Source organism: Roseobacter sp. EG26 (genome assembly GCF_049830555.1).
Lineage (GTDB): Bacteria > Pseudomonadota > Alphaproteobacteria > Rhodobacterales > Rhodobacteraceae > Roseobacter.
In genome coordinates this window covers 395,802-436,951 of record NZ_JBNBLH010000003.1, presented here as the reverse complement: position 1 = coordinate 436,951, position 41,150 = coordinate 395,802, and the positions used below count along the sequence as shown (strand labels likewise).

At 55.0% G+C, this 41,150-nt stretch carries 47 protein-coding genes (1 of these 47 only partly in view); 17 read left to right on the top strand and 30 right to left on the bottom strand.

Features of this window, described 5'->3' with window-relative positions; genetic code table 11:
• Positions 1-627: 627 nt before the first annotated feature.
• From ACOTTU_RS10035 to ACOTTU_RS09995, 9 genes are read right to left on the bottom strand one after another with little or no spacing between them, the layout of a single operon-like run.
• Positions 628-1,149, bottom strand: coding sequence for a flagellar basal body-associated FliL family protein (locus ACOTTU_RS10035; RefSeq protein WP_298916531.1), 522 nt, complete (start codon positions 1,147-1,149; stop codon positions 628-630).
• A 12-nt stretch (positions 1,150-1,161) separates the two neighbouring features.
• A complete protein-coding gene (gene flgH, locus ACOTTU_RS10030) occupies positions 1,162-1,872 on the bottom strand; it encodes a flagellar basal body L-ring protein FlgH (RefSeq protein ID WP_425657744.1) in 711 nt (236 codons plus the stop codon).
• A 30-nt stretch (positions 1,873-1,902) separates the two neighbouring features.
• The gene (gene flgA / locus ACOTTU_RS10025) at positions 1,903-2,325 is read right to left on the bottom strand and encodes a flagellar basal body P-ring formation chaperone FlgA (protein ID WP_425657743.1); all 423 of its coding nucleotides are present in this window, start codon (positions 2,323-2,325) and stop codon (positions 1,903-1,905) included.
• Positions 2,322-3,107: a flagellar basal-body rod protein FlgG gene (gene flgG, locus ACOTTU_RS10020; protein ID WP_298916522.1), complete on the bottom strand. Its 786-nt coding sequence runs from the start codon at positions 3,105-3,107 to the stop codon at positions 2,322-2,324. Before flgG ends, flgA begins: the two co-directional genes overlap by 4 nt.
• A 22-nt stretch (positions 3,108-3,129) precedes the next feature.
• Entirely contained in the window at positions 3,130-3,843 is a 714-nt protein-coding gene (locus ACOTTU_RS10015; RefSeq protein WP_298916519.1) for a flagellar hook-basal body complex protein, read from the bottom strand.
• 1 nt (position 3,844) lies between these two features.
• Positions 3,845-4,114, bottom strand: a complete 270-nt coding sequence (locus ACOTTU_RS10010; RefSeq protein WP_298916516.1) for a flagellar biosynthetic protein FliQ — start codon at positions 4,112-4,114, stop codon at positions 3,845-3,847.
• A 1-nt stretch (position 4,115) separates the two neighbouring features.
• On the bottom strand, positions 4,116-4,445 hold the full coding sequence (gene fliE, locus ACOTTU_RS10005) for a flagellar hook-basal body complex protein FliE (RefSeq protein WP_298916514.1): 330 nt from the start codon (positions 4,443-4,445) through the stop codon (positions 4,116-4,118).
• A 49-nt stretch (positions 4,446-4,494) separates the two neighbouring features.
• Positions 4,495-4,887, bottom strand: coding sequence for a flagellar basal body rod protein FlgC (gene flgC, locus ACOTTU_RS10000; protein WP_298916512.1), 393 nt, complete (start codon positions 4,885-4,887; stop codon positions 4,495-4,497).
• Between the two features lie 14 nt (positions 4,888-4,901).
• On the bottom strand, positions 4,902-5,327 hold the full coding sequence (locus tag ACOTTU_RS09995) for a FlgB family protein (protein WP_298916510.1): 426 nt from the start codon (positions 5,325-5,327) through the stop codon (positions 4,902-4,904).
• Between the two features lie 54 nt (positions 5,328-5,381).
• On the opposite strand from ACOTTU_RS09995, the gene ACOTTU_RS09990 reads away from it, so the two are divergent.
• Complete coding sequence (locus ACOTTU_RS09990) at positions 5,382-6,758, top strand: FliI/YscN family ATPase (protein ID WP_425657767.1); 1,377 nt, start codon at positions 5,382-5,384, stop codon at positions 6,756-6,758.
• Positions 6,759-6,766: 8 nt separating this feature from the next.
• Here ACOTTU_RS09990 and ACOTTU_RS09985 read toward each other — a convergent pair whose 3' ends face one another.
• From ACOTTU_RS09985 to ACOTTU_RS09970, 4 genes are all read right to left on the bottom strand, one after another.
• Positions 6,767-7,555, bottom strand: a complete 789-nt coding sequence (locus tag ACOTTU_RS09985) for a DUF1217 domain-containing protein (RefSeq protein WP_298916508.1) — start codon at positions 7,553-7,555, stop codon at positions 6,767-6,769.
• A complete protein-coding gene (gene flbT / locus ACOTTU_RS09980; RefSeq protein WP_219499313.1) occupies positions 7,555-7,959 on the bottom strand; it encodes a flagellar biosynthesis repressor FlbT in 405 nt (134 codons plus the stop codon). The genes ACOTTU_RS09985 and flbT overlap by 1 nt, the downstream gene beginning before the upstream one ends.
• Positions 7,956-8,327, bottom strand: a complete 372-nt coding sequence (gene flaF, locus ACOTTU_RS09975) for a flagellar biosynthesis regulator FlaF (protein WP_298916503.1) — start codon at positions 8,325-8,327, stop codon at positions 7,956-7,958. Before flaF ends, flbT begins: the two co-directional genes overlap by 4 nt.
• Before the next feature lie 72 nt (positions 8,328-8,399).
• A complete protein-coding gene (locus ACOTTU_RS09970) occupies positions 8,400-9,599 on the bottom strand; it encodes a flagellin (RefSeq protein WP_425657765.1) in 1,200 nt (399 codons plus the stop codon).
• Between ACOTTU_RS09970 and ACOTTU_RS09965 the strand changes: the two genes are divergently transcribed.
• Complete coding sequence (locus ACOTTU_RS09965; RefSeq protein WP_425657769.1) at positions 9,499-9,759, top strand: hypothetical protein; 261 nt, start codon at positions 9,499-9,501, stop codon at positions 9,757-9,759. The two genes, ACOTTU_RS09970 and ACOTTU_RS09965, sit on opposite strands and share 101 nt — an antisense overlap.
• 106 nt (positions 9,760-9,865) lie before the next feature.
• Here ACOTTU_RS09965 and ACOTTU_RS09960 read toward each other — a convergent pair whose 3' ends face one another.
• Positions 9,866-10,225, bottom strand: a complete 360-nt coding sequence (locus tag ACOTTU_RS09960) for a flagellar biosynthesis protein FlgN (RefSeq protein ID WP_425657742.1) — start codon at positions 10,223-10,225, stop codon at positions 9,866-9,868.
• A complete protein-coding gene (locus ACOTTU_RS09955; protein WP_425657741.1) occupies positions 10,215-10,517 on the bottom strand; it encodes a rod-binding protein in 303 nt (100 codons plus the stop codon). Before ACOTTU_RS09955 ends, ACOTTU_RS09960 begins: the two co-directional genes overlap by 11 nt.
• A 71-nt stretch (positions 10,518-10,588) precedes the next feature.
• Here ACOTTU_RS09955 and ACOTTU_RS09950 point away from each other — a divergent pair, with 71 nt between their 5' ends.
• Both ACOTTU_RS09950 and ACOTTU_RS09945 read left to right on the top strand, forming a co-directional pair.
• Complete coding sequence (locus tag ACOTTU_RS09950) at positions 10,589-11,977, top strand: flagellar hook-length control protein FliK (protein WP_425657740.1); 1,389 nt, start codon at positions 10,589-10,591, stop codon at positions 11,975-11,977.
• Between the two features lie 10 nt (positions 11,978-11,987).
• Positions 11,988-12,650 (top strand): flagellar hook capping FlgD N-terminal domain-containing protein, encoded by a 663-nt coding sequence (locus ACOTTU_RS09945; protein ID WP_425657739.1) that lies wholly within the window; start codon positions 11,988-11,990, stop codon positions 12,648-12,650.
• Between the two features lie 17 nt (positions 12,651-12,667).
• Here the strand turns inward: ACOTTU_RS09945 and ACOTTU_RS09940 are convergent, their stop codons facing one another.
• The 5 genes from ACOTTU_RS09940 to ACOTTU_RS09920 form a co-directional block, all read right to left on the bottom strand.
• Positions 12,668-13,993 (bottom strand): FAD-dependent oxidoreductase, encoded by a 1,326-nt coding sequence (locus ACOTTU_RS09940; protein ID WP_425657738.1) that lies wholly within the window; start codon positions 13,991-13,993, stop codon positions 12,668-12,670.
• Positions 13,990-14,808: an ABC transporter permease gene (locus ACOTTU_RS09935; protein ID WP_425657737.1), complete on the bottom strand. Its 819-nt coding sequence runs from the start codon at positions 14,806-14,808 to the stop codon at positions 13,990-13,992. The genes ACOTTU_RS09940 and ACOTTU_RS09935 overlap by 4 nt, the downstream gene beginning before the upstream one ends.
• Positions 14,805-15,680, bottom strand: a complete 876-nt coding sequence (locus tag ACOTTU_RS09930; protein ID WP_425657736.1) for an ABC transporter permease subunit — start codon at positions 15,678-15,680, stop codon at positions 14,805-14,807. The genes ACOTTU_RS09935 and ACOTTU_RS09930 overlap by 4 nt, the downstream gene beginning before the upstream one ends.
• A gap of 28 nt (positions 15,681-15,708) precedes the next feature.
• Positions 15,709-16,836 (bottom strand): ABC transporter ATP-binding protein, encoded by a 1,128-nt coding sequence (locus ACOTTU_RS09925; RefSeq protein WP_425657735.1) that lies wholly within the window; start codon positions 16,834-16,836, stop codon positions 15,709-15,711.
• A gap of 81 nt (positions 16,837-16,917) precedes the next feature.
• Positions 16,918-18,000, bottom strand: a complete 1,083-nt coding sequence (locus tag ACOTTU_RS09920; protein WP_298916473.1) for a polyamine ABC transporter substrate-binding protein — start codon at positions 17,998-18,000, stop codon at positions 16,918-16,920.
• Positions 18,001-18,153: 153 nt separating this feature from the next.
• Between ACOTTU_RS09920 and ACOTTU_RS09915 the strand changes: the two genes are divergently transcribed.
• From ACOTTU_RS09915 to ACOTTU_RS09885, 7 genes are all read left to right on the top strand, one after another.
• Positions 18,154-18,858, top strand: a complete 705-nt coding sequence (locus tag ACOTTU_RS09915; protein WP_425657734.1) for a GntR family transcriptional regulator — start codon at positions 18,154-18,156, stop codon at positions 18,856-18,858.
• A gap of 68 nt (positions 18,859-18,926) precedes the next feature.
• On the top strand, positions 18,927-20,324 hold the full coding sequence (locus ACOTTU_RS09910; protein ID WP_425657733.1) for an aspartate aminotransferase family protein: 1,398 nt from the start codon (positions 18,927-18,929) through the stop codon (positions 20,322-20,324).
• Between the two features lie 237 nt (positions 20,325-20,561).
• Positions 20,562-21,662, top strand: coding sequence for an ABC transporter ATP-binding protein (locus ACOTTU_RS09905; RefSeq protein ID WP_425657732.1), 1,101 nt, complete (start codon positions 20,562-20,564; stop codon positions 21,660-21,662).
• Between the two features lie 121 nt (positions 21,663-21,783).
• On the top strand, positions 21,784-22,890 hold the full coding sequence (locus tag ACOTTU_RS09900; RefSeq protein ID WP_425657730.1) for an extracellular solute-binding protein: 1,107 nt from the start codon (positions 21,784-21,786) through the stop codon (positions 22,888-22,890).
• Positions 22,891-22,961: 71 nt separating this feature from the next.
• Positions 22,962-23,249 (top strand): DUF1330 domain-containing protein, encoded by a 288-nt coding sequence (locus tag ACOTTU_RS09895; RefSeq protein ID WP_298916458.1) that lies wholly within the window; start codon positions 22,962-22,964, stop codon positions 23,247-23,249.
• Positions 23,250-24,890, top strand: coding sequence for an ABC transporter permease (locus ACOTTU_RS09890; RefSeq protein WP_298916455.1), 1,641 nt, complete (start codon positions 23,250-23,252; stop codon positions 24,888-24,890). It abuts the gene before it with no gap.
• A gap of 4 nt (positions 24,891-24,894) precedes the next feature.
• On the top strand, positions 24,895-26,073 hold the full coding sequence (locus ACOTTU_RS09885) for an ABC transporter permease (RefSeq protein WP_425657728.1): 1,179 nt from the start codon (positions 24,895-24,897) through the stop codon (positions 26,071-26,073).
• Between the two features lie 72 nt (positions 26,074-26,145).
• Here ACOTTU_RS09885 and ACOTTU_RS09880 read toward each other — a convergent pair whose 3' ends face one another.
• Positions 26,146-27,489, bottom strand: a complete 1,344-nt coding sequence (locus ACOTTU_RS09880) for a lytic murein transglycosylase (RefSeq protein ID WP_425657726.1) — start codon at positions 27,487-27,489, stop codon at positions 26,146-26,148.
• A 69-nt stretch (positions 27,490-27,558) separates the two neighbouring features.
• The gene (locus ACOTTU_RS09875) at positions 27,559-28,278 is read right to left on the bottom strand and encodes a helix-turn-helix transcriptional regulator (protein ID WP_298916449.1); all 720 of its coding nucleotides are present in this window, start codon (positions 28,276-28,278) and stop codon (positions 27,559-27,561) included.
• Positions 28,279-28,357: 79 nt separating this feature from the next.
• On the opposite strand from ACOTTU_RS09875, the gene ACOTTU_RS09870 reads away from it, so the two are divergent.
• A complete protein-coding gene (locus ACOTTU_RS09870) occupies positions 28,358-29,050 on the top strand; it encodes a glutathione S-transferase family protein (RefSeq protein ID WP_425657724.1) in 693 nt (230 codons plus the stop codon).
• On the opposite strand, the gene rnr is transcribed toward ACOTTU_RS09870, so the two are convergent.
• From rnr to dapE, 3 genes are all read right to left on the bottom strand, one after another.
• Positions 29,047-31,302, bottom strand: coding sequence for a ribonuclease R (gene rnr / locus ACOTTU_RS09865; protein ID WP_425657722.1), 2,256 nt, complete (start codon positions 31,300-31,302; stop codon positions 29,047-29,049). The genes ACOTTU_RS09870 and rnr overlap by 4 nt on opposite strands.
• Positions 31,303-31,307: 5 nt before the next feature.
• Complete coding sequence (locus tag ACOTTU_RS09860) at positions 31,308-31,907, bottom strand: TIGR04282 family arsenosugar biosynthesis glycosyltransferase (RefSeq protein WP_425657720.1); 600 nt, start codon at positions 31,905-31,907, stop codon at positions 31,308-31,310.
• A gap of 196 nt (positions 31,908-32,103) precedes the next feature.
• On the bottom strand, positions 32,104-33,249 hold the full coding sequence (gene dapE / locus ACOTTU_RS09855; protein WP_425657718.1) for a succinyl-diaminopimelate desuccinylase: 1,146 nt from the start codon (positions 33,247-33,249) through the stop codon (positions 32,104-32,106).
• A 263-nt stretch (positions 33,250-33,512) separates the two neighbouring features.
• Between dapE and ACOTTU_RS09850 the strand changes: the two genes are divergently transcribed.
• Entirely contained in the window at positions 33,513-35,096 is a 1,584-nt protein-coding gene (locus ACOTTU_RS09850; RefSeq protein ID WP_425657716.1) for a Hint domain-containing protein, read from the top strand.
• Position 35,097: 1 nt separating this feature from the next.
• Positions 35,098-36,192 (top strand): Hint domain-containing protein, encoded by a 1,095-nt coding sequence (locus tag ACOTTU_RS09845; RefSeq protein ID WP_425657714.1) that lies wholly within the window; start codon positions 35,098-35,100, stop codon positions 36,190-36,192.
• On the opposite strand, the gene ACOTTU_RS09840 is transcribed toward ACOTTU_RS09845, so the two are convergent.
• The 3 genes from ACOTTU_RS09840 to dapD all read right to left on the bottom strand — a co-directional run bounded on the left by ACOTTU_RS09840 (position 36,189) and on the right by dapD (position 38,391).
• Positions 36,189-36,542, bottom strand: coding sequence for a hypothetical protein (locus ACOTTU_RS09840; protein WP_298916428.1), 354 nt, complete (start codon positions 36,540-36,542; stop codon positions 36,189-36,191). The two genes, ACOTTU_RS09845 and ACOTTU_RS09840, sit on opposite strands and share 4 nt — an antisense overlap.
• A 10-nt stretch (positions 36,543-36,552) precedes the next feature.
• On the bottom strand, positions 36,553-37,419 hold the full coding sequence (locus ACOTTU_RS09835; protein WP_298916425.1) for a hypothetical protein: 867 nt from the start codon (positions 37,417-37,419) through the stop codon (positions 36,553-36,555).
• Positions 37,420-37,563: 144 nt separating this feature from the next.
• Positions 37,564-38,391, bottom strand: a complete 828-nt coding sequence (gene dapD, locus ACOTTU_RS09830; RefSeq protein WP_425657712.1) for a 2,3,4,5-tetrahydropyridine-2,6-dicarboxylate N-succinyltransferase — start codon at positions 38,389-38,391, stop codon at positions 37,564-37,566.
• A gap of 170 nt (positions 38,392-38,561) precedes the next feature.
• On the opposite strand from dapD, the gene ACOTTU_RS09825 reads away from it, so the two are divergent.
• The 3 genes from ACOTTU_RS09825 to ACOTTU_RS09815 all read left to right on the top strand — a co-directional run bounded on the left by ACOTTU_RS09825 (position 38,562) and on the right by ACOTTU_RS09815 (position 40,161).
• Complete coding sequence (locus ACOTTU_RS09825) at positions 38,562-39,404, top strand: TIGR00730 family Rossman fold protein (protein ID WP_425657710.1); 843 nt, start codon at positions 38,562-38,564, stop codon at positions 39,402-39,404.
• A 90-nt stretch (positions 39,405-39,494) separates the two neighbouring features.
• Entirely contained in the window at positions 39,495-39,818 is a 324-nt protein-coding gene (locus tag ACOTTU_RS09820; protein WP_425657708.1) for a DUF883 family protein, read from the top strand.
• A gap of 1 nt (position 39,819) precedes the next feature.
• On the top strand, positions 39,820-40,161 hold the full coding sequence (locus ACOTTU_RS09815) for a phage holin family protein (protein ID WP_425657706.1): 342 nt from the start codon (positions 39,820-39,822) through the stop codon (positions 40,159-40,161).
• A gap of 5 nt (positions 40,162-40,166) precedes the next feature.
• Here ACOTTU_RS09815 and ACOTTU_RS09810 read toward each other — a convergent pair whose 3' ends face one another.
• Together ACOTTU_RS09810 and rlmN are read right to left on the bottom strand one after the other, a co-directional pair.
• The gene (locus ACOTTU_RS09810) at positions 40,167-40,913 is read right to left on the bottom strand and encodes a DsbA family protein (protein WP_425657704.1); all 747 of its coding nucleotides are present in this window, start codon (positions 40,911-40,913) and stop codon (positions 40,167-40,169) included.
• A protein-coding gene (gene rlmN, locus ACOTTU_RS09805; protein WP_425657702.1) for a 23S rRNA (adenine(2503)-C(2))-methyltransferase RlmN crosses the window boundary here: on the bottom strand, positions 40,913-41,150 show its end. 947 nt of this gene lie beyond the right edge of the window; the window shows 238 of its 1,185 coding nt (coding positions 948-1,185); its start codon lies off the right edge, out of view; it ends in the stop codon at positions 40,913-40,915. Before rlmN ends, ACOTTU_RS09810 begins: the two co-directional genes overlap by 1 nt.

Genomic DNA, 41,150 nt, shown 5'->3' with positions numbered 1-41,150 from the left:
ACTCATTGGCTATGGACATACAACAACGAAAGACCAAACATGGGGATCGGCGGGATAACCCCGATACAAAAACTGAAGGCAGCTTAGATTCTACTGACGCGCCCCTCTAAAAATGGGGAGATTACCAAATAATTATATCGAAAGCGTGGGTCCTCTCCTGGCACCGCTCAACAATATAACATATTGTTTTTAAGATAAATTTGATCCTGGCAGAAATTTATTCCCCGTTTGGTCGCGCCGCTCGCCTGAGTTGGGCTAAACATGGCTGCGCACTTCACGTCACTTTTATCACGTGCGCATGCCAGGCAATTGCTTTGCAAAACATCATTCCAGTCTTGCCTATCCGGAGCTTGCCTCACATACGGGTGTGGCTTTGCAACCCGTTTTGTATTTTTCGTTTTGGCATTTGATAAAACCGGACAAAAGTGCTTGGCGTTTGATACTTTCATTTCGCTAAACTTGGAGCGCCAAATGCAAAGGGTGGTATCACCAGCGCCATGCTTACGGCACATTTCCATCATACCAAACCTTGCCAGGTCCTCGTTTGAAAGGCCGAATAACTCAGGAGGAGAAGGCGACCTGCAAATAGAATACTTCAACACGGTGGCGGCTACCGAATTCTCTCCACTAGTAATCTTGGCGCGCAATTTCGAAAATTAGCACATCATGGCCGATTTCCGGTCCCAACACATTCTGAACGACTTTACGCAGATTGCGTCTTACTACATCGAGATTATCAGTATTTGCAAATTCACCATTGAAGCCCCCGACGGTCGCATGATCAAACAGGACGCGCAAAATTTCATCTCTGAGCTTGGGCTCTTTTTCCAGGACCTCTTCCGCGTATCCCTGTGTCACTTCTAGACTAAGAGTCATGACAACCAATGCAGATACGCGCTCTTTATCGACCAAAGGAATCACAAACTGGTTCGGTAATCGAACATACTCCATGCCATCTGTAGCAAGTTCATCGGAAGCCGCCTGCTCGTGTTCATCAGCGCTTTTTTCTACGGATTTCTCATGTTCCGCCCCTTCTTCTTTCTCGACAGCGACATCCACTGGTTCCGGAGGTGGTCGCAGAAAGATACCCGCGCCCACGCCGGCCCCCGACCCAACCAGAAGCATCACAATTGGCAGTAGTTTTTTCATTGAGGGTTACTCCTAGAATGGCAAGACGCCGTCGAGAACCTGTTGGCCCAACCGCGGCTGTTGAACGTCAGAGATTTGGCCACGACCACCATATGAGACGCGCGCAGTCGCAATCTTATCGTATGTTATTTCGTTCTGTCTGGAGATATCTTCTGGTCTGACATAACCAGTGACCAGCAACTCCCGCATCTCAAAATTCACCCGAAGTTCCTGACTGCCTGCAATGGACAAAACCCCATTTGGTAGTACGTCGACAATTGTGGCTGCAATTCGCAGGGTGAGTTTCTCATTTCTCTTGACCGAACCATCGCCCGACGAACTACTGCTTGAATTGATGGACACAGCCTCTGAGGTCGATGCTCCCTCTGGCAGTCTTTCATCAATCCGTTGAGGCAAGCCAAAGAGACCTGGAATACCAAGGCTTTCTGAGCCCGAACGAGAACGGTCTGTCGCGTTCGAAATTTCCGCCTCTTCATCAATTTCAATCACAACCGTCAGGATGTCGCCTTGCTGAACAGCGCGACGGTCACCCAAAAGCGATTGTCGCGCCCCTGACCACAGTGATGCTCGTTCTGTTGGGCCCTTTGCGTCTGCACGCAACGGTAAGCCAGGCGACATCATTGCATTGTGCTCGGTGGTTTCTGCTGCGGATGTAAACGATGGCGCTTTGCCCAAATGATCCATGCGGCCACAAGCTGCGACGAGCACAAAACCAAACATCATTGCGTAACAGGGAACTTTCATATGAAACCTCTAATTCTGAACTTGTACGGAGCCGTCGGGTTGAATTTGGCCGAAGAGCGTTGCGCGCGATGTCAGGTTCATGATCCTGACTCGGTCTCCAACGCCGCCGCGTTCCAGTGAACGACCCTCGGTAGTGATGATCAGACCCGCAGTCTGAAACCGCAGCGAGACGATTTGATTGCGCGTCACTAAGGCCGGCGGTCCGATACTATCGACATGGATAGGTCTGCCCGCGTAAAGCGTCGTTTTCGCCTCTTGGCCAATCACATCGATAACGCGATCAAAGCCGTTTGCCACATGACCAGGTTTGGTGCCAACGTCCACCTCTGTGATGATGGAATTGGCGCGTATGGTGCGGGTCGGCACAACGATCTCTGCAAAAACAGCAGATGAAGAGATCATCCAGACTATGAACGCGAAATACCGGGTCATCGGATTTGCGTCGTTGCGCCCATCATCTGATCAGCCGCTGAAATAACCTTTGCATTCATCTCGTATCCCCGCTGGGCCTCGATCAGTTCCGTGATTTCACGGACAGCGTCGACAGAGCTGTCCTCAAGATATCCCTGACGAACCGTTCCCAACCCATCCTGCCCGGGCGTCGATACGAGGGGCGGGCCGGATGCCTCGGTTTCACCAAAAAGATTGCTCCCCAGGGCCTCCAGACCCTTGGCGTTTGTAAAACCCGTCATGTTGAACTGGCCAAGTGACTGGGCGTCAGGAGAATCTGTAAAATATGCGAAAACTTCGCCGGAGGCGTTGATCGAAATGCTGCGCGCGTCATCCGGAATAACGATTTGAGGCTCAACGGGGAAACCATCGGAAGTCACAATGAGCCCCTCACCATTTCGTTTCAAACCACCGTCGCGCGTGTATGCCGTCAGGCCCGACGGGAGCGTCACCTCAAGATATCCCTGACCCTCAATGGCAAGATCAAGGTCACCGCCTGTTGCACTCAAAGAACCTTGTTGGAGTTGCACCGAGACAGCAGCGGGTCTCACCCCCAACCCGAGCTGCACCCCGGTGGGCATCACCGTGCCATCCGTCGCGCTGATCGTGCCGGGGCGCGTCATTTGTTGGTAATGAAGATCCGCAAATTCAGCGCGACGGGCATTGTAACCGGTTGTGCTCATGTTTGAGAGGTTGTTGGAAATGGTTTCGACCCGCATTTGCTGGGCGCTCATTCCGGTTGCTGCAATTTTCAGGGCGCGCATTTGGCACCTCCTTTACTGGTACTTATTGAGACATCGACCTAAGGGCCTGGCGTACACGTTCGTCTTCAGCTTCAAGGAAGCTTGCGCCAAGTTCGTAGGCGCGCTGAACTTCAATCATCCGGGTAAGTTGGGTCACAGAATCCACATTTGAATTCTCGACGAACCTTTGAAGAACGCGGGCTTGCTCGGCGGGTTCGTATCCATCATCGGCACGGAACATCACACCATCTTCGCGCACCATCCCTTGTGGATTTGTTGGCAGAACCACGCCAATCTGACCAACAGGATTGCCTTCACTGGAGATTGTGCCATCAGCCGAAACCGCCACATCTGCCGCTCCGGGCGGCACAAAAACCGGGGCACCACCAGCATCCAACACACGATATCCATCGTAAGTTACAAGATCACCATTGGCATTTGGTGAAAACGCACCTGAGCGCGTCAAACGTTCACCGGAAGGGGTCTCCACCAGAAAAAATCCATCCCCCTCTATCGCAAAATCAAATGTTCCACCCGTCTGGGTCAAAGCACCTTGCTGAAAAGAGGTTTGACGCGTGTTGCCCTGACCCATCGAGAGACTGGACGCACCGTCAATGGATTTCACATATTCCGAAAAAACCAGACCTTCCTGCCGATATCCTGTGGTTGCCGCATTCGCGATATTGTTCGCGACAATGCGCATTTCCCGCAAGAGCCCGGACTGGCGCGTCAAAGTGGTGTAGCCGGCATTCTCCATTTTATCCTCCGATAATCAGCGGCACGATACGGTCGTGAAAAAAAGACACCAAAGTTTGCGTCATGAAGCCCATGGACATCCAGAAAACGATCACGATCGCAGCCAGCTTGGGCACGAATGTAAGTGTCATCTCCTGGATTGATGTAAGTGCCTGGACCAGGCCAATCGAAACCCCAGTTATCAGCGCGGCCGTCAAAATGGGAATCGAGATGATCACCGCAATCCAAAGACCCTGCCGAAGCGTGTCGAAGAATAGAACTTCATTAAGCATATCAGACCGGCATCCGCAGGATTTCCTGGTAGGCTTCGACAACCTTGTTCCGCACGCTAACGGCGGCTTCCACGGCAAGCTCCGTTTGAGCAAGGGCCTGCACCAAGGCATGCGGGTCTGCATCGCCGATCATTGACGCTTTTGCAGTTTCTTCGCTCTCTTTCAGTGTCTGGGCAAAATCAAGCGCGACTTTACCCATTGATTCCATCACGCTCGGGGTTTCATCGGGCGTTGGCTCGGTCGCGGGCCGTGCCTGCGCATAGCTTTCGATAGCAACCGACGGGCGCGCGTTGGTGAACTTCTGAATTGCTGAAACAGCTTTCATATCCATTCTGGATCTCCTTGTAGTCAAATGGCAGTTTCACTGCCGATTATGAAGTTTACTTCCTGAGTATATCCATCAACCCCGAAGACATTTTTCGTGTCTGTTCAAACACTTTCAGATTTGCCTCGTAACTCCGCTGCGCTTCGCGCGCGTCGCCTAGTTCGATCATCAGATCGACATTTGAACCATCAAAATAACCCGTTTCATCGGCCATTGGATGAGAAGGGTCATAGACTCGTTCCAACGTCGTTCGATCAAGACGAACGCGACCGGTCTCAACCGAAGAAACACCACTGTTCGCATTGAATGATGTCTCAAAAGAAACCAACTTGCGCCGATAGCCGGGTGTGTCAGCATTTGAGATGTTCTCAGCGAGATGGCGCAAACGTGTTGCCTGGGCTTTCAGCCCGCTGGAGGTTACGGTCAGCGCTTTTGCAAAATCGTTCATGATACGTTCTCCCCTTAAGATCGCCGCAATGCGGTGCGAAGGATACCAAGAGATGATTTGTAGATTGCCAATGCCCGGTCATGCTGCCGCTTTGCATCAAGAGATTTCAGCATTTCACCTTCCAACGAAACCGTGTTCCCATTGGGTGACGCGATTGCATCTTCGTCCACTACTGCTTGAGCAGCGTTGCCCGCACTGACCCCATTCAAGTGGAGCGCACGAGTCGCCAACTGACCGGGTGCATTCTTGCTCGACATGTTGTTTCGATATGAGTCGGCGAAAGGCGCGAGATCGCGCGCCTTATATTCAGGCGTATCCGAGTTCGCGACATTTTGCGCCGCAACCGCCTGCTTTTGTCCTGCATGCATCGCCATCGCATGCGAAATCCTGAAGACTTCCAAATTTTTAAACATCGGGGCTTCTCCCTCGTGCAGTTTCATCAAGGCTTAACTGTGATTCCTTTAGAAAGAGTGTGCGAACCAAAAAGGATTGCCATGAACAAGCCCCTGCCCTTCGACGGACTGACTGCTCAGATTACAGATCTCAATCCTGTAAGGGCTATTGGTCGCGTAACTCGCGTGGAGGGCGGCGTGATACACGTGTCCGGTCTCGCAGGAAAAGCCCGCATTGGCGATCTGGTCGTTGTTTATCGACGAGGAGAACCGCTTTCAGGTGAAGTGCTGCAACTGGACGATGATCTCCTTGTTTTATTACCCGATCAAAGTCCCGAAGGCGTTGCCTTGAATGATCGAGCTGCCCTTCTGGAGGCTCGAGGAATCGCCCCGTCGGACGCCTGGATCGGTCGGGTCATTGATCCATTCGGCAACCCGCTTGACGGGAAACCGCTGTTGCGGGGTGCTTTGGCCCGTGCGCTGCGCCGATCACCGCCGGATCCCGCCGGCCGCCGCGGTTTGGGCGAACGCCTCAATACCGGGATGGCTGGATTAAATACCATGTTGCCAGTGGTCAAAGGCCAGCGAATCGGCCTTTTCGCGGGGTCGGGTGTGGGCAAATCCAGTCTATTGGGTCACATGGCCCAAAACATGACTGCAGATGTCGTAGTGATTGCCATGATCGGTGAGCGCGGCAGGGAATTGCGGCAATTCATCGAGCAGGTGCTAGGTCCCGATGGTTTGGCGAGGGCGATTGTTGTTTGTGCCACATCCGATCAATCACCATTGATACGACGTCGGTGCGCTTGGGCTGCTATGTCCGTTGCAGAGCACTTTCGCGATCAGGGTCATTCTGTCTTGTTTTTGGCTGATTCCATTACACGATTTGCCGAAGCCCACCGCGAAGTCGCAGTGGCTGCAGGCGAGGCGCCGGTCCTTCGCGGATATCCGCCCTCAACGGCTCATCTGATTATGTCATTGTGTGAGCGGGCTGGTCCGGGCCAATCAACACAAGGTGACATAACCGGCGTGTTCAGCGTTTTGGTTGCGGGTTCCGACATGGATGAGCCCATCGCCGATATCTTACGCGGTGTTTTGGACGGGCATGTCATTTTGGACAGAACAATAGCAGAACGCGGGAGATATCCAGCGATCGATGTATTGCGCTCTGTTTCACGCAGTTTGCCTGAAGCGGCAACCGAAGCGGAGAATACCCTAATTTTGAATGCCAGACATCTTTTGTCGGTCTACGATCAAAATGCGATGATGATACGCGCGGGCCTATATTCGACAGGCAGCGATCCTGAAATTGATGCGGCCATACAAATCTGGGCAGAGCTGGATGGGTTTTTAGCTAAAGTAGAGAGGCAAAGCGTTGCGAATAGCTTCACACAACTGGACCTCATCCTAAGACGGGTCCGCAGCGCTGCGAGCGGCGGCCATATTGGCAAAAACCCCCGACCGCCGTCAGCCGCATAAGGGAAAGATCAAGCTTGCAAAAGAGTCAGAGCAATTGACGCGGAAGAAGTGGATGAATTGAAGGCAGCCAATTGAGATCTCACAATGAACTTTGTGATCACATCATCAATTGCGTCTGGATCAGCAAACTGTTCCAAATCCGCGCTGCCGAAAACTGATGTCGCGCGCTGCTTGAATACAGTCAGCTGCTGGTCGATATCTACCTGCCCGAAAGATTCGGGTAAATTCAACGCTTTCTCAAATAATGAACGCAATGGCGGTTGCCCCATTATCAGGAACCACTTGGTGTCGTTGGACACATCAGATTCGGCTAGCTCCGCCAGTTCTCTTTGGGCAAAAAGAGCGATGCGCATATTGTCATCTTGCTCGCCGGTTGCCACTTCAAAACTATTAGCCCGGAACTTTTCAATTATCTCCGCCGCAAACCCGTCGAGCTTCAGTCTAGATTCCTCACCGGGGCCCAGTCCGAACGCTTTAGAGAAGTCAGCGTAACGCTGGTCTGAAAACCTGTTTGCAAGGGAATCTTCGTTGGTCGTTCCTTCATCCAGAATCTTTTGGATGAAGTACTTGTTGTTGATGTCATCTTGCAGCCCGAACGCGCCCAGCGCCACTTCTAATACTTGTCGATCGGCAACCAACTCCTCAGCGGTCTTGATCTCACCAATTTTCTCAGCGAAGTTATCCGTGATCCGATTTAACTGTGTTGATTGGCTAAACGCCTCGAACTGCACGTCATAGGTACGCTGCAGAAACCGCCAGCCCGAAAGGCCAGTTGTTGGAATGACGGGTGTAAACATCAGTGTGGCCTGGCCGCCAGCAACCTGTCCTCTCGCGGAAGCAAGGCTCTTAGCGCCTTCAAGGCGCGATAGTGCTGCTTTTCGACCAGTCCTCGCGTCGCTTCGGCAAGAACATTCCGGCTATCGGAGTCGGTGAAGACTTGGCTCAATTCTTCGATCTGCCGCAAGAGCGGCAAATGCGCTTCATCTGGGCTCTTGTCACCTGAAAGCACCAGCTGCATCGCAAAACAAGCACGACGTACCGGAGTTTTGGCATCTTCAGGGTGGATCGCATCACGCAGACGAAGGATATTGGCGTCGGGCGTCATGATTGCGAGCCTGCTACGTCGATCCCCGTTTTCTATGACAACGCCATTGATCAGAACGCGTTCTTTGGGGCTAAGCTTTAGGACGAGGCCACTCATGCGCTACCCCCCTTCGGTTTCAAACCACCTAAAATTATCGCATTTATTTCCAGTAGCGGCACGGCTGTATCCTCTTTGCGCAGAACTTTCTGCGTATGAATGCGTGTGAAGTCAGCGAGATAGACGATGCGTGCACGCAACTCGTCAGGTAGAAGATTGTTCTCATCGATTACATCAATCGCAAGTGCTGTCCAAAGCTTGTTGTTCTCGTAGAGTGCTTCGGCCAGTTTGGGAAAATCATCAGATTCAATGGCCTTCTTCATTCTATGGGAAATTCTTGCGATGACTTCGTATTCGGCGCTGCGCGCTGTTCTTATTGGTGCTGCTGCTGGCGCATATGCACGGTGTGCCTGGGCTGAAGCGTTCACGAAACCACCTTCACAAAAATTCAATTCTTGACGGTCTCAAGGGCGCGAAATATCGCGCCCTTGAAAAGTCGCTTAACGGAAGAGCGACAAGATTGTCTGCGGTGCCTGGTTGGCAATCGACAGAGCCTGAACACCCAGCTGCTGCTGTGTCTGCAGAGCCTGAAGCTTGGCCGAAGCCGCTTCCATGTCAGCGTCGACCAGAGCACCAATGCCCGAGGTCAGACGATCAGTCAGTTTTCCAACGAAATCTGCTTGAGTTTCGATGCGCTTACCGCTGGAGCCGAGAACCGCAGCCGAGTCAATCGACGTCTGGATCAAGCCTTCGATAGCACCCAATGCCGCTGCCGCGCCATCTTCGGAGGTCACATCAAAAGAGTTGAGCAGAGACAGCTTGCCACCGATTGACGTGTTGCCGTCGTCTGTGGCTCCGGTCAATTTCTGCATGTCGGCCGCTACAATCGCGTTCGCAGCACCGCCCGCCGCTTTGTCATTTGACGCATTGATCTGACCAGCAGTTGTTGCATCGGCTGAGAAAGTGATTTCTTTCCCCAGTGTATCAGCCGCGAAGTTCAATGCAGTGATAAGCCTGTCCTGAATATCCGCGACCGTATCGCCGTCATTCACGCTAACAACGATTGAGTCGGCCAGAGCGGTCCCCTCGAGCGAGTCAATTGAGAACATCACGCCGGCAGTGGCATCAGCGGCCAGAACTGTATAAGCAGCGGCTGGCGCGGCTCCAACAGCAACTGTGTTCGCTGTCATTGCGTTAGCGGCCGTACCAGTACCAGCTGCACTGAAGACGCCTGCTGTCGTTGAAAGATCCTGCTTGACAACGTCAATGTTCGAGGACGTCACACCCGTAGCCGAGCGATCCAGCGACGAAAGAATGCTTGAAGTGCCACTTTCGGCGTCATAGCCAGCGTTTGACAGAAGGTTGAGACCATTGAACTGCGCCGCTCCGGCGATGGACGAGATTTGATTGGTCAGAGCTTCGATATCTGTCTGAATCTTGGCACGGTCAACGTTATCTTCTTGCGAGTTAACAACCTTACCTTTGATCTCGGTCAAAAGATCAGTGATGCTCTCCGCGGCATTGAGAGCCACTCCCACTGTCGATTGTCCCAACGCCAGAGAGTCGGAGATCGCTTCAAAACCAGAAACGTCAGAAGACATGACTTTGGAAATCGCCCAAACAGCAGCATTGTCCTTGGCGCTTTCAACAGTTTTACCTGTAGAAATTTCGCTTTGGACCTTGCCCAGGTTCATGTTGATGGACTTGAGGGTTTGCAGCGCAACCATTGCGCTGTTGTTTGTAAGAATGCTCGACATGAAGCATGTTCCTTTGATCAATCACGCTTTGCGTGGATTAAGCCCCAACGAAAACCGCTGGAGCGAAACTGTCTTTCTGACCAATGCAATCGCCGTTGTATGACGATGCGCCACCCGACCTCGGATGCACAGCCTACATGCCAAGGGAAAGGCTAACGAGTGCTTAAATCGAGTACTTCCAGTTGTTCTGTTTTTATACAAATGCGAAGTCAGGCTCTCTTTTCCAAAACCCCATCGGACGACATATCGATGGTTTTGCGCGCGCCATGTTCGTCGTATGTATCAAGGGAACTACGTACGCGACGCAATGCGGCCAGCCGGCGTGAGACAGAGCGAATACCTTCAAGTGCGTGATCGAGGAGCGCCTGGTTGCGTTTGATTTTGGAATTCAGCTCTTGCAGTGACTCTGCGGAGCCTTCTTCAAGTTGCGCCAACTCTTCGATGAGCGCCTCTTTTCTTTCCAGCAATCGACCAACTTCATCGATGTTACCGTTCAGCAAGGCAGAACGCTCAGCGTCCAAGACATCGTCCAATGCCTCAATAACTTCGTCGAAAACTTCATGCTTCATCCTGTTTCTCCTTCAGGGCTTGAAATAGTGATTCGGTTAGGCCGATTCCACCGGCCTTCACCATTTGCATGGCTTGTTCCTGAACCAGAAAAGACCCGAACTGATCTTCTCCAGAGCCGCCACCGAAATGATCGCTGGTCTTGCCTAACCCCGCGGATTTCAACATTTCTGCGAGAAAACTCGCTTCGAGTTTCTCCGCAGCTTCACGCAATGCCTGATCTCGAGTCGACACAGGCATTGAAGAAGGTGCGATGGGCGTAACAGCAGCCATATGGGGTGTCTCCAATTGCATCTATTTTTTCAGAACATGCGCGAAATCGGTAAAGATGCAGTAACTATCATCAGTCATAAGGCGCCTGAAACGTGGAAGAACTCCCGGAGAGGCCTGTGCTAGAAATTCCTATGTTACAACCGACGCCGAAGGCGGATAGAGCTGAGACGTCGAATGCCGCAAAAGCGGCGACAACGCCCAAGAATAGTGACCAATCTGATTCCGATTTTGAGACGGCCTATGCGGATGAATCCGTTAGTGAAGCCAGTACGGCTTCCGAAGAGGTGAACGATCCGGATAAGAACGCTTCGAACGAAGCAAAGGCAAACAACGAAGAAACGGCGGAAACCGACGACGATTTGCCAAATCCCGGATTTGGTGACTTGGAAAAAATTGAGAATGACCTGGCCACTGCCGCGCAGCCTGCAGACAAGAGCTCATCTCAAACGCCGGAAAAGAAACCAGGAACGGACACGTTGGAAGCGGCTTTCGCGCAACAGGTGAAGGATGTGAAAACATCTGAGGGAACCGTTGCTGCACAAAGAGAATCTGGGTTGAGTGAGCAATCCTTAAACAAATCAGCTGACGCAAAACCCGTGGTGAACTCTGCAAACGCAGGTGCGGTGAATGCAGTAACTGGTGAAAAACAGGCTGCCAAAGGCCTCGACCAGCAAACCACCGTAAAACTTTCTGAAGCCGCTGCACCAAGCGCAGAAAGTGGCCAGACAAAAACCACCCTGGCCGCAGTATCGACAACACAGCAACCGCAGCAGTCAGCACCCGGCGTGAACCTACTAGCGAAGACCGAAAGCATCTCAAAACCGAAGTCTGAACCACGGATAAAGGGTGATGAAGAGCCGAGGGTCGCACCAACGGGTGAGCCATCGCAACCTAAACCCAACGCTAAAAATCCGCTCTCAAGTGTAAGCGCAACGCCAATTCCAGTCGCTCAATCAATGACCCAAATCTCCGCCCAGGCCGATTTGTCCGGGTTGGAACTGACGGCGCCTGCTGCTGATCTTGACTCTCCTGCGCTCTGGGACGCGCGCGGATCATCACCTGCCGCTTTGGCGCAAGCGCTCTCACGTCCCGAAACGCCGGCCATGATTGGTCGGCAAATGGCGGAGTTTCTGCAGCGGTTGCCCGACAGACCCGTTGAACTTTCTCTCAATCCCGAAGAGCTGGGTCGCGTGCGTTTGAGCATTTCAGTCGCCGAGGGAGGTATAACCGTGAGCGTTCTCGCGGAACGACCCGAAACTCTGGACCTGATGCGCCGCAACATCGATCAATTGGCCCGTGAATTCCAAAATCTTGGCTACGAAAATATCGGTTTCGCATTCAATGAAGGGCAAAGTGGCGAAAATTCGAAGGGTGACAGCACGGAATTTGGTTCGAACCACTCGAATAGCGCCGGCGAAGAAGAAATGAACGTTGCACCGACCACGTTGGTGGCAACTTCTGGCGTGGACATGCGACTTTAAGGAGCGGCAAATGGAAGTGACAAATTCTCCAGCGACACAATCAGCGGCGGCTGCGGCTTCATCGGCTCCAGCGGCTGCGATTCTCTCATCCGATTTTGAAACGTTCCTGCAGATGCTGACCGCGCAGGCGCGCTATCAGGATCCTTTGGAGCCAATTGATTCATCAGAATACGCCGCTCAGCTCGCGCAATTCTCGATGGTCGAACAGCAGGTTCTCTCAAATGATCTACTTGAGGCACTGGGCAATCAACTTGGCGCCAGCAATATCGCGCAAATGGCGGGATGGATCGGCATGGAAGCCAGAACAACCGCGCCTATTGCGTTTGACGGTGCACCCGTCACGATCATACCGCGTTCCGAAACCGGTGCCGACGAAGCATATTTGATTGCTTACAATGCAAATGGCGAAGAAGTACAACGTCGACAGATAACAACGGGTACAGCACCGGTTGAATGGACTGGAACCAAGGACGATGGGTCGGTTTTTGACTCAGGCATGTACAGTTTCGCGGTGGAAAGTCGCGCAGTAGGCAAAACAATTGGCACGACGGCAGCGGAGACTTACACCCGCATCACTGAGGCACGCAGGCAGGGGACTGAAACAGTCTTTGTTCTGCAGGGCGGCTCCACTGTGACCTCAAACGATATCGCAGCACTGCGCGATCCGGTCTAGTCCAACGGTCCTGTTAGCTATAGATCGGACACCATCAGGCCAGCGTAAACTGGTGGCATGATGACACGGCGGTACCGGCCAAAAGGAAATCTGGTAAGATGTCGGCGCATCGCGAGAGGGTAGTTTTCAGGGGTTTTCCCGAGGATCAACTCGGCTAAAAGCTTACCTGAAAACGTACTCATTGCCACGCCATTGCCATGATAGCACATACCAGCCCAAATGCCGGGCTGGTCTGGAAGCTCCCCAACGAATGGCAATCGGTTGCGCGCAAGAGAAACCATGCCAGACCAACTGTGATGTGAGGCAACACCGGCCCAAGCCGGAAACATCTTCTCGAAATCGCGTCGCACCTTACGGCGTGCACGTGCTTCTGCATAAGATCCTGATAGCAAGCCGCCCCGCATACCAAAAAGAAACCGACGGTCAGGCATCAATCGAAAATAGTGTAGCAGATTGCGCGTGTCGTAACTCATTTGTTCAGAATGCCAACCTTGTGCCGAGATCTCGTCAATCGTGAGCGGTCTGGTGACAAGGACAGTCGATTGCCCCGGCATATACCGTCCAGCCAACCAATCGGGCAGGTTTTCTGATGAATAACCGTTCGTAGCTACGATCACCTGCTCTGCGAGGACATCTCCGTTTACAGAAGCAAGCCGCCACTGAGATGCGGCTTTCGACAATGTACGGACGGGGCTGTTGTGGAATATCAACGCTCCGAAACGCTCGGCCGCGTTGCTCAAGCCTGTCAGATACTTGGCAGGGTTCAACGCAAAACCAATCGGATTGGTGACCGCACCGAAAAACGGACCCGCCAACCCGGCCTCACCAAGCGCCTCTTTTTCAATTACTTTTGGCGAAACGCCATAGTTTTCTTCAACGGTGGCAGCGTCAATCTTCAGCGACTCCATATGTTTTGGTTTATGCGCCAGCACAGTCTCACCGCTGGAATGACGATCAACGTTCCAGTTGAATTCATCTATTAAATCCGAGACCAACGCCACAGCAGCCTTTTCGGCGCTCCGGTAGGCCAAGCGCTCAGACCGGCCAAATTTTTTGTCGAGTGCCGCATCACCGATTTTGCCACCACCGAGACAGCAAAATCCGCCGTTGCGCCCGGACGCGCCCCATCCAGGAAAATTTGCCTCCAGAACGGCAACTTTCAAACCGTTGCGCGCGAGGTGCAAAGCGGCGGAAAGGCCGGTAAAACCAGCGCCGATAATCGCAACATCTACGCGGTGCTCACCAAGCAGCGCGCCTCGATCCGGAAAGGTACACGTCTGGTCCCACCAGCATGTCTCTCTCGGTCCTGCGCCATAAGTGTACTCGGGGAAAATGCGGTTCATGCCGCCCGGGCCGCTGCCTGTTCTTCCCGCTGCTGACGCAGACTATTTCGCTTTGATACCAGTGAGGCCGAAATTACCCCAACGGTGACAATGCCAATCATGATCGTCGACAGTGCATTGATCTCGGGCGACACACCCAGCCTCACAGCGGAGAATATCTTGATGGGCAACGTTGTCGCAGAGGGGCCTGCGGTAAATGAGGCGATCACCAGATCATCCAGACTGAGCGTAAAGGCAAGTAGCCAGCCCGAGATGACGGCGGGTGCTATGATCGGCAAAGTGACCAATCGGAAGGCGTCAAAGCTGGAACAGCCAAGGTCGAGTGCCGCCTCTTCCAACGAACGATCGAAGGTCATCAACCGAGAAGAAACAACGACCGAGACATAGCACATCGAGAACGTGGTATGCGCCAGTACAATCGTCAGCACGCCTCTGTCGAGGCCAATCCCGATGAAAAGCAACAACAAAGACAAACCCGTGATCACCTCCGGCATAACCAGCGGTGCATAAATCATACCTGAAAAAACCGTGCGCCCCAGAAAACGACCACCGCGCACCAACACATAGGCTGCCATTGTCCCCAGAACGGTCGCGAAGGTAGAAGAAAGGACTGCCACCTTGATCGTGACCCAGGCGGCATCCAGAAACGCCTCGTTTTGCAAAAGCTCTCCGTACCATTTGGTGGAGAACCCAGCCCAGACCGTCACCAGTTTGCTCTCATTGAACGAGTAGATGACGAGAATGACCATCGGCAGATAGAGAAAGGCGAAACCAAGTGTCAGCGAGGTGACATTGAACCAACTCAGCCTGTTCATGCCTCTTCCTCCGCCTGGCGTTGTTGGTTTCGCTGAAAAAGAATGATTGGAATGATCAGGATCAGCAGCAGGATCACGGCCACGGCGCTGGCGACCGGCCAGTCACGGTTGTTGAAGAACTCCTCCCAGAGGACCTTGCCGATCATCAACGTGCCGGAGCCGCCCAGCAAAGACGGGATCACAAATTCTCCAAGTGCGGGGATAAACACGAGAAAGCTGCCGGCAATGATGCCATTCTTTGACAGCGGGATGGTCACAAGCCAAAACGCCTGCAACCGCGAGCATCCCAAATCCTCGGCCGCTTCGATCAGAGAGCCATCCAATCGATCCAGTGCTGAAAAGATCGGCAGGATCATGAAGGGCACGTAGGTGTAGATGATCCCGATGTAGACAGCCGTATTGGTGTTGAGGATCGTCAATGGGTCAGAGATTATACCCGTCCAGAGAAGGAACTGGTTGAGAAACCCCTCTTGGCTCAGAATGCCCATCCAAGCATAGACCCGGATCAGGAAAGACGTCCAGAACGGCAAAATAACCAGCATCATCAGGGTTGGTCGCCATTCCTCCGGTGCCCGTGCCATGGCATAGGCAATCGGATAGCCGACCAGTAATGTCAGAAAGGTCGAGATCGCAGCGATGCGGAGCGAACTAGCGTAGGCGCGCCAGTAGAGATCGTCTGACGCCAGGAAAGCGAAGTTCTCAAAATCCAGTGCCGCAAAAAAAGGACCAAACCCGTCTTCCAGTGTCGGTGTATACGGCGGAATGGAGAGTGCAATGTCTGATAGCGAAATCTTGAAAACGATGATGAAGGGCACCAGGAACAAGGCGAGCAGCCAAGCATAGGGCACCGCGATCAAGGCAAATCTCTGCATTATCAGGCCCTCCTGTCGCGATACATGATCATTGTTCCAACAAGACTGCGGCAGTGGCGGTCCAGGAAATCCAAACCGGGTCTTCCCACGTGAACCCGCGTCGCGAAACACGCCGAGTATTCGCGGTTTGCGCCTTGATGATCTGCCCTCCCGGTAATTCGACGTGATAAGTTGACAGATTGCCCAAATACGCGATGTCCAGCACTTTGCCTTCGACGGCATTCACAGCATCAGCGGGTCGTTCGGCGCTGATGGTCACTTTTTCAGGACGTATCGCCAGATGACAGGTCTGCCCATCGGAAAGCGGCAGTTCCGACGCTGCCGTGAAAGGCTCCCTGTCCGCATCCCAAACGACATCAAACCGTCCTTCACCGGACGCCTTGGCGGTACCTTCAATAATGTTCACATCCCCAATGAAATCAGCGACATAAACAGAATTCGGGGCTTCATAAATACGTTCTGGAGTCGCGACCTGAATAACACGCCCCTCGTCCATGACCGCAACCCGGCTGGCCACAGTCATCGCTTCTTCCTGATCATGAGTGACGATAACAAAGGTTGTGCCCGTCTTTTCCTGGATGTCCATAAGCTCGAACTGCGTTGCCTGCCTGAGTTTGGCATCCAGCGCCCCGAGTGGTTCGTCGAGCAACAGCAGCTTCGGGGCCTTCGCCAGACTGCGCGCGAGGGCGACGCGCTGCCGCTGTCCACCGGATATCTGATGCGGTTTGCGACGGGCAAACTTCTCCAGCCGCGTGAGTTTGAGCATCTCTGCGACACGGTCATCAGTATCATGTTTCGGCATGTCCCCCCGGCGCAAACCGAATGCGATATTCTCATAAACACTCAAATGGGGGAAAAGCGCGTATGACTGGAACATCATGTTCACGGCCCGCTTGTTCGGCGGGACTGGCGCAATGTCCTGACCCGCCAATTCGATGGTCCCATCGGTCGGCGTTTCAAAACCGGCCAGCATCCGCATCATCGTTGTCTTGCCACACCCGGACGGGCCGAGAAGGGCAAAGAATTCCTGCTCGAAAATATCCAGCGTCAGGTCGTCGATCGCGGTGAATTCACCAAAGCGTTTGGTCACGCGGTTGAAACGGATAATCGGTTTTTGGGAAGGGTCGTCCCAGGGGGCAAAGACGGCTTGGGTCACGTCAGGTCCTTCTTTTACCCGGATGTCGGGCTGATGCAAAAAGGGCGGAGCACGATGGCTCCGCCCGTTCTGATGTTCCGATCAGGTACCGGATTTGATCTTGGTCCAGAGGCGGGTGACTGTCCGCTGCACCTTCGCAGGATATGGCGTCGTCGTGTAAAGATTGGCCAATGTCGCCTCATCGGGGTAAATCGCCGGATCGCCAATCACATCCTCCGCCAGCATCGGTTGCGACGCCTCATTGCCGTTCGCGTAATAAACATAGTTGGATGCATCCGCCATGTTCTGCGCGTCCATGATGAAGTTCAAGAAGACATGGGCGGCTTCGGGGTTGGGTGCGTCGACGGGGATGGCCATTTGGTCAAACCACATCAAAGCCCCCTCTGAGGGCGCATTATAGACGATTTCCACGCCATTATCGGCTTCTGCCGCACGATCACGCGCCTGCAGAATATCTCCGGACCACCCGAATGCCACGCAGATATCACCGTTGGCCAAGGCGTTGATGTATTCAGAGCTATGGAACTTCTGCACATAAGGACGAATTGCTGCCAATACGGGTTCGGCCTTGGCGATGACATCGGGATCGTGACTGTCGGGGTCTTCGCCGATGTATTTCAAAGCAGCGGGGATCATTTCGGACGGGGCATCAAGAAAATGCACGCCGCACTCCGACAGTTTTTCCATACTCGCAGGATCGAATAGCAGGTTCAGCGAGCCAATTGGTGCATCTGCACCCAGCAATTCCTGAACCTTGTTCACATTGGCACCGATCCCGGTAGTGCCCCACATGTAGTTGATCGAATAAGCGTTGTCCGGATCGTATTGTGCGGTCCGCGTTTCCACGGTCTCCCACATGTTACTGAGGTTCGGGAGCTTTGACGCATCTAGCTTCTGGAATGCGCCCGCAGCGATCTGGCGTTGCAGAAACGTGCCTGACGGCACAACCACGTCATAACCAGATCCCCCCGCCAGCATTTTGGTTTCCAAAACCTCGTTGCTGTCAAAAACATCGTAGATCAGGTCAATCCCGGTTTCGGATTCAAACTTCTCCAAAAGCGCTTCGTCAATGTAGTCGGACCAGTTGTAGACGCGCACTTCCTCAGCCAGTGCCGTTGTCGTGCAAAGCGCCAGTAGGGCGCTGCTCGTCATGAGCTTGTTCATATCATACTCCCGTTGATACCGACCGGGTTCATCCCGGTTCGGACGAATTTGATCAAGTTTTGCCTCATTCGGCAAGATGCTTTATGCTTTCATGCGAACTCAACCTGTGCAAGGCATGTGCCTTGTATCACTTTCGAAGACGAAAGACGGCCTATGCAATTGCTCAGAAATCAGGCATCACACGCCCCGTTACCTGGCGCCAAGCAACCTGCGCATCAGCATGTTTATGAGAAACTCCGCACACGCATCCTGTTCGGAGATCTTGCACCGGGACAGGCCGTCACGATCCAGGGGCTGGTCGAAGAACTCGGCGCTGGTATGACGCCAGTGCGCGAAGCTATTCGACGACTCACGACCGATGGCGCATTAAAAATGATGGGGAACCGTCGGGTCATTGTGCCGGAGTTGACCGGGAATTGCATTGAACAACTTGATTTCATGAGACAATCCCTTGAACCGGAGTTGGCCCGTTTGGCCACTCTTCGCGCTGATGACCTACTTTTGGCGGCCCTGAAAACGGAAGATGACGCGCTCAATTCGGCTATTTCTAAAGGTGATATTCCTGCTTATCTGACCCGGAACTACCGCTTTCATGCAACGCTCTATGCCAGCGCCAAAGCACCGATCCTGTATGAGACCGTTGATCGGCTATGGTTGCGATTTGGACCTTCCCTGCGTGTGGTCTGCGGGCGGTACGGAACACAGAACCTGCCCGACAAACACGCAGATCTTTTAGAGGCGCTGAGCAGGCGCAACGCAGAGGGTGTGGCGGCTGCCATGGCCGAAGATGTGCATCAAGGCATGCGCCAGATTCGTGCTGCACTCGATTCAGATGGCGACATCAATCGATTCGATTGACACCAAATAATTTGATCATATTCTGATCGAAGAGCCCCGTCTCGTATTTTCCAACTCGCAGGTGTCCCATGTCCGCCATCACCAACCATATGCCAACCGCCGAACTGCAAGCGTTGGATGCAGCGCATCACATGCATCCGTTCACCACCAACGATGAGTTGGCCGCAAAAGGTGCGCGTGTGATCACCCGGGCCAATGGCGTCTATCTGACAGATAGCGAGGGCAACCAGATCCTGGATGGGATGGCCGGTCTGTGGTGTGTCAATATTGGGTATGGTCGCCCCGAAATGGCCGAGGTTGCAGCCCGCCAAATGATGGAGCTGCCCTATTACAACACGTTTTTCATGACCACGCATGTGCCGGCAATCGCCTTGGCGCAGGAAATCGCGAAACTCGCGCCGGAGGGTCTGAACCATGTTTTTTTCGCAGGATCGGGATCTGAGGCAAACGACACCAACATCCGAATGGTGCGCACCTATTGGTCTGAAAAGGGCAAATCCGCCAAAACCAATATCATCAGCCGCAAAAACGCCTATCACGGCTCTTCTGTCGGATCGGGGTCACTTGGTGGTATGAGCTATATGCATGCTCAGGGCGGGCTCCCCATCCCCGGCATTCATCATATCAATCAGCCAGATTGGTGGGCCGAAGGTGGTGAGATGGCGCCAGCAGACTTTGGTCTTGCCCGCGCCCAGGAACTCGAAGCCAAGATTCTGGAATTGGGCGAAGACACCGTAGCCGCCTTTATCGCGGAACCAGTCCAAGGTGCCGGAGGCGTCGTGGTTCCACCGGAAACCTATTGGCCCGAGATACAACGCATCTGCGACAAGTATGAAATCCTGCTGATCGCCGATGAGGTGATTTGCGGGTTCGGCCGGACTGGTAATTGGTTTGGCAGCCAGACAATGGGGTTACGCCCTGATATCATGACAATCGCCAAGGGATTGAGCTCAGGGTACCAACCCATCGGCGGATCCATCGTTAGCGACGAGGTGGCCGAGGTCATCGGTGCGACGGAGTTCAATCACGGCTACACTTATTCCGGTCATCCGGTCGCCGCTGCCGTTGCATTGGAAAATCTGCGCATCCTGCAGGAAGAATCGGTGCTTGATCATGTCCGCAACGTCGGCGCTCCTGCTCTTAAAGCCGGTCTCGAAGAGCTCGCCGATCACCCGCTTGTTGGCACTGTCTCGATCAAGGGCATGATGGCATCCCTGCCCCTGACCCCCCACAAGGAAAGTCGGGCCAAGTTTGCCGGGGCTCCCGGAACAATCGGTTACATGTGCCGCGAACGGTGCTTTGCCAACAATCTCGTCATGCGTCATGTCGGGGACCGCATGATTATTTCACCGCCCTTGATCATCGGCCAAGCAGATATAGAGGTTTTCATGGCCCGCGCCCGCAAGGCGCTGGATGAAACCTATGCGTTGGCCAAAGAGGAAGGCCTGCTAAAAGCAGCGTCCTAAACGACCTTCTTCGATGTACAGATAGAGCAACGGGGCGCACATTGGCGGATCAATTGGCCCGCCAGCTCCGTTTGTGCCGACAATCGGGCCAATTTTTTTCCCAAGCACAGGTTTTCCGCCTTGAATCGGGCGAAATAAGCCCAGCGCATTGTTAACTGCTTGCGTTTTGCAGGCGCAATCGTGTTAGCTTCGCAGCAATCAGCGCGGAAAACCGCCGGAAAAAACGGGGAGCCTCTTTTGGCCGATACTTCAAACGTCGACGCGTTCGTTGAGTTCGAGCGTGTTCAGAAAAGTTATGATGGCGAGAATCTCGTCGTTAAAGACTTGAACCTCGCCATGCCCAAAGGCGAATTTCTGACCATGCTGGGGCCTTCGGGGTCAGGAAAAACCACCTGCCTGATGATGCTGGCAGGGTTTGAGACAGCCACCCACGGCGACATTCGGTTGGACGGTGTGTCCATCAACAACATCCCGCCGCACAAACGCGGCATCGGGATGGTTTTCCAGAACTACGCGCTGTTTCCCCATATGACGGTTGCCGAGAACCTCTCGTTCCCGCTGGAAGTCCGCAGAATGGGGAAATCGGACCGAGAAGCCAAGATCAAGCGGGCCCTCGACATGGTTCAGATGGGCGCTTTTGCCGGGCGCAGACCGACGCAGCTTTCCGGAGGGCAGCAACAGCGGATCGCCCTTGCCCGCGCCCTGGTGTTCGAACCGGAGCTGGTTTTGATGGATGAACCCTTGGGCGCGCTCGACAAGCAACTTCGCGAGACCTTGCAGTTTGAGATCACCAAGCTTGCTCATGATCTCGGTATCACCGTGGTCTATGTAACCCACGATCAGACCGAGGCCCTGACCATGTCAGACCGGGTCGCCGTTTTCGACGATGGACGGATTCAGCAACTGGCGCCACCAGACAAGCTGTATGAAGAACCCGAAAATAGCTTCGTGGCCCAGTTCATCGGCGAGAACAACACGCTTGAAGGTGTGGTCAAGGAAATCACGAACGGTGTGGCCTTGGTTGAACTCGATGGCGGCGAGGTCATTGATGCCAAACCCGTGAATGTGTCGACAGCAGGTGAGAGAACCCGCGTTTCCATCCGGCCGGAGCGGGTCGAATATAACAAGGACCGTCTGAGCGAAGACGCCCATACGCTGAAGGCCGAAGTGCTCGAATTCGTCTACATGGGCGACATCTTCCGCACACGGCTCCGCGTTGCAGGTACCGATGATTTCATCATCAAGACACGCAACGCTCCGGATGTGGAACGACTAACGCCCGGCCAGCAGATCGAGATTGGTTGGCTGCCGCAAGATTGTCGCGCATTGGACGCTTAGCTTCCCATGCGCACGACCTGTCGTGCGTCCAACCAGAGGCACGATCAAAAGTGAGGCTGTGGCCAAGCCCGTTGCCGCAGGTCTCAAAACCCAAAACGGGCACATAATTGGGAGATTATGAATGAAACTGACCAAGACGCTTTTGGCATCCACCGCACTGACAGTTGCGGCTGGCATGGCCGTCGCCGATGGCCACATGGCATCGGAGATGACAATTGTCAGCTGGGGTGGCGCTTACTCGAACTCGCAACAGCAAGCGTACCACAACCCCTACGCTGAAAAGACCGGTGTCGAAATTATCAACGACGAATCCTCTGCTGAGGCGGTGGCTAAACTGCGGGCCATGAACGAAGCAGGCAATGTGACATGGGACGTCGTTGATGTGGTTGCAGCCGACGCGATCCGCCTCTGCGATGAAGGTCTCGCAATGGAGATCGACCCTGACGAGCACCTTGCCGCCGCACCCGATGGCACTTCTGCCGAGGATGATTTCGGTGATTTGCTAGTGTCCGACTGCTTCATCCCACAGATCGTGTATTCCACAACTTTCGGATACCGGACCGATATGGTTGGTGACACGCCACCAACATCCGTTTGCGCTGTCTTTGACACCGAAACCTATCCGGGCAAGCGGTCGCTTGAAAAGCGCCCGATCAACAACATGGAATGGGCGCTGATCTGCGACGGTGTGCCAAAAGATGAAGTCTACGACGTATTGGAGACTGCCGAGGGTCAGCAACAAGCACTCGATAAGCTCGCCACGATCAAGGACGATGTTGTCTGGTGGTCTGCCGGTGCGGACACACCTCAGCTGCTCGCCGATGGCGAAGTTGTCATGGGTTCCACCTACAATGGCCGTCTTTTCTCTGTGATCGAAGAGCAGAAGCAACCCGTTGCGATGCTTTGGGATGCGCAGGTGTTTGATCTGGACGGTTGGATTATTCCCGCCGGTTTGAGCGACGAGCGCAAAGCACGCGCCCTGGATTATATCTACTTCGCCACAGACACCCAACGTCTTGCGGATCAGGCCAAATACATCAGCTATGGCCCGGCACGCGCATCGTCCGCTCCATTGGTTGGTCAGCACGCTGACCTGGGTATCGACATGGCGCCCCATATGCCGACAGATCCCAACAACGCCAAGAACACGTTCCTTTATAACTACGAGTTCTGGGCAGATTATCGCGACGACATCGACGCGAAATTCCAAGCCTGGCTGGCTCAATAATCCCGATTAGGGACTGATACTATCGAAGAGGGCCACGCGGCCCTCTTCCCCAAAATGACAAGGGACGCATCATGCCCAAAGGCTACATCATTGCGCACGTCACTGTGACAAACCCGGACGCCTACAAGGAATATGTGGTCAGGGACACGCCAATTCTCAAAAATCTTGGCGGCAGCTTCGTGATCCGGGGTGGACAATCGCAGGTTGTCGAAGGTGAAAGCCATGACCGGCATGTTGTCATCGAATTCCCCTCCTACGCGCAGGCGCTCGCCGCTTACAATGACCCTGAATATCAGGAAGTCGCCGAGATCCGCCGCCGTAATGCTCAAAGCACCATCATTGTCGTGGAGGGCGCATAGATGACGGACACAGCTGAACACACCGGCCCGATGATGGCTGCCGACGGGACGACATTGAAATCGAGCCTGAACAGAGCGCTGCGCCGCCAAAAGCTGCGGGCTCTGGGACTGATCGCACCGCTTTTGATCTTTGTGTTGGTGACCTTCATCGCCCCGATCGCCGACATGCTTTTTCGATCTATCGAAAACCAGATCGTCTCAGAGACGTTGCCGCGCACGACCGCCGTGTTGGCTGAATGGGATGGGGACAGCGGCGAAATTCCGTCGCCCGAAACATTTGAAGCGCTCTACAAGGACATGTTTGTCGCGAAAGAGCGAAAACTACATACGCGTCTCGGTTCTCGGCTGAATTACGAACTGACGGGAGTGTCGTCACTTTTCCGCAAATCCGGTCGCAAGATCGAAGACATGGGCGAGGTCTACCAGGATCAGTTTGAAGACTTTGACAAATTCTGGAAAGACGGTGAAAACTGGAATGCCCTGATGGGGTCAGAGGACTGGTTGCAGGCTCAAAATGCCTGGGACCCGAAATCCGGCGACAAACAGCCCCCTTTTGAACTGAATGAGGCGATCAGCGGGCTGCTTCCCGAAACCTCCGAAGCATTCCAAACGTACGCTGATTTCGTTCAGAATGAAGATCAGAAAAACCTCGCCAAGCAGGATCCTTGGGCGCTGATCTATTCCGCGCTTTACAATGATATTTCCGCGGGCGCCGATGTCTCGGGCTATAGCGGTCCGGGGTCGGCTGAATTGCTGGCGGCAATGGGTGCTGCCACCGAATTCGAAACCGTCGACTACGCTGCCGCCTTTGAGGAGGTCGACAAGGATTGGCATGATGTCGAGGTTTGGCAGACAATCCAGACCTACAGCCCCGAATTCACCTCCGGGTACTTCCTCAATGCGGTCGACATGAAAAAATCCCCCGATGGCGCGGAGATGCGCCCGGAGAATGAGCAGCTCTACATCAAGCTCTTCATTCGGACATTGTTCATGTCGCTGGTCATCACCGGCAGTTGCATTCTGCTCGGCTACCCGGTCGGTTGGATTCTGGCGAACCTGCCCGCTCGAACGGCCAACCTGTTGATGATCCTGGTACTCCTGCCGTTTTGGACATCGTTGCTGGTGCGCACCTCCGCGTGGAAGGTCATGCTGCAACAGCAGGGTGTCATCAACGACACGCTGGTATGGCTTGGCGTTGTTGCAGATGACAGCCGACTGGCACTCATCAACAATCAGACTGGTACAATCATTGCGATGACACATATTCTGTTGCCGTTCATGATATTGCCCCTTTATTCGGTCATGAAGACGATCCCGCCGAGCTACCTGCGTGCTGCAAAATCGCTGGGGGCCACGAACTGGACCGCCTTCTGGCGAGTCTATTTCCCACAATCGGTGCCGGGTATTGGCGCGGGTTCCATCCTCGTTTTCATCCTGTCGATTGGCTACTACATCACGCCCGAACTGGTTGGTGGGACAACCGGGACATTCATTTCCAACCGGATCGCCTATCACATCTCAAGTTCTCTGAACTGGGGTCTGGCGGCCGCATTGGGAGCCATTTTGCTGGCTGTGGTCCTGGGTCTCTATTGGGCCTACGACCGGATCGTCGGCATTGATAACGTGAAACTGGGGGGCTAGGACAATGGCTGCACTCACACCCATTTCCCGAACGCCGGTGTCGTTCTACGTGCCGGTTGTCGCTGCCGCAGGTGCTGTTGCCGGTCTCTTTGTAGGCACAGCGCAAGGCAGCTCACTCCTCGGTATCATCATCGGCGCCTTGCTGATGAGCGCTCTGGCTTATGTCATGACGCGGGTGGTTAAATTGGAAAAGCCATCTCGCTGGGCGCTGGTCGCGGTCCTGGCGATCGTTGGTTTCGCCATGGGAGGCATCGCTGCGGGCATCATTGGCGGGCTCTTTGGCTGGTTCTTCGGCTGGTTCAGTTTCTGGCTCTATGAAGGGCGATACCGTGCCTATGTGGCACCCTATCTCACGCCCGGACAAGTGTTATGGCACTACAGCTTCCGAGTCATTTGCGGGGCGATTCTGATCTTTCTGATCACGCCCATCCTTGTGGTGATGCCGCTGAGCTTCAATGCCGAAGATTTCTTTACTTTCACACCGGAGATGCTGCGGTTTGACCCGGCAGGATATTCGCTGAAGCACTACGAAGACTTCTTCACCAATTCAGACTGGCAGAATGCACTGGCCAACTCGGTCAAGATTGCCCCCATGGCAACGCTTCTTTCGGTCAGCTTTGGAACGCTTGCCGCGATTGGTCTGAGCCAACCGCATGTGCCTTTTCGCCGCGCCATCATGGCCATTCTGATCTCACCCATGATCGTACCCTTGATCATCTCTGCGGCGGGAATGTATTTCTTCTACAGCCGCATTGGTTTGCAAGGAACATACATCGGCGTCGTGTTGGCGCACGCTGCTTTGGGCATTCCCTTTGTCATCATCACTGTCACGGCGACTTTGGTGGGCTTTGACAACTCCCTGACGCGGGCTGCCGCGAACATGGGTGCAGGGCCGGTGACCACCTTCTTTCGGGTGCAAATGCCGTTGATCCTGCCCGGCGTGATTTCGGGTGGGCTTTTTGCCTTTATCACCAGCTTTGACGAAGTGGTTGTTGTGCTCTTTGTGGGCTCTGCCGGTCAGAAAACGCTGCCATGGCAGATGTTCACCGGGTTGCGCGAACAGATCAGCCCTACGATCCTCGCTGTTGCCACCATTCTTGTGATCGTTTCGATTGCGCTGCTGACCGTGGTGGAGATGTTGCGGCGCAGGTCGGAACGCCTGCGCGGTATGTCACCCGGCTAAGCGCTCCGCTTCAAACTCGTCATTCCGCCAGATATCTCGGCCGCATTCGTTCGGGGCGTGCGGCCGTGACATTCAGCGCAGGCGTTTCAGCAAACTCAGCGACGCATACCCGTCCGGTGCCAGCCCCTTGCTGCGCTGATACGCGCGGACGGCTTCGATTGTTTTGGGACCGATCTTGCCGTCCACACCTTGCGTGCTGAAGCCCGCCCGCGTCAGACGTTGCTGCATCTCTTTGCGTTCCGAAAAGGTCAACGCCCGGTCGCCTCTGGGCCAGCTTGCCTTGATCGCAGGGCCGCCCTTGATCCGGTCGCTCAAATGCCCGACGCCGATCACATAGGCATCCGCGGTATTATAGCGTTCGATCACACTGAAATTCTTGAATATCATGAAGGCCGCGCCCTGCCCGCCTGCTGGCAGCAGAATGGACGCATTGCCATGGTTCGGCACGGCACGCCCGTTTGTGCCCACAACACCCAGGCGCGCCCATTGGCCGGGTGATTTGGTCGTTTTCCGGTTCGCCTGGGCGTAATTGAACCCACGCGGCAGTTGCACCTCAACGCCCCAGGGTTGCCCTTTGACCCACCCAAACCGCGCGAGATAAGCGGCAGTCGACGCCAACGCATCGGAAGGGTCATCCGACCAGATGTCACGCTTGCCGTCACCGGTAAAATCCACCGCATAGGCCAGATAGGACGTGGGAATGAACTGCGTGTGCCCCATGGCCCCGGCCCAGCTGCCGGTCATATTGCGCGGGCTGGTGTCGCCATTCTGAATGATCTTCAGCGCGGCGATCAGTTGTTGTTCAAAAAACTTTCCGCGCCGCCCGTCATAGGCAAGCGTTGCGAGAGATTGCACGATGTCGTTGCTGCCACGGTATTCTCCATAGGCGCTTTCCAAGCCCCAAACGGCCACGACGACTTCTTTTTCGACACCGTAGCGTTTCTCGATGGCGTCAAGTTTGCGGTTATGTTTGCGCAACGCCGCCTTGCCGTTACGAATACGGGTGTCAGATGCGGCGCTGTCGAGATACTCCCAAATCGTTTTGGTGAATTCCGACTGATTCCTGTCCCGACGAATGACGTCAGGATCATATCGCACGCCTTTGAAAGCGGCGCGTAGCACATCCGCACGAATGCCCTGCGCTCTTGCGCGCCGTTCAAATCCACTGATCCAGCGGGCGAATCCAGGATCAGAAGCCGTTTTGGTCACAACGGGAACTGGTACAGCCGCCAAATCAGAGGGTCGTAGTTTCGGTCTTAGCGCCTGATTTTGTAGGGCGATTTTGCTAAGCCCTGGCGCTATGTCCTGCGCCGGCCTCAATACCGGCCGTAGTGTTTGCGCCGACCCAAACGCACTTGCCTGAATGCTCATCAAACCAGTTGCCACAGCAACTATGCCAAACGTCTTCCACCGCATGATATGCCCTACTGCTGCTTTTTTGTTATTAAGAACAGTGTAGCGCGAGTTGGGCAAATTCAAAAGAATTCAATCAGAGGTTCTGCGATCAATTGCCGACGCATCAATGTAGCACCGTATGATATCGAGATGCTCGCGCAACATCGGCACCCGTCTTGGGCGGAAACTGTTGTCAGTGCGTTGCAGATCACGCATCCGATCAAGGCGGAAGGTTCTGAAATCCTTGCGTAAATGGCACCACGCCATCAGCACGTTGGTCTTGTCGAGATAGACCAAACCCAGCGGATCGACCTGCCGTACGGTCTTGGCCCCTTGCCCATCGGTATAGTCAAATTTCACGCTGACTTCATCCCAGGTGGCAGATCGCAGGGCGGCCACATCGATCTCTATCTCTGGCGGGCGGGTGAATCGGTGAGCATCCAGCACGGCATGTTGCAACCGGTGGGCCTGTCTTGGCGGCACTCTGGCCTTGATCTTCGCAAGTGCGGATCTGGCCGCTTTGGCCAGCGCCGGGTCGCCGATCACCGCAACATCCCGAAGGCCCAGGACCAGCGCTTCAAGTTCGTCATCTTCGAAGCCAAGGGGCGGCAAAGTGGCGTCCTCGATGAGGGTGTAGCCGAACCCCGCCTCCCCATCGATGACTGCACCCATGCTGCGCAACGCGTCAATATCGCGATAGATCGTACGTTCGGACATGTGCATTTCATCAGCCAATTGCGTGGCCGTGACGGGCGGCGGCAAGCGTCGCAGGGTTTGCATCATCTGGAACAGGCGGTGAGTGCGGCTCATGAGATCATCTTATCACAACTCCTGACATAAATTGACAGGATAGAGGGATAACTTTGCATCAGAACAAAAGGAGCACGACATGATTACTTTGCTGACCTATCCGCCCGCCTTCGGACAATTCTCCGGCAGCCCTTTCTGTACCAAGGCAGCTTACTTTTTGAAGGTCTCCGGTCTGCCATGGCGGCGTGAAGATACGCTCGACCCGCGCATGATGCCGCACAAGAAATTGCCCGTGATCCGGGCCGACGATCAGTTGATTGCCGACAGCGATATGATCCGTGCTTATCTGGAATCAAAAGGAGCCACATTCGACGAAGGCCTGTCTGAAATCGACAAAGCCACATCGCGCGCATTTATCCGAATGGCCGAAGAGCATATCTACTTTCATATCCTTCTTGACCGCTGGGCGAATGACGCGCTTTGGCCTCAGATCAGAGACACCTATTTCGGATCGGTGCCAAAGATCCTGCGCAGCCTCGTTTCTGGCAAAATCCGCAAGGAAGTTCTGAAGGGCATGCATGCACAAGGGCTTGGCAGGTTGACCGAGGCCCAGAGATTGGCCCGTTTAGAGCCTGATTTGGAGGCGATTTCGACCCGACTTTGGCAAAACCGCTTTCTCTTTGGCGACAGGCCAACGGCGGCGGACGCTTCGGTCGGACCAATGTTAAGCGCGGCCGTCGCAAGCCCCGGCCACACGCTGCTCTCAAACCGTGTCGAGGAAAATGCGGTGCTGATGGCCTATATCGAGCGGATTGAGGAAATGCTCGACTAACGACGGCTGCGCTTGACCTTGCGTTTGGTCTTGTCCGCTTTACGCTTGGCCTTGACGCTTCGGCGTCGGGGCGCACGTCCGGCGGGCGATCTGCGACCCTGCGGTATGGCGTCGCCTTCGAGCGCCAGCAGCTCCAAGGCGATGCCCCCCGTCACGGGTGCCGCCTCAGCCAGGCGCACGGTAGCCCGTTGACCTAAACTGATGATCCGACCCGTATCCGAGCCCATCAAAGTATTTGCCTCGGCATCGTAATGAAAATATTCGCGTCCGATTGAGCGCATCGGAATCAACCCATCAGCCCCTGTTTCATCGAGCTTCACAAAAACACCAAAGCGGGCAATGCCGCTGATCCGACCTGTAAATTCATTTCCAATACGTTCGCTCAGATAGGCGGCCATATAGCGATCGGTTGTGTCACGCTCTGCAATCATCGACCGGCGTTCGGTATCGGAAATATGCTGGCCTGCCGCTTCAAGCTCATCGTAATCTTCGGGGCGAAGCCCGTCTTTGCCCCATCCATGTGCCGCGACCAGCGCACGATGAACGATAAGGTCCGCATAGCGCCGAATGGGAGAGGTAAAATGCGCATAGCGCGCCAACGCCAACCCGAAATGCCCGAAATTCTGCGGCGCATAGTAAGCTTGCGTCATCGAACGCAAGGTCGACATATTGATCAATTCGGCCTCATCCGATCCGGCCGCATCGTTCAACAGCCGGTTGAGATGCGCGGTTTTCAAAACCTGGCCTTTTGCGAGATTGTAGCCGCTGGCGCGCGCCGTTTCCCGCAGGGCATCGAGTTTCTCAGGGCTCGGTTCTTCGTGCACCCGAAACAATAGCGGGATTTTCTTGGCGATCAGCGTTTCTGCCGCTGCGACATTGGCCAAAACCATAAACTCTTCGATCAGACGATGCGCATCCAGCCTTTCCTTGAAATTAACCGAAACAACCTTGCCGTCTTCATCCAGCTCAATGCGCCGCTCCGGTAAATCCAGGTCAAGGGGCTGGCGCCGTTCCCTGGCGGCGACCAGTGCCCGGTAGGTGGCATAAAGCGGCCGGATAACAGGGTCTAACAAAGGTCCGCACCGCTCATTGGGCGATCCATCCATGGCTTGCTGCACTTCTTCGTAATGCAGCGACGCCGGTGACCGCATTAGGCCGCGGTGAAAGGAATGGGACAGTTTGTTGCCATCAGCGTCCAACTGCATGCGCACAGCGATGCAGGCACGCGGCACCCCCTCGTGCAACGAACAAAGATCACCCGACAGGCGGTCTGGCAGCATCGGTACAACGCGGTCCGGGAAGTAGGTGGAATTGCCGCGTTTCCGCGCTTCCCGGTCAAGGGCTGACCCCGGCGTCACGTACGCCGCGACATCGGCAATGGCGACCCAGATGATATGCCCGCCCTTGTTGTCCGGATCGTCGTCCGCATGTGCATAACACGCATCATCATGATCGCGTGCGTCCGCCGGGTCGATGGTGATCAATGGCAGGTCCCGAAAATCTTCGCGGCCCTTCAGGTCGACGGGCTTGGCCTGGTCTGCCTGCGCAATCGCCTCATCCGGGAATGTGTCAGGGATACCGTGTTGATGGATGGCAATCAGGGAAACCGCTTTTGCCGCAGAGGGATCGCCCAGACGCGATACGATACGCGCCCGCGGCAGGCCCATGCGCACCTTGGGACCGGCGAGTTCTGCTTCTACCAACTCGCCATCTTGTGCGCCATGGGTCGCATCAGCCGGGACATGCCATTCCTTGTCGGATCCTTTGTCAACCGGCAGGATGCGCCCGCCTTCTGCGGTTTTTCGAAAGACACCGAGGATATGTTTCGGATTGGCACCAATTCGCCGGATAAGGCGCGCCTGATAGTTATGATCATCCGCTTTGACGAGCGTCAGGCGCGCGAGGATCCGGTCACCCGCCCCCAATGCGGGGTCAGAAGCGCGCGGCACAACCAGCACAACCGGTTCGACACCTTCGCCATGCCATTCCATCGGTTTTGCGAAAAGATCGCCGTCCGCGTCCTGTTCCGTTACCTGCAAGACACTCACTGGCGGCAGTCTGTCAGGGTCCTGATAGCTGCGCTTACGCTTTTCCAGATGGCCGTCGGCCTCCAATTCTTTCAGCACACGTTTGAGATCAATGCGCGCAGCACCCTTGATGCCAAAGGCCTTCGCGATATCGCGTTTGGCCGTCAGCGTTGGGTTTTCGCTGATCCAATCAAGAATTTCCGATTTCGTGGGGATGCGGTTCATAAACCTCAGGTAGCACGCGCTTTAGGTGCCGTCATGCGCAAATCGTGCGCGGTGTCCACATCACGTAATTTTTCGATATAGGCAACGCGGGCGTCCGGCATTGTGCCCAAAGTATCTGCAAGCGCATGCTCGCTTGACCAGCGCACATTTACGAATAAGTCCGGCGGGATAGGCCGCGTCCTTTTCAAGCCGATCAGCCAGTATCCTCCGTCAGGCGCTGGCCCGAAAACTGCATCAGATTGCCCAAGTGTTTTGAACGCATGCATGATGTGATGCCGATGAATACCAGGAATATCCGCGCCAATGATGCACACCGGCCCTTTGACGGGTAACTGAAAGGCGCGGGCCATCCGGTCACCAAGATTGCCACGTCCTTGGGGAACACGCGGCAGATAACCGGGCCAGACACGGCTTTTCAGGCCCTCCCTGTCGGGGCTTACCGCCAGTAGAATTTGCCATCGCGGGTCCCGCAGCCGTCGCAGCAGCGCGCGTGTCTGATGGCGAAACCACCAGGCGGCAGGCACCATGCCAACGTCACGCCCCAGACGTGTTTTGACGCAGCCCGGACGCGGTTCTTTCAACATAACGACAAGCGTCCGTCTCACGAAAATATTCCCATGCCTCGGCGGGAAATTCCGATTTCATCGCGAGCGCTAGACGGGGAACCACCCACACTGTGCAACTGGTAGCACCAGACCCCGTCCAATGCGCCGGGCGTCAGACTATCTTGTGCTTCGATGGCGATTGCGCGGCGTGGCGCAGTGCTGTTTTGAATGCCAGCCATGCACTCACGTTCTAAACTCATGTAAAGTAATCCGTGAGGATACGTGCGTAGATGGATTTGAGTTGGTGGATATGAGCAACCTCAACGTGCTCGTCGACTTGATGCATGGACTGGCCAACGAGACCGAACTCCACAACGGCACAATGGTCCTTAATGAACCTTGCGTCCGACGTTCCACCGGAGGTCGATAACGTAGGTGTCTCGCCGGTTTCGGACCTCACTGCAACCGCGACAAGTTCCGAGAGAGGTCCCGGTGGGGTCAGGAAACTCTCTCCGGAAATCTTGATCGTTAAATCTGTTGCTACGCCAAAATCAGTCTCTATTCGGGCGATTTCCTCACTGATCCAGCGGCTGAGCGAGGCACCGCTATGTAGATCATTGAACCGAATGTTGATTGCTGCGCTGCATTCTGCGGGGATCACATTGGTCGCGGTATTCCCGGTGTCGACGGTGACAACCGCCAATGTCGAAGGGTCAAAATGATCCGTGCCGACGTCGAGTTCGTGACCGGCAAACCGGTCCATCAATCGCATCATCGCTGGCAGCGGATTGAGCGCCCTGTGGGGATAAGCAGAATGGCCCTGTTTGCCGATGACTTTTACCCAGGCGGTCATGGATCCACGGCGACCGATCTTCATCATTTCGCCCATCTTGTCCGGACAGGTCGGCTCGCCGACGAGGCACGCGACCATGCGTTCGCCCGCCGCCTCCATATGTGCCAACAGGGCGGTCGTGCCATCGAGCGCCTCACCTTCTTCGTCACCGGTAATTGCCAGAATAATCGCCCCGTCGGGAGGCGTCGTCCTGACGTAATCCACAGCTGCCGCCGCAAATGCCGCGACACCTGATTTCATGTCCGTCGTACCGCGCCCAAACATGATACCGTCGTCAATCTCGGCGCCAAAGGGTGCGTGGGTCCACGCGTCAATGTCGCCGACAGGAACAACATCCGTATGCCCGTTGAAACCAAACGTGCGGGGATGCGCTTTTTCGCCCCACCGGGCAAAAAGATTGCGAATGCCGCCCCGATCCGCCCAAGCACAATCGAACCCGGCTGAGCTCAACAGGTCGTGCAAAATATCCAGCGCACCGTCGTCGGCAGGGGTAACGGAGGCACAGCGCACAAGGGCAGCTGTCAACGCAACAGGATCGGTGTCAGACATGGGGCGACCTCCTCACAATTTTCAAATCGCGTATCAGGTTTGTGACTAATTCGCAGCAATGCCAAGAGGATCATCCAAGAAAAACTTAACAAACGCACGATGAGCGTGTTAACGAAGGTTAACAATAACCCGAGGCAGGGCATCCGCAGTCTGGTCACCATAAAAATGGGACCACGCGCACCAAATGATACTTGAACGTTTTTCCGGCAATTCGGAGCGTTCGGTTGCTGCTTTGCTTCGGACGAGGGTACGGGGCAAATAATATGGTCGCAGCATCCAAGCTGCCAGTCCAAACAGTGCGTGAAGGCGTCGATGCGACGGATATGGCTGAAGCCATTTTTGGCAATGGCGTACGGGTCGAAAGCGCCTCTTACAATGGGGATATAGACAGCGCCGGAATCTATTCCGATGGCGATACCATATCCCCAACGGCAACGCCCGGAGATAGCGGTGTAATCTTGTCCACCGGGAACGTGGAACGTTTCACAAACTCCAGCGGATCATCAAATCAAAGCAACAGCGTGTCCAACAATACAACGGGACAGAACAATAATTCGCAATTCAATGCGGCTGCCGGTACCAACACGTTCGACGCGGCTTATCTGGATGTCGATTTCGTGCCTGATCACGACAAAATGACCATCCAGTTCGTCTTTTCATCGGAAGAGTATCCCGAATTCCAGAATTCGATTTATCAGGACTTCGTTGGTGTCTGGGTGAACGGTAGCCAGGTCGACATGGACGTCGGCAATGGCGATGTCGATCCCGGAAATGTAAACACATCTAATAATATCAATATGTTCATCGACAATCAGAACGATGACTACAATACCGAGATGGACGGTTTCACGATCACTTTGACGTTGACCATGAACGTTGTGCCGGATGAGGTAAATTCCATCCGCATCGGTATCGCCGACGTCTCTGACAACCGCTACGATTCCAATTTGTTGATCGCGGCAGATACAGTGCAGACCGAACTGATCGCAATCTCGGACAACGTTCGGGTTTTTGCCGACGGCACCAAAACCATCAACGTTTTGGACAACGACATCAACGAAGGCCCCGGCACGTTGACGATCACGCACATCAACGGTCAGGAAGTAACGGCCGGCGATACGATTACGCTACCCACAGGCCAGCAGGTGACGCTGAATGCTGACGGGACTTTCAGCGTTGCAGGCGACGGGGACGAAGAAGACTTCAACTTCACCTACTCCATTGCCAATGACGACGGAACGGACGTCGGTTTCGTTAACGCCACGTCTGTCCCGTGTTTCGTGACAGGAACCATGATCAAAACGACACGCGGCAACATTATGGTTGAACGTTTGAAGCGCGGCGACATGGTGATTACCAAAGATGATGGCCCGCAGCCGTTGCGCTGGATCGGGACACGCACCGTGGCGGCAATGGGCAAGTTTGCTCCCATACACATCCAGCCGAGCACGTTCGGTGAGCACGGCCATGTGCTTGTGTCACCGCTCCATCGCATTTTGATCCGTGATACCGCCGCTGAGCTGCTTTTCGGGGAGGTTGAAGTCCTTGTCTGCGCGCGGGATCTGGCAAACGGTCGTTCAGTTTGCAGGCGCGAAGGCGGAACGGTCACCTACGTGCATCTTATGTTCGATCGTCATCAGGTGATCTTTTCCGAAGGGCTGGCTACGGAGAGTTTCTTGCCTGGACCCCAAACGACCGATGTCTTTGAAAGCGAAATCGTTGACGAAATTTGCGCTATTTTTCCTGAAATAGACCCTGATACTGGGCAAGGATACAGCACGGCCGCACGTCGGACACTCAAGAAATTCGAAGCAGAATTACTATGTGCAACCGGGTTGGCAGCTTAAGATGGGTTGGCTCGCAATTGCCGACCACAAGGAGCGCCGGTTCTCCCTGCGAGGGGTTGGCCATGACCGTGAGGATCGGCGGCGTCACCCAGAAGAGAATGCCTATCTTCTGACCCGCGGCAGCCTGACGTTCGAAACGCGAACGACCGCAGACGAACGGCCGCAAAAACTGCTGGGATACGACTATGGTTGGCCAGACCAGCGAACACTGATGTTCCAGGCGATTCCGGGCGGCGGGATATCATTGGTTCAGGTTCAGGGCGAGGATATCGCGCATGCCGCCTTGCAACACAGCCTACCCGCCCGCACCGATATTCTTCGGGTCACTTTCTCCTGGGACGCGCAGAATGATTGGGCGCGACTGACAATTGAACGACCAGAAGAACACCAGATGACTTCGGTTTCGATTGCAAATGTCAGGCCCATGGCATTGCAGGACTTGCGTGCGATGTTAATGGGTCATGAAAGAGGCGTGTTAGCAAAAGAGATTGTTTTCGCGGCGCTATCCGACCAAATCGAACCGGTTGGGCCTATGCCGTCGCTGTCACCAAACGCGCCAGTTGCTACGCCCCAAGGTTACCGCGCCCTGGGAGATTTGAAACGCGGTGACACAGTTTACACCCGCAGTGGTGACATCGTACCTGTGCTTCACCGAATTGATCGGACCGTTCCCGCACGTGGCAGCTTTGCACCATTGCGTCTGCGTGCTCCTTACTTTGGCCTGATGCAGGACCTGGTTGTGACGCCCGAACAACGGCTGGTGATTGACGGCTCAGAAGTGGAATACCTGTTCGCTCAGGAGGCGGTGCTCACACCGGCTCGACATCTCGTTAATGGTTTCGCGGCACTGCCAGAACTGCCCGGCCCCACTCAGAGGTACTCCCAGCTCATCCTGCCAGGACATGAGGCGATGATTTTAGCAGGAACTGCGCTTGAAAGTCTCTACATTGGCCGTTTGCGCAGAAAATCCGATCTTTTACCGGCGACGCTTTTGAGCCCCTTTGACCGGAGCACTCTGCCGGAGCATGGCCGCACAGCCTTCAAAGTTCTGAAATGGTTTGAAGCCATTCATCTCACGCGGCAACGCGCGGCTTAGTCCGCGTCTGCTTCGGGATGGGTCCCATAAAATGGCTCCATCTGCGCGATGATGACGGCATTCTCATCCAACGCGCGCTGCATCAAATCGCGTTCGTCTTCACCGATTTCATGTCCTTCGGCAAGGCGTTCGTCCAAGGTGCCGTAGCCGGTGACATCCAGCGGCGCAGTATCCGCCTGTTTTAACACGGCAACCGTTTCGCGAACCGCCTCGGCCTCATCAATACCGCTGGCAAAAACAACCAATCCGGCGCCGGTTGCCTTTTTCGGCAGACCGTCGCCTTCCTTGCGCCCAATCTGAACGACAAGCGTGAATACCTGCTGACGGGAAGGTTTCTTTTCTTTGGCCATGACCTGCTTGTTAGGGCTTGGCGAAGGGCACCACAACGGCTTTTTGTGACAACTGATCAGGGGCCCACCCCGAATAGGGCTTCCACTCGACTGTCATCTCATAAAGATGACGAACGCCCGCGAGAATTGCGGTGCGCACATCCGACTTCATCCGCACGTAGCGTTCGGCCTGTTCTTCCCAACGAAAGGCCATACGACCTTTTGCGTCGCGCGTGATAATCGAATCCAGCAATATCAGGGCGGTACAGCCTGCGTGCCCGGCGTGATCCGGATCAAGGGAAACAAGTTCGACCACCTCTCCCGGAAACCAGCCGCCGTATTCCGAGAGGATACAGCTGCCTTTCAGACAGTTTTCGAGTGCCGTGCGGTGCACGTCACGGGTTTCTTTTGGACCTGCCAGGCAAACCAGATCCCGTATCTCTGGTGACATCGCTCGCGCGATGACCTTCATGATGCGGATCAGATCGTCACCGTCGTAGGTCAGCAGATCACGCCCTTCGGGAATTTGATCTAGATTGACCCTGCGCGTCGAATGCGCCCACCGAAAACCATTCATCAGGGCGGCTCGGATCGGTGAAGGCGCCTTGCGATAGTGTTCCTGAAACGCATCCCAGTTCCAAAACAGATCATCCTCGCCCGCACCGTTTTGCAACCGATCCGCCAGCAGCAACGCCGTGGCCGTCAGGAAAGCATCAAAACCTTTGTCCGGGAGCGCTGCAATCAGGAGCAGGTCAGCGTGAATATCCTTGGCATCACGCGACGATAATTCGCAATTCTGTTCAAAAATGATGCGCCGCAACGTCGGTTTGTGGGACGCGCCCAGCCGATCTGCCAATCCCCCGAAACCAGTGGCCGCGACGGATCGCAGATCAGACACCACTTGTATCGTTTGAAAGGATATCGGGACAGAGGCAAGGCGCATGCGGCCTGTCTAAAGAGACAAACGGGCCGGATTACATCGCGCTACGGACCTTTCGCGGGAAATACTGGGGCAATGGTGCCCCAGATATTAAAAATGTCTTTAGTCCCGCAGCAACTCGTTGATCGACGTCTTTGAGCGCGTCTGCGCGTCCACCTTTTTGACAATCACGGCGCAGTAGAGGTTCACACCATTCTTCGACGGCATGGAGCCGGCAACCACGACTGAACCCGCGGGCACTTCTCCGTAGGTGAATTCACCGGTTTCGCGGTCAACAATTTTGGTGGACTTGCCAATGAAGACACCCATGCCCAGCACCGATCCTTCGCGCACAATGCACCCCTCAACGACTTCGGACCGCGCGCCGATGAAACAATTGTCTTCGATGATCGTGGGCCCTGCCTGCATCGGCTCCAATACACCGCCAATGCCCACACCGCCCGACAGATGCACGTTCTTGCCAATTTGCGCGCAAGACCCGACGGTGGCCCAGGTATCGACCATCGTGCCTTCATCGACATAAGCGCCGAGGTTTACAAAAGAAGGCATCAAGACAACGCCCGGGGCAATATACGCGGATTTCCGGACCACACAGCTTGGCACCGCCCGAAATCCTGCCGCCTGCCATTGGTTTTCACCCCAACCAGCGAACTTGCTGTCAACCTTGTCCCACCAGCCGCCAGCCTGCGGGCCGCCAGTCTGAATTTCCATATCCTTGATGCGAAACCCCAGCAGAACCGCCTTCTTGGCCCATTGATTGACATGCCAATCGCCGCTGTCCTGCTTTTCTGCCACACGCAGCGTGCCACTATCGAGGGCCGCAAGCGTGTCTTCGATCGCTTCGCGGGTTTCCCCTGTTGTCGCGGGGGTTATGCTGTCTCTGGCCTCCCAAGCGGTTTCGATGGCAGTTTCAAGCTGAGCGTTGGACATCGGACTTCCCCCAAGGAAAAATTTTACATTGCAGCGCCTATACAAGCCCCATGGCAGGCGTGCAATCATTCAAGAATACGACAGGGCGCCACCTCAATACGTCAAAGCCATTGCATCTTGCGGCGTGACGTGGCCCCCTGCTCTCAAATGAGTTCCCGGAGTTACCGAATATGAACAAGCCTCGCCACCCCCTACGTGACGCCCATACAGATCGCGACGCAACCAAGGAGGTGCCTGATACGCCGCAAACGCGCGCGCCAGCGTATCGGCTCGCCTTTGCTGACGAGGATTTCATGTGCCGCGAGGAATTGCGGCCCGTTCGCCTGCAACTGGAGTTGCTGAAACCCGAAATGATGCTGGATGCTCATAACATCACCAGCACCATCGTTCTTTTTGGGGGAGCCCGTATTCCCAGCCCTGCCGAAAAGGAAAAAGCACGTACCAAGACCCTTGCGGATTTGTCCTATTTTTACGACGAGGCCCGAGAATTCGCGCGTTTGATGACATTGAAAAGCCTGGAGACCAGCGGGCGGGAAAACGTTGTGGTCACGGGCGGTGGCCCGGGTGTGATGGAGGCAGGCAATCGCGGCGCAATTGACGCGGGCGGTCATTCGATCGGGCTGAATATCGTGCTGCCCCACGAACAGGCCCCCAATGAATTCGTCACGCCTGAGCTTTGTTTCAACTTCCACTATTTCGCAATCCGCAAGATGCACTTCCTGATGCGTGCCAAAGCCATCTGTGTCTTTCCAGGCGGATTTGGGACGATGGACGAGCTCTTTGAAACTCTGACGCTGATCCAGACCGGGCGCATGCAACCGGTGCCTGTTCTGCTGTTTGGTCGTGATTTCTGGGAGCGTATTCTGAACTGGGAAGCGCTTGCCGATGCGGGCACGATATCAGACGAGGATCTGTCGCTATTCCGTTTCGTCGACAACGCGACTGAAGCCATGCATGTGATCGAGAATTGGACGGATTTGCCCGCCCGCGACAAATTGCCCGGACGCGAATAGCGGAACCAATACAGCCCTCAGATCGTTGACCTCCCGAACAGCAAATTACGGGCCGCGTGGCGGACCCGCAGAACTTTTCAGGAGGGCCAAATGGCACAAGCACGCACAAATGGTAAGGCGGAGACATCGGACGTAACGGCACAGATTGATACGATTAAACAAGACATTGCCGTGTTGACGTCGATGATGACCGATCTGGCACAGGACAAGAAAGAAAACCTCAAGGCGGGCACGCTGAGCAAACTGGACGCTGCTCAGGAAAAAGCGGTCCAAACGGGCGAGCATCTACGCGGCGAGGCGGAAATCGCATTTCACAAGGCCGAGGAAACCGTGCGCCAGCAACCCGCGATGGCGGTCGGAATTGCCGCCGGATTGGGTTTTCTCGTCGGCATGATGACATCCCGCCGCGCCTGACATGATCAATCACTTGAAAAAGAAACTGCGCCGGAGCGCTCAGCGTCTGGCGCTTGGCACCCTTGGCGGAATCATGTTGTTGGCAGGGCTGGGCTTTTTCAGCGCATCAGCTCTGATGCTCCTGCTGACAATGACCGATCCGATAACCGCGTGTGCGATCCTGGGCGGCGCTTTTGCGGGGATTGGTCTTCTAATGATCGCTGTCACGCAGAGCTCCGACAACGATGGGCATCATGCGACCGCGGACACATCATCCGCTCAGAAGGATGATATGCCACCTCTCGCCGCTGCCTTCATGCAGGGCATGGCGCAAGGTATGGCCGTTCGTCAAAGGGCACCCTGACCCGCTCACCTGCCAAGAAGGCATTCCGGCAGAGGCGTCTCCATCTCAAGATCGATGAGCCGTCTTAGGTCATCCTCAGGTAAAGCTCCAATCACCAGCGTCCGGCCCACGAAGGTGCCGGGCGTTCCGGGGATACCGAGTGCGCGCCCCAAAGCCAAGGCATCCTCGATCTGTTGCAGCATCCGCTCGCTTGAGGCATCCAGCATCAGCCGTTCGGCGTCCAGACCATGACGGGTCGCAACATCGCGTATACCTGCGACACCGGGCTTGAGGACGCGCTGCATCATGTCCAGATGAATCGTCGGGTGATCGCCCTGCAACCCTGCCGCCAGAGCCACTTGCGCCACCCATCGTGAACGATCTCCCAGCAAGGGCAATTCATGAAATCTCACGGCAATTGGCGCGCCGCCATCCTCCAAATCCGCAAGGCGTTTGTCGAGTACCGCGCAATAGGGGCAATAGTAATCACTAAACACAGCGACGGGCAGTTTGCCCGCTGGTGGGGCGTCTGGGAACACTGATCCACATAGGTTGCCGGTTAATCGCCCGTCCGCCGCGACTTCTTCAGGCGTTCGCAAACCTGCAAAAAGATCAGGGGCGGCAGAGATCGACCCTCTTTCCAAGCGCCGGAACCCGGGCATGCCCGCAAGCTCCACAAACTCAAAATCCGGCTGCTGTCTGCGCAAGATAGGTGGGATGGCAATCGCGACGGCCATTAAACCGCCCACCACCAACAGATCGCGGCGACGCATTACCGACCTGCCAGACCTGCCTCGGCCTCAATCTGACGGCGCGATTTGCGCGCGCGCTCGGTTGCAGATTTGAGTTGCCCGCAAGCCGCCATGATATCTTCGCCCCGCGGTGTTCGGATCGGAGAAGCATAGCCTGCCTTGTAGATGATATCGGCGAAGGCCCGAATGCGATTATTCGACGACCTTTTGTAAGGCGCACCCGGCCATTCATTGAAAGGAATAAGATTGATCTTGGCA

Coding starts and splice junctions, on each gene's coding strand:
- ACOTTU_RS09840 (WP_298916428.1), bottom strand. CDS start 36,542: ATGGCCAAAGAAAAGAAACCTTCCCGTCAGCAGGTATTCACGCTTGTC.
- ACOTTU_RS09965 (WP_425657769.1), top strand. CDS start 9,499: ATGACTTTGGAAATCGCCCAAACAGCAGCATTGTCCTTGGCGCTTTCA.
- rnr (WP_425657722.1), bottom strand. CDS start 31,302: ATGAACCGCATCCCCACGAAATCGGAAATTCTTGATTGGATCAGCGAA.
- ACOTTU_RS09875 (WP_298916449.1), bottom strand. CDS start 28,278: ATGAGCCGCACTCACCGCCTGTTCCAGATGATGCAAACCCTGCGACGC.
- ACOTTU_RS09820 (WP_425657708.1), top strand. CDS start 39,495: ATGGCACAAGCACGCACAAATGGTAAGGCGGAGACATCGGACGTAACG.
- ACOTTU_RS09810 (WP_425657704.1), bottom strand. CDS start 40,913: ATGCGTCGCCGCGATCTGTTGGTGGTGGGCGGTTTAATGGCCGTCGCG.
- flgG (WP_298916522.1), bottom strand. CDS start 3,107: ATGCGCGCCCTGAAAATTGCAGCAACCGGAATGAGCGCCCAGCAAATG.
- ACOTTU_RS09935 (WP_425657737.1), bottom strand. CDS start 14,808: ATGAACAGGCTGAGTTGGTTCAATGTCACCTCGCTGACACTTGGTTTC.
- flgA (WP_425657743.1), bottom strand. CDS start 2,325: ATGACCCGGTATTTCGCGTTCATAGTCTGGATGATCTCTTCATCTGCT.
- flgC (WP_298916512.1), bottom strand. CDS start 4,887: ATGAACGATTTTGCAAAAGCGCTGACCGTAACCTCCAGCGGGCTGAAA.
- fliE (WP_298916514.1), bottom strand. CDS start 4,445: ATGGATATGAAAGCTGTTTCAGCAATTCAGAAGTTCACCAACGCGCGC.
- flbT (WP_219499313.1), bottom strand. CDS start 7,959: ATGAGTGGCCTCGTCCTAAAGCTTAGCCCCAAAGAACGCGTTCTGATC.
- dapD (WP_425657712.1), bottom strand. CDS start 38,391: ATGTCCAACGCTCAGCTTGAAACTGCCATCGAAACCGCTTGGGAGGCC.
- ACOTTU_RS09930 (WP_425657736.1), bottom strand. CDS start 15,680: ATGCAGAGATTTGCCTTGATCGCGGTGCCCTATGCTTGGCTGCTCGCC.
- ACOTTU_RS09910 (WP_425657733.1), top strand. CDS start 18,927: ATGTCCGCCATCACCAACCATATGCCAACCGCCGAACTGCAAGCGTTG.
- ACOTTU_RS09900 (WP_425657730.1), top strand. CDS start 21,784: ATGAAACTGACCAAGACGCTTTTGGCATCCACCGCACTGACAGTTGCG.
- ACOTTU_RS09915 (WP_425657734.1), top strand. CDS start 18,154: ATGCAATTGCTCAGAAATCAGGCATCACACGCCCCGTTACCTGGCGCC.
- ACOTTU_RS09960 (WP_425657742.1), bottom strand. CDS start 10,225: ATGAAGCATGAAGTTTTCGACGAAGTTATTGAGGCATTGGACGATGTC.
- ACOTTU_RS09845 (WP_425657714.1), top strand. CDS start 35,098: ATGGGTTGGCTCGCAATTGCCGACCACAAGGAGCGCCGGTTCTCCCTG.
- ACOTTU_RS09945 (WP_425657739.1), top strand. CDS start 11,988: ATGGAAGTGACAAATTCTCCAGCGACACAATCAGCGGCGGCTGCGGCT.
- ACOTTU_RS10035 (WP_298916531.1), bottom strand. CDS start 1,149: ATGAAAAAACTACTGCCAATTGTGATGCTTCTGGTTGGGTCGGGGGCC.
- ACOTTU_RS09985 (WP_298916508.1), bottom strand. CDS start 7,555: ATGTTTACACCCGTCATTCCAACAACTGGCCTTTCGGGCTGGCGGTTT.
- dapE (WP_425657718.1), bottom strand. CDS start 33,249: ATGTCTGACACCGATCCTGTTGCGTTGACAGCTGCCCTTGTGCGCTGT.
- ACOTTU_RS09825 (WP_425657710.1), top strand. CDS start 38,562: ATGAACAAGCCTCGCCACCCCCTACGTGACGCCCATACAGATCGCGAC.
- ACOTTU_RS09885 (WP_425657728.1), top strand. CDS start 24,895: ATGGCTGCACTCACACCCATTTCCCGAACGCCGGTGTCGTTCTACGTG.
- ACOTTU_RS09955 (WP_425657741.1), bottom strand. CDS start 10,517: ATGCAATTGGAGACACCCCATATGGCTGCTGTTACGCCCATCGCACCT.
- ACOTTU_RS09940 (WP_425657738.1), bottom strand. CDS start 13,993: ATGAACCGCATTTTCCCCGAGTACACTTATGGCGCAGGACCGAGAGAG.
- flgH (WP_425657744.1), bottom strand. CDS start 1,872: ATGATGTTTGGTTTTGTGCTCGTCGCAGCTTGTGGCCGCATGGATCAT.
- ACOTTU_RS09890 (WP_298916455.1), top strand. CDS start 23,250: ATGACGGACACAGCTGAACACACCGGCCCGATGATGGCTGCCGACGGG.
- ACOTTU_RS09880 (WP_425657726.1), bottom strand. CDS start 27,489: ATGCGGTGGAAGACGTTTGGCATAGTTGCTGTGGCAACTGGTTTGATG.
- ACOTTU_RS09990 (WP_425657767.1), top strand. CDS start 5,382: ATGAACAAGCCCCTGCCCTTCGACGGACTGACTGCTCAGATTACAGAT.
- ACOTTU_RS09815 (WP_425657706.1), top strand. CDS start 39,820: ATGATCAATCACTTGAAAAAGAAACTGCGCCGGAGCGCTCAGCGTCTG.
- ACOTTU_RS09995 (WP_298916510.1), bottom strand. CDS start 5,327: ATGAAACTGCACGAGGGAGAAGCCCCGATGTTTAAAAATTTGGAAGTC.
- ACOTTU_RS09920 (WP_298916473.1), bottom strand. CDS start 18,000: ATGAACAAGCTCATGACGAGCAGCGCCCTACTGGCGCTTTGCACGACA.
- ACOTTU_RS09895 (WP_298916458.1), top strand. CDS start 22,962: ATGCCCAAAGGCTACATCATTGCGCACGTCACTGTGACAAACCCGGAC.
- ACOTTU_RS10015 (WP_298916519.1), bottom strand. CDS start 3,843: ATGGAGAATGCCGGCTACACCACTTTGACGCGCCAGTCCGGGCTCTTG.
- ACOTTU_RS09870 (WP_425657724.1), top strand. CDS start 28,358: ATGATTACTTTGCTGACCTATCCGCCCGCCTTCGGACAATTCTCCGGC.
- ACOTTU_RS10010 (WP_298916516.1), bottom strand. CDS start 4,114: ATGCTTAATGAAGTTCTATTCTTCGACACGCTTCGGCAGGGTCTTTGG.
- ACOTTU_RS09850 (WP_425657716.1), top strand. CDS start 33,513: ATGGTCGCAGCATCCAAGCTGCCAGTCCAAACAGTGCGTGAAGGCGTC.